Annotated in this window: 50 protein-coding genes and 2 pseudogenes (2 of these 52 cut by a window edge); 21 read left to right on the top strand and 31 right to left on the bottom strand. The window is 72.5% G+C overall.

The genetic code is table 11. From position 1 onward, the window contains the following. The 13 genes from ACZ7LT_RS00685 to ACZ7LT_RS00745 form a co-directional block, all read right to left on the bottom strand. A protein-coding gene (locus ACZ7LT_RS00685) for an MFS transporter (RefSeq protein WP_471232515.1) crosses the window boundary here: on the bottom strand, positions 1–117 show its beginning. 1,179 nt of this gene lie to the left of the window's left edge; 117 of the gene's 1,296 nt are visible here — the first part of the coding sequence; the start codon lies at positions 115–117; its stop codon lies off the left edge, out of view. A 555-nt stretch (positions 118–672) separates the two neighbouring features. Further along, positions 673–1,008 (bottom strand): RNA polymerase-binding protein RbpA, encoded by a 336-nt coding sequence (locus tag ACZ7LT_RS00690; RefSeq protein WP_010352468.1) that lies wholly within the window; start codon positions 1,006–1,008, stop codon positions 673–675. Between the two features lie 110 nt (positions 1,009–1,118). Beyond that, on the bottom strand, positions 1,119–1,349 hold the full coding sequence (secG, locus tag ACZ7LT_RS00695) for a preprotein translocase subunit SecG (RefSeq protein WP_214914469.1): 231 nt from the start codon (positions 1,347–1,349) through the stop codon (positions 1,119–1,121). A 171-nt stretch (positions 1,350–1,520) separates the two neighbouring features. Then, positions 1,521–2,297 carry a triose-phosphate isomerase gene (tpiA, locus tag ACZ7LT_RS00700; RefSeq protein ID WP_471232517.1) on the bottom strand — a complete coding sequence of 259 codons (777 nt, stop codon included), beginning with the start codon at positions 2,295–2,297 and terminating at the stop codon, positions 1,521–1,523. A gap of 6 nt (positions 2,298–2,303) precedes the next feature. Continuing rightward, on the bottom strand, positions 2,304–3,515 hold the full coding sequence (locus ACZ7LT_RS00705) for a phosphoglycerate kinase (protein WP_471232519.1): 1,212 nt from the start codon (positions 3,513–3,515) through the stop codon (positions 2,304–2,306). 114 nt (positions 3,516–3,629) lie between these two features. After that, positions 3,630–4,637 (bottom strand): type I glyceraldehyde-3-phosphate dehydrogenase, encoded by a 1,008-nt coding sequence (gene gap, locus ACZ7LT_RS00710; protein WP_471232521.1) that lies wholly within the window; start codon positions 4,635–4,637, stop codon positions 3,630–3,632. A gap of 224 nt (positions 4,638–4,861) precedes the next feature. Then, on the bottom strand, positions 4,862–7,819 hold the full coding sequence (locus ACZ7LT_RS00715) for a M14 family metallopeptidase (protein WP_471232522.1): 2,958 nt from the start codon (positions 7,817–7,819) through the stop codon (positions 4,862–4,864). 164 nt (positions 7,820–7,983) lie between these two features. Continuing rightward, positions 7,984–8,973: a DNA-binding protein WhiA gene (gene whiA / locus ACZ7LT_RS00720; protein WP_019885348.1), complete on the bottom strand. Its 990-nt coding sequence runs from the start codon at positions 8,971–8,973 to the stop codon at positions 7,984–7,986. Then, on the bottom strand, positions 8,964–9,986 hold the full coding sequence (locus ACZ7LT_RS00725; RefSeq protein WP_471232523.1) for a gluconeogenesis factor YvcK family protein: 1,023 nt from the start codon (positions 9,984–9,986) through the stop codon (positions 8,964–8,966). The genes whiA and ACZ7LT_RS00725 overlap by 10 nt, the downstream gene beginning before the upstream one ends. After that, positions 9,983–10,921: an RNase adapter RapZ gene (gene rapZ / locus ACZ7LT_RS00730; protein WP_471232524.1), complete on the bottom strand. Its 939-nt coding sequence runs from the start codon at positions 10,919–10,921 to the stop codon at positions 9,983–9,985. Before rapZ ends, ACZ7LT_RS00725 begins: the two co-directional genes overlap by 4 nt. Next, on the bottom strand, positions 10,918–12,930 hold the full coding sequence (gene uvrC / locus ACZ7LT_RS00735; protein WP_471232525.1) for an excinuclease ABC subunit UvrC: 2,013 nt from the start codon (positions 12,928–12,930) through the stop codon (positions 10,918–10,920). The genes rapZ and uvrC overlap by 4 nt, the downstream gene beginning before the upstream one ends. A gap of 211 nt (positions 12,931–13,141) precedes the next feature. Beyond that, entirely contained in the window at positions 13,142–13,963 is an 822-nt protein-coding gene (locus ACZ7LT_RS00740) for a hypothetical protein (RefSeq protein ID WP_471232526.1), read from the bottom strand. After that, positions 13,960–14,622: a papain-like cysteine protease family protein gene (locus ACZ7LT_RS00745; protein ID WP_471232528.1), complete on the bottom strand. Its 663-nt coding sequence runs from the start codon at positions 14,620–14,622 to the stop codon at positions 13,960–13,962. Before ACZ7LT_RS00745 ends, ACZ7LT_RS00740 begins: the two co-directional genes overlap by 4 nt. 265 nt (positions 14,623–14,887) lie before the next feature. Here ACZ7LT_RS00745 and ACZ7LT_RS00750 point away from each other — a divergent pair, with 265 nt between their 5' ends. Then, positions 14,888–15,805, top strand: coding sequence for a hypothetical protein (locus ACZ7LT_RS00750; protein WP_471232529.1), 918 nt, complete (start codon positions 14,888–14,890; stop codon positions 15,803–15,805). A gap of 26 nt (positions 15,806–15,831) precedes the next feature. Here ACZ7LT_RS00750 and ACZ7LT_RS00755 read toward each other — a convergent pair whose 3' ends face one another. Next, positions 15,832–16,260 carry a Rieske (2Fe-2S) protein gene (locus ACZ7LT_RS00755; RefSeq protein WP_471232530.1) on the bottom strand — a complete coding sequence of 143 codons (429 nt, stop codon included), beginning with the start codon at positions 16,258–16,260 and terminating at the stop codon, positions 15,832–15,834. A 161-nt stretch (positions 16,261–16,421) separates the two neighbouring features. On the opposite strand from ACZ7LT_RS00755, the gene ACZ7LT_RS00760 reads away from it, so the two are divergent. After that, on the top strand, positions 16,422–17,381 hold the full coding sequence (locus tag ACZ7LT_RS00760) for a carbohydrate kinase family protein (RefSeq protein WP_471232532.1): 960 nt from the start codon (positions 16,422–16,424) through the stop codon (positions 17,379–17,381). Positions 17,382–17,904: 523 nt separating this feature from the next. Here ACZ7LT_RS00760 and uvrA read toward each other — a convergent pair. After that, positions 17,905–20,892 carry an excinuclease ABC subunit UvrA gene (uvrA, locus tag ACZ7LT_RS00765; protein WP_471232533.1) on the bottom strand — a complete coding sequence of 996 codons (2,988 nt, stop codon included), beginning with the start codon at positions 20,890–20,892 and terminating at the stop codon, positions 17,905–17,907. Positions 20,893–21,051: 159 nt separating this feature from the next. On the opposite strand from uvrA, the gene ACZ7LT_RS00770 reads away from it, so the two are divergent. The 3 genes from ACZ7LT_RS00770 to ACZ7LT_RS00780 all read left to right on the top strand — a co-directional run bounded on the left by ACZ7LT_RS00770 (position 21,052) and on the right by ACZ7LT_RS00780 (position 23,941). Further along, entirely contained in the window at positions 21,052–21,735 is a 684-nt protein-coding gene (locus tag ACZ7LT_RS00770) for a maleylpyruvate isomerase family mycothiol-dependent enzyme (protein ID WP_471232535.1), read from the top strand. A gap of 56 nt (positions 21,736–21,791) precedes the next feature. Continuing rightward, positions 21,792–22,448 (top strand): MBL fold metallo-hydrolase, encoded by a 657-nt coding sequence (locus ACZ7LT_RS00775; protein WP_471232537.1) that lies wholly within the window; start codon positions 21,792–21,794, stop codon positions 22,446–22,448. A 206-nt stretch (positions 22,449–22,654) separates the two neighbouring features. After that, a complete protein-coding gene (locus ACZ7LT_RS00780) occupies positions 22,655–23,941 on the top strand; it encodes an MFS transporter (protein WP_471232539.1) in 1,287 nt (428 codons plus the stop codon). A gap of 79 nt (positions 23,942–24,020) precedes the next feature. On the opposite strand, the gene ACZ7LT_RS00785 is transcribed toward ACZ7LT_RS00780, so the two are convergent. The 5 genes from ACZ7LT_RS00785 to ACZ7LT_RS00805 all read right to left on the bottom strand — a co-directional run bounded on the left by ACZ7LT_RS00785 (position 24,021) and on the right by ACZ7LT_RS00805 (position 31,088). Next, the gene (locus ACZ7LT_RS00785) at positions 24,021–25,013 is read right to left on the bottom strand and encodes a TerC/Alx family metal homeostasis membrane protein (protein WP_471232540.1); all 993 of its coding nucleotides are present in this window, start codon (positions 25,011–25,013) and stop codon (positions 24,021–24,023) included. Between the two features lie 219 nt (positions 25,014–25,232). Next, positions 25,233–27,161, bottom strand: coding sequence for a TerD family protein (locus ACZ7LT_RS00790; protein WP_471232542.1), 1,929 nt, complete (start codon positions 27,159–27,161; stop codon positions 25,233–25,235). A gap of 92 nt (positions 27,162–27,253) precedes the next feature. Beyond that, positions 27,254–27,832 (bottom strand): TerD family protein, encoded by a 579-nt coding sequence (locus ACZ7LT_RS00795; RefSeq protein ID WP_471232543.1) that lies wholly within the window; start codon positions 27,830–27,832, stop codon positions 27,254–27,256. Positions 27,833–27,969: 137 nt separating this feature from the next. Then, on the bottom strand, positions 27,970–30,099 hold the full coding sequence (gene uvrB, locus ACZ7LT_RS00800; protein ID WP_471232545.1) for an excinuclease ABC subunit UvrB: 2,130 nt from the start codon (positions 30,097–30,099) through the stop codon (positions 27,970–27,972). Between the two features lie 101 nt (positions 30,100–30,200). After that, entirely contained in the window at positions 30,201–31,088 is an 888-nt protein-coding gene (locus tag ACZ7LT_RS00805) for an MHYT domain-containing protein (RefSeq protein WP_471232547.1), read from the bottom strand. A gap of 277 nt (positions 31,089–31,365) precedes the next feature. Here ACZ7LT_RS00805 and ACZ7LT_RS00810 point away from each other — a divergent pair, with 277 nt between their 5' ends. The 3 genes from ACZ7LT_RS00810 (at position 31,366) to ACZ7LT_RS00820 (ending at position 34,363) form a co-directional block, all read left to right on the top strand. Continuing rightward, positions 31,366–32,304, top strand: a complete 939-nt coding sequence (locus ACZ7LT_RS00810) for a glycerophosphodiester phosphodiesterase (protein WP_471232549.1) — start codon at positions 31,366–31,368, stop codon at positions 32,302–32,304. Between the two features lie 67 nt (positions 32,305–32,371). Further along, entirely contained in the window at positions 32,372–32,902 is a 531-nt protein-coding gene (locus ACZ7LT_RS00815; protein ID WP_471232551.1) for a methylated-DNA--[protein]-cysteine S-methyltransferase, read from the top strand. A gap of 219 nt (positions 32,903–33,121) precedes the next feature. Next, positions 33,122–34,363, top strand: a complete 1,242-nt coding sequence (locus ACZ7LT_RS00820) for an MFS transporter (RefSeq protein ID WP_471234748.1) — start codon at positions 33,122–33,124, stop codon at positions 34,361–34,363. 69 nt (positions 34,364–34,432) lie between these two features. Here ACZ7LT_RS00820 and ACZ7LT_RS00825 read toward each other — a convergent pair whose 3' ends face one another. After that, positions 34,433–34,813 carry a cupin domain-containing protein gene (locus ACZ7LT_RS00825; protein WP_471232552.1) on the bottom strand — a complete coding sequence of 127 codons (381 nt, stop codon included), beginning with the start codon at positions 34,811–34,813 and terminating at the stop codon, positions 34,433–34,435. Then, on the bottom strand, positions 34,800–35,615 hold the full coding sequence (locus tag ACZ7LT_RS00830; RefSeq protein WP_471232554.1) for a class I SAM-dependent methyltransferase: 816 nt from the start codon (positions 35,613–35,615) through the stop codon (positions 34,800–34,802). The genes ACZ7LT_RS00825 and ACZ7LT_RS00830 overlap by 14 nt, the downstream gene beginning before the upstream one ends. A gap of 210 nt (positions 35,616–35,825) precedes the next feature. Here ACZ7LT_RS00830 and ACZ7LT_RS00835 point away from each other — a divergent pair, with 210 nt between their 5' ends. From ACZ7LT_RS00835 to ACZ7LT_RS00850, 4 genes are all read left to right on the top strand, one after another. Next, positions 35,826–36,770, top strand: a complete 945-nt coding sequence (locus tag ACZ7LT_RS00835; RefSeq protein WP_471232555.1) for a hypothetical protein — start codon at positions 35,826–35,828, stop codon at positions 36,768–36,770. After that, a complete protein-coding gene (locus ACZ7LT_RS00840) occupies positions 36,754–37,899 on the top strand; it encodes a hypothetical protein (RefSeq protein WP_471232557.1) in 1,146 nt (381 codons plus the stop codon). Before ACZ7LT_RS00835 ends, ACZ7LT_RS00840 begins: the two co-directional genes overlap by 17 nt. Positions 37,900–37,971: 72 nt before the next feature. Beyond that, positions 37,972–38,880, top strand: coding sequence for a pseudouridine-5'-phosphate glycosidase (locus tag ACZ7LT_RS00845; protein WP_471232559.1), 909 nt, complete (start codon positions 37,972–37,974; stop codon positions 38,878–38,880). Further along, the gene (locus tag ACZ7LT_RS00850) at positions 38,877–39,770 is read left to right on the top strand and encodes a carbohydrate kinase family protein (protein ID WP_471232560.1); all 894 of its coding nucleotides are present in this window, start codon (positions 38,877–38,879) and stop codon (positions 39,768–39,770) included. The genes ACZ7LT_RS00845 and ACZ7LT_RS00850 overlap by 4 nt, the downstream gene beginning before the upstream one ends. 523 nt (positions 39,771–40,293) lie before the next feature. On the opposite strand, the gene ACZ7LT_RS00855 is transcribed toward ACZ7LT_RS00850, so the two are convergent. Beyond that, positions 40,294–40,929: a nucleoside/nucleotide kinase family protein gene (locus ACZ7LT_RS00855; RefSeq protein ID WP_471232561.1), complete on the bottom strand. Its 636-nt coding sequence runs from the start codon at positions 40,927–40,929 to the stop codon at positions 40,294–40,296. A 43-nt stretch (positions 40,930–40,972) separates the two neighbouring features. On the opposite strand from ACZ7LT_RS00855, the gene ACZ7LT_RS00860 reads away from it, so the two are divergent. Further along, positions 40,973–41,725 carry an SDR family NAD(P)-dependent oxidoreductase gene (locus ACZ7LT_RS00860; RefSeq protein WP_471232562.1) on the top strand — a complete coding sequence of 251 codons (753 nt, stop codon included), beginning with the start codon at positions 40,973–40,975 and terminating at the stop codon, positions 41,723–41,725. Next, the gene (locus ACZ7LT_RS00865; protein ID WP_471232564.1) at positions 41,722–42,156 is read left to right on the top strand and encodes a MerR family transcriptional regulator; all 435 of its coding nucleotides are present in this window, start codon (positions 41,722–41,724) and stop codon (positions 42,154–42,156) included. The genes ACZ7LT_RS00860 and ACZ7LT_RS00865 overlap by 4 nt, the downstream gene beginning before the upstream one ends. A 37-nt stretch (positions 42,157–42,193) precedes the next feature. Here ACZ7LT_RS00865 and ACZ7LT_RS00870 read toward each other — a convergent pair whose 3' ends face one another. Next, entirely contained in the window at positions 42,194–42,838 is a 645-nt protein-coding gene (locus tag ACZ7LT_RS00870) for a winged helix-turn-helix transcriptional regulator (RefSeq protein ID WP_471232565.1), read from the bottom strand. Between the two features lie 84 nt (positions 42,839–42,922). On the opposite strand from ACZ7LT_RS00870, the gene ACZ7LT_RS00875 reads away from it, so the two are divergent. Beyond that, positions 42,923–44,134, top strand: coding sequence for a pyridoxal phosphate-dependent aminotransferase (locus tag ACZ7LT_RS00875; protein ID WP_471232567.1), 1,212 nt, complete (start codon positions 42,923–42,925; stop codon positions 44,132–44,134). A 369-nt stretch (positions 44,135–44,503) separates the two neighbouring features. Here ACZ7LT_RS00875 and ACZ7LT_RS00880 read toward each other — a convergent pair whose 3' ends face one another. Continuing rightward, entirely contained in the window at positions 44,504–45,235 is a 732-nt protein-coding gene (locus ACZ7LT_RS00880; RefSeq protein WP_471232569.1) for a DUF7873 family protein, read from the bottom strand. Between the two features lie 96 nt (positions 45,236–45,331). Here ACZ7LT_RS00880 and ACZ7LT_RS00885 point away from each other — a divergent pair, with 96 nt between their 5' ends. Both ACZ7LT_RS00885 and ACZ7LT_RS00890 read left to right on the top strand, forming a co-directional pair. Further along, positions 45,332–45,793, top strand: a complete 462-nt coding sequence (locus ACZ7LT_RS00885) for a hypothetical protein (protein WP_471232571.1) — start codon at positions 45,332–45,334, stop codon at positions 45,791–45,793. A gap of 1 nt (position 45,794) precedes the next feature. Next, on the top strand, positions 45,795–46,451 hold the full coding sequence (locus tag ACZ7LT_RS00890; protein WP_471232573.1) for a DUF2293 domain-containing protein: 657 nt from the start codon (positions 45,795–45,797) through the stop codon (positions 46,449–46,451). A 186-nt stretch (positions 46,452–46,637) separates the two neighbouring features. Here the strand turns inward: ACZ7LT_RS00890 and ACZ7LT_RS00895 are convergent, their stop codons facing one another. Beyond that, positions 46,638–47,531, bottom strand: a complete 894-nt coding sequence (locus ACZ7LT_RS00895; RefSeq protein WP_471232574.1) for a chaplin — start codon at positions 47,529–47,531, stop codon at positions 46,638–46,640. Positions 47,532–47,719: 188 nt separating this feature from the next. Between ACZ7LT_RS00895 and ACZ7LT_RS00900 the strand changes: the two genes are divergently transcribed. Both ACZ7LT_RS00900 and ACZ7LT_RS00905 read left to right on the top strand, forming a co-directional pair. Beyond that, the gene (locus tag ACZ7LT_RS00900) at positions 47,720–48,253 is read left to right on the top strand and encodes an HAD domain-containing protein (RefSeq protein WP_471232576.1); all 534 of its coding nucleotides are present in this window, start codon (positions 47,720–47,722) and stop codon (positions 48,251–48,253) included. 24 nt (positions 48,254–48,277) lie between these two features. Further along, positions 48,278–49,464: pseudogene (locus ACZ7LT_RS00905) on the top strand (hypothetical protein); the annotation flags it as partial. On the opposite strand, the gene ACZ7LT_RS00910 reads toward ACZ7LT_RS00905, so the two are convergent. The 4 genes from ACZ7LT_RS00910 to ACZ7LT_RS00925 are packed head-to-tail and all read right to left on the bottom strand — an operon-like array spanning position 49,398 to position 54,457. Beyond that, positions 49,398–49,823: a hypothetical protein gene (locus tag ACZ7LT_RS00910; protein ID WP_471232577.1), complete on the bottom strand. Its 426-nt coding sequence runs from the start codon at positions 49,821–49,823 to the stop codon at positions 49,398–49,400. The pseudogene ACZ7LT_RS00905 and the gene ACZ7LT_RS00910 overlap by 67 nt on opposite strands. Positions 49,824–49,831: 8 nt before the next feature. Then, on the bottom strand, positions 49,832–50,281 hold the full coding sequence (locus tag ACZ7LT_RS00915) for a hypothetical protein (protein ID WP_471232579.1): 450 nt from the start codon (positions 50,279–50,281) through the stop codon (positions 49,832–49,834). A 46-nt stretch (positions 50,282–50,327) separates the two neighbouring features. Then, complete coding sequence (locus tag ACZ7LT_RS00920; protein ID WP_471232581.1) at positions 50,328–51,602, bottom strand: SWIM zinc finger family protein; 1,275 nt, start codon at positions 51,600–51,602, stop codon at positions 50,328–50,330. Beyond that, the gene (locus ACZ7LT_RS00925; protein ID WP_471232582.1) at positions 51,599–54,457 is read right to left on the bottom strand and encodes a DEAD/DEAH box helicase; all 2,859 of its coding nucleotides are present in this window, start codon (positions 54,455–54,457) and stop codon (positions 51,599–51,601) included. The genes ACZ7LT_RS00920 and ACZ7LT_RS00925 overlap by 4 nt, the downstream gene beginning before the upstream one ends. 302 nt (positions 54,458–54,759) lie before the next feature. Between ACZ7LT_RS00925 and ACZ7LT_RS00930 the strand changes: the two genes are divergently transcribed. Then, positions 54,760–55,113, top strand: coding sequence for a hypothetical protein (locus ACZ7LT_RS00930; RefSeq protein ID WP_471232583.1), 354 nt, complete (start codon positions 54,760–54,762; stop codon positions 55,111–55,113). A gap of 106 nt (positions 55,114–55,219) precedes the next feature. Continuing rightward, positions 55,220–55,465 (top strand): annotated as a pseudogene (locus ACZ7LT_RS00935) (DUF6343 family protein); the annotation flags it as partial. A 37-nt stretch (positions 55,466–55,502) separates the two neighbouring features. On the opposite strand, the gene ACZ7LT_RS00940 reads toward ACZ7LT_RS00935, so the two are convergent. Continuing rightward, on the bottom strand, positions 55,503–55,563 hold the final stretch of the coding sequence (locus ACZ7LT_RS00940) for a tetratricopeptide repeat protein (RefSeq protein WP_471232585.1). Its footprint extends 308 nt past the window's final position; 61 of the gene's 369 nt are visible here — the last part of the coding sequence; its start codon lies off the right edge, out of view; the stop codon is at positions 55,503–55,505.

A 55,563-nucleotide genomic window follows, 5' to 3' on the forward strand; every position in this document is an offset into this window, starting at 1 on the left:
CTTCCGCAACGAGTCCCCAAAACTGGAAACCACAGCCGCGCCCCAAAGCCGCCCGAACCCCCCTCGCCAGGCGGGCACGGCCTGGCTGCCCGGTGCCGGTGCCTGTGTCGTCGCCATGCTGCCCCCCGCGCGGTCGGATGATCTCCCACGACGGTAGGGGGTGCCACTGACAACGACGCGGGGACGGCCGGGGGCGGGTCGTCACGCGCCGGGGGCGGCGCCGGGTCCGCGCCCGGGACGCCGGTGCGGCGGGGGTGCCAAGGGCAGCGGCTGGGGACGCCCGGGCGGCTGGGGGCTGCGAGCGCGAGCCTGCCGCGCGCCAGGGACGCCCGCGCTGCCACCGTCAGCGGCGCCGCGCGCCGCGTTTACCCCGCGCCCGGGGCGCCGGGCGCCGCGCTCCAACGGCGCGGGCAACGGGCCGTGCGGCGCAAGTGCCGCCGGCAGCTGCTGAGGGCGGTCGGGCCGCCGCGGGCCGCGTACCGCGAGCCTCCGCCGCGCGCGACGGAAGCCCCCGCTGCCACCGGCAGCGGCGGTGCGCGCCGCGTTTATCCCGCGCCCGGGGCGCCGGGGCAGCCGCGCCCCCACGGCCAGCGGCGCCGCGCGCCGCCCACCCCTAAGAGAACGGCCCCGCCCGCGAATTCACATCGCGGGCAGGGCCCGTTCGTCCACTTCTCAGATTTCGCCGCGGAGTTTGGCGAGTGCCTCGGCGAGGATCGCCTCACCGTCCGCGTCGCTGCGGCGCTCCCGCACGTACGCCAGGTGTGTCTTGTACGGCTCGGTGCGCGGCGGGGCCGGTGGGTTGTCCCGGTCCTGTCCGGCGGGGAAGCCGCAGCGCGGGCAGTCCCAGGTGTCGGGGACCTGCGCGTCGCTGGCGAAGCTCGGCTGCGTCTCGTGCCCGTTCGAGCACCAGAAGGAGATGCGCAGGCGCGGCGCGGACTCGCCCCGCTCGGCCTCACCCATCGGCCCCGCTCCGACCCGGCTTCCCCGGATCGCGTTGCCACTTGCCACGGTCGTAACTCCCTGCGTGATGGTGCTCGAAGATGCCCCAGTCTACGTAAGGCCCAACGCGCGTCCAGTGATTGGAGTTACACCCCGCCGCGGGACGCGGAAGCTCCTGGTCAGCTGTCCAGCTTCATCAGGAGCGCAAGTACGACAATGCACGCGAACCACAGCAGACCGACCACGACGGTGATGCGGTCGAGGTTGCGCTCGGCCACCGAGGAACCGCCGACGGAGGACTGCATGCCGCCACCGAACATGTCGGAGAGACCGCCGCCCTTCCCCTTGTGCATCAGCACCAGCAGCATCAGCAGCGCGCTGAAGACGATCAGGGCGATCGAGAATCCCATAACCACGGCTGGACCCTACTTCCTGGCAATTCTCTGGACTTCGAACGGACGACGGGGGCCCGGGCTCGGCCGTGCGGCGTGAGCCGCGTCCGGTGCCGTGTGCCACAGGCCCCCGCAAGGGTACGACGGATCCGTCCTACCGCATACTCACCGGTCTACCGACCGGTGACCTCACTGGTCGCGGAAGCGGACGATCTTGACGAACTCGTCGGCGTCCAGTGCCGCGCCGCCGACCAGGGCGCCGTCCACATCCGGCTGCGCCATGATCGCGGCGACGTTGTTCGCCTTGACCGAGCCGCCGTACTGGATGCGTACCTTGTCGGCCAGCTCCTGCGAGTACAGCTCCGCCAGCCGGCCGCGGATCGCCCCGCAGACCTCCTGGGCGTCCTCAGGGGTGGCGACCTCGCCGGTGCCGATGGCCCACACGGGCTCGTAGGCGATGACGACGGTCTCGGCCTGCTCGGCGGGGATGTCCTTCAGGCCGCCGTCGAGCTGGGCCAGGGTGTGCGGGACCTGCTGGCCGGCCTTGCGGACGTCCAGGCCCTCACCGACGCAGAGGATCGGGGTCAGGCCGTGCTTGAAGGCGGCCTTGACCTTGGCGTTGCAGATCTCGTCCGTCTCGTGGTGGTACTGGCGGCGCTCGCTGTGGCCGACGGCCACGTACGTGCACTTCAGCTTGGCGAGCATGGGGCCGGAGATCTCGCCGGTGTACGCGCCGGAGTCCTGCGCCGAGATGTCCTGGGCGCCGTACTTGATCTTCAGCTTGTCGCCGTCGACCAGGGTCTGGACGGACCGAAGGTCGGTGAAGGGCGGCAGGACGGCGACCTCGACGGCGTCGTAGTCCTTGTCGGCGAGCGCGAAGGCGAGCTTCTGGACGTGGGCGATGGCCTCGAGGTGGTTGAGGTTCATCTTCCAGTTGCCCGCCATCAGCGGGGTGCGGGTGGTCATAAAGGGTCAGTCCTCCAGTGCGGCGAGGCCGGGAAGCGTCTTGCCCTCGAGGTATTCGAGGCTGGCGCCGCCACCGGTCGAGATGTGGCCGAATGCGTTCTCGTCGAAGCCCAGGATGCGGACGGCGGCGGCCGAGTCGCCGCCGCCGACGACGGTGAAGCCGTCGGAGTCCACCAGGGCCTGCGCCACGGCCTTGGTGCCGTTCGCGTAGTCGGGGTGCTCGAAGACGCCCATGGGGCCGTTCCAGAACACGGTGCCCGCGTCGGCGAGCTTGGCGGCGTACAGTTCGCGCGTCTTCGGGCCGATGTCCAGGCCCTCCTTGTCGGCCGGGATGGCGTCCGAGGCGACGAGCTCAGGGTTGGCCGGGGCCTTGGTCTTCAGGTCGGGGAAGTCGGCCGAGACCAGGACGTCGAGGGGGAGCACGAACTCCACGCCGCGCTTCTCGGCGCGGGCGAGGTAGTCCAGGCAGGCGGGGATCTGGTCCTCCTGGAGCAGCGAGATGCCGACCTCGTGGCCCTTGGCCTTGAGGAAGGTGTACGCCATGCCGCCGCCGACGAGGATGCGGTCGGCCTTCTCGAGGAGGTGGTCGATGACGCCGAGCTTGTCGGAGACCTTGGCGCCGCCGAGGACGACGACGTACGGCCGGCGGACGTCCTCGGTGAGCTTCTTGAGGACGCCGACCTCGGTGGCGATCAGGTAGCCGGCGGCGTGGGGCAGGCGGGCCGGCAGGTCGAAGACCGAGGCGTGCTTGCGGTGGACCGCGCCGAAGCCGTCGCCGACGTACAGGTCGGCGAGCTCGGCGAGCTGGTCGGCGAAGGCGCCGCGCTCGGCGTCGTCCTTCGAGGTCTCACCGGCGTTGAAGCGGAGGTTCTCGACGACGGCCACCTGGCCGTCGGTGAGGGCGGCGACGACGGTCTTGGCGGACTCGCCGACGGTGTCGGTCGCGAACGCCACGTCGGCGCCGAGGATCTCGCCGAGCCGGGCGGCGGCCGGGGCGAGGGAGAACGCCGGGTCGGGGGCGCCCTTGGGGCGGCCGAGGTGGGAGGCGACGATCACGCGGGCGCCGGCCTCGGCGAGCTTGGCGACGGTGGGCGCGACGGCGCGGATGCGGCCGTCGTCGGTGATGGTGGTGCCCTCGAGCGGCACGTTCAGGTCGGCGCGGACGAATACGCGCTTGCCCGTGACGCCTTCCGCGAGAAGTTCGTCGATCGTCTTCATCTGGTTGGTGACTCCTTGAAAGTTCAGAAGGTCAACACAAGCCGCAGGGCTCGTACAGCGCATCATCGCGCTGTCCGAGCCCTGCGCTCACATCGAGGTGCCTGCCCCGGTGGTTTAGAGCTGACCGCCGACGAAGACGGTCAGGTCGACGAGGCGGTTGGAGTAGCCCCACTCGTTGTCGTACCAGCCGAGGATCTTCACCGAGTTGCCCTCCTGGACCATGGTCAGGGAGGAGTCGAAGGTGCAGGAGGCCGGGTCGCTGACGATGTCCGAGGAGACGATCGGGTCCTCGGTGTAGTACAGGATGCCCTTGAGCTCGCCGTCGGCGGCCTTCTTGAACGCGGCGTTGACCTCGTCCTTGGTGACCTCGCGCTCGAGCTGGACGACCAGGTCGGTGGCGGAGCCGGTCGGGACCGGCACGCGCATGGCGATGCCGTCCAGCTTGCCCTTGAGCTTCGGCAGGACCAGGGCGGTGGCCTTCGCGGCACCGGTCGTGGTCGGAATGATGTTCTCCGCGGCGGCGCGGGCGCGGCGCAGGTCGGAGTGGGGGAAGTCCAGGATGCGCTGGTCGTTGGTGTATGCGTGGACCGTGGTCATCAGACCCTTGACGATGCCGAAGTTCTCGTCGAGCACCTTCGCCATCGGCGCCACGCAGTTGGTGGTGCAGGAGGCGTTGGAGATGACGTGGTGGTTGGCCGGCTCATACTTGTCCTGGTTGACACCCATCACGATGGTGATGTCCTCGTCCTTGGCCGGAGCCGAGATGAGGACCTTCTTCGCGCCGCCGGCGATGTGCTTCTCGGCGTCCGCCTTCTTGGTGAAGATGCCGGTCGACTCGATGACGATGTCGACGCCCAGCTTGCCCCAGGGGATGTCGGCCGGGTTGCGCTCGGAGAGCACCTTGATGGTGTGGCCGTCGACGGTGATGGTGTCGGCGGTGTGGGTGACCTCGGCCTTGAGGCGACCCAGAATGGTGTCGTACTTCAGCAGGTGAGCCGTGGTCGCAGTGTCACCCAGGTCGTTGACAGCCACGATCTCGATGTCGGCACCCTGCTCAAGGAGCGCGCGGAAGTAGTTGCGACCGATGCGGCCAAAGCCGTTGATGCCTACGCGGATCGTCACGAACCGATCTCCTCGTTAGGTACGCCGGGTTTCGACGCCGGCGAGATTCTTTTAGGGATGTCCCCGACCGCTTACGACCCTACCTCTCCCGTCGGCTCAGAGTGACATCGTGCACGGTCGGAAGACCCCGGAAATGCACCGTGGCCCGTAACTACCGACGGGTTCGAGCCACGGTGCGCCTTTCATCCCGATCACTGACTGTGATCAAAGGTGCGGGTGGTCGCTCAGCCGTGCACCGCGCGGAGCGCCTTCCGGATCAGGGCCCCGCGTTCCTCCGCGCGCACGACATGTTCCAGGCCGAAGCCGAGGAGGACGGTGTCACGGGTGGTGACGGCGGCCTGGGAGTGGAAGAGCCCCGGGGAGCGGGCCCAGTCGACGGCGTTGCCGGGGCTGCCGGCCGGGGCGCCGGGGACGGTCCAGGCGCCGAGGGATGTCTCGAAGCCCTCGGTGTCCCGGGCGGCGCCGCCGACGACCAGTGTGGCCCCGTCGACGAAGACGCCCGTCTCGCCGGTGCCGGGGTCGGAGACGTAGGAGAGGGAGACCTCGACCTTCTTGCCCGCGTAGGCGCTCAGGTCCATGGAGGCCTGGCGCCAGCCGTTCGAGGCGCCGGTGAAGGCGTGCCAGGCGCCGCTGGTGCCGGTGGCGGTGCAGGCCTCCTCGCCGACGGTCAGGTAGCGGGCGAGGAAGGGGTGGCCGCGGACGTAGTAGCCCTCGGCGCAGTCGGCGGGCGGTGCGGCGGAGGTGCCGCCGTTGGCGTCGGGGAGGGTGGTCCAGTCGTCCTGGCCGGCGGTGTGGGCCTCGACGACGAGGTTGTCGTACCCCTCCTCGGTGTCGTGGCTGATCTGGAACTGGAGGCTGGGTCTGGCGGAGGCGGCGACGCCGGTCAGGTCGATCGTGCGGGTGAGCCGCATCCAGGCGTTGTCGGCGTGCCGGGCGGCGGCGAAGGAGGTGCCGTCGTGCGGCTCGAAGGGGGTGCGGACACCCGGGTAGTCGCCGGCGGAGGCGGCGGCGAAGTGGGGGAACTCGTCCGGTGTAAGGGCGTCGGAGGTGATCGTGTAGGCGCCGGCGTTGTCCAGCGGGTTGCCTTCGGCCGCTGACAGGGCGGCGGTGGCGCGGGCGAACTTTCCGGTGCCGGCGAAGGACGGCGGTGAGGCCAGTCCGGCGCGGTGGTAGGCGCCGAGGTAGTACTGCGCGAAGTCGTTGGAGACGGCGCGCCCGATGACGGCCTGTCCGCCGGACTGCTCGCCGGTGTTGATCAGTTTGCCGCCCTCGTTGAGGTAGTCGCGTACGGCGAGGACGTTCGCGCCGGAGGGGCGGTCGGCGCCGGTGTACCAGACGACGGTACGGAAGTGGCTGAGGACGCCGAGGGGGTGCGGGGTGCCCTGGGTGGCGGTGTCCCAGACGGCAGCCGTGCGGCCGTTGTCGGCGAGGGCCTTGCTGTAGGCGGCGGTGTGCCGGGCGGGGGTGGTGCCGCCTTCGTCGGCGAGGACGAGGACGTCTCCGCGGGGGCGCTGGGCCACGGTGTACGTGAAGGGGGTGGAGGTGCTCGTCGTGCCGGCGCGGGTACGGCCGGTGAACCAGACCTCGACCGTGTCGCCGGGCCGGGCGCCCTTCACGCGCGCGCGGTACTCGTCGAAGTAGAGGTTGTCCTCTCCGCCGTATCTCTCGCCGCCCTTCCAGGCCTTGAGGTCCGTGGTGTGGGTGCGGCCGCCGTTGACGCGGTACTTCAGCTCCTTGGCCCGCAGGGACTTGCGGGCGGTGACGGCGACTTCCTGGGTGCCACCGCGCGCGTAGGAGGTGGTGAAGGCGTCGGGGGTGAAGTCGGGGGCCTCGATGCCGGTGGTGGAGACGGGCCGGTCGGGGTGGGCGGAGCTCTCGGCGACGGCGAGCGCGAAGGGGATGTTCTTGGCGAACTCCTGCTGGATCAGCTTCTCGTCGTCGGGGAAGGTGAACACGGAGGCGCAGTCGGCCGGGTTCCAGGCGTCGTCGGGGTCGATGCGGGAGGCGGTGGCGCAGGTCGACATCTCCGGGGTGAACATCTGCATCCCGTTGACGTTGGCGGCGTGTCCGTCGGCCTCGCCGTTGGTGGTGTAGAGCTCGGAGGAGACCTGGGGGCGGTAGCCGGGGACGGCGGGTTTCTGCGGGGTGCCGGCGAGGGCCTTGAGGGCGACGTCGTCGGGGGTATCGGTGGCGACCTGCCAGCCGACGCCGTAGAGGATCAGCTGTGCGGCGGAGTGGTAGTTGATGCCGTACTGGAAGCCGATGCGCTTTTGGAAGGCGTCGAGGGCGCGGGTCTCCGGTTCGGACATGGGACCGGTGCCGCGGTAGGTCTCGTCGGCCGGGTCGGGGGACGAACCCTCGTTGTCGTAGCCCCACTTGTAGGAGAAGTTGCGGTTGAGGTCGACGCCGTCGCCGGGGGTGATGCGGCCGTCCCCGTTGTTGTCGCGGAGGTTCTTGCGCCACTGGCGGTTGGCGTCGGAGGCGTGGGTGTGGTCGTAGCCGTCGGGGTTGGCGGAGAGGACGAACCACAGCTCGGTGGTGTCGACGATCTTGGTGATGCGGGGGTCCTTGCCGTACTGGGCGAGGTAGTGGTGGAGCAGCCGCCGGTTCATCTCGGGGGTGATCCACTCGCGGGCGTGCTGGTTGGAGAGGTAGAGCGTGGCCGGCTTGGTGCCGTCCGTGGTGGTCCTGGCGCCCTTGCTGAGCTTGAGGGCGAGGATGTCCTGGCCCTTGACGGTCTTGCCGATGGAGACGGCCTTGGTGAGGCCGGGGTGGGCCTGGGCGGTGGCGAGGATCTCCTGTTTGAGGCCGCCGGGGCCGCCGTAGGGGCGGAAGACGCCGTCTCCGGCGGCGGCGACGCGGCGGGTGGCCTGGGCGGAGAGGGTGTGCTCGGTGAGGTCGAGGCCCTTGGCGCGCAGTTGGCGGGCCTGCCGGTCGGTGAGGTAGAGCTCGAGGGTGGCGGTGCCCCGGTCGGGCACCTGCTCGGTGAGCTCGTGTCCGTCGGTGCCGGCTTCGAGCAGGAGAGGTACGTGTTCCTTGCCGACGGGTGCGCGCCATACGGAGAGGGCGTCGTCGTCGCCCGGGTCGCCTTGGTGGTTCGTGGCTCCGGCGGTGGGTGCGGCCGCCAGAGCGGTGATCAGCAGTGAAGCCGCGGCGAGGATCGATCTCGCTCTGCGTCTCATGAGCCCCCCTTGCTGTTGTCTGCCACGAGAGTGGACAGACGCCAGGCTCATGACAGTCCATGATCATGTCAAGGGTGCCCGGCGGGCCACCGGAATGCCGCCGCCGACGCCTCAAGAAGGCGTCGGCGGCGGGGAGTTGAGCGGTTCGCGCGGCGGTGGGAGGCTCAGCCGACCAGGCTGTCGTCCATCTCCTCGGTGAGGTTGGACTCGGTCCCGGGGATGCCCAGATCCTGTGCGCGCTTGTCGGCCATGGCCAGCAGACGGCGGATCCGGCCGGCGACGGCGTCCTTGGTCAGCGGCGGGTCGGCGAGCGCGCCCAGCTCCTCCAGGGAGGCCTGCTTGTGCTCCATCCGGAGCCGGCCCGCGGCCGCCAGGTGCTCGGGCACCTCGTCGGCGAGGATCTCCAGGGCGCGCTGCACCCGGGCGCCCGCGGCGACCGCCGCGCGGGCCGAGCGGCGCAGATTGGCGTCGTCGAAGTTGGCGAGCCGGTTGGCGGTGGCGCGGACCTCGCGGCGCATCCGCCGCTCCTCCCAGGCCAGCACCGACTCGTGCGCGCCGAGCCGGGTCAGCAGGGCGCCGATCGCGTCGCCGTCGCGGACGACGACCCGGTCCACGCCGCGTACCTCACGGGCCTTCGCGGCGATGGAGAGCCTGCGGGCGGCGCCCACCAGCGCGAGGGCGGCCTCCGGTCCGGGGCAGGTGACCTCCAGGGAGGAGGAACGTCCCGGCTCGGTCAGCGAGCCGTGCGCCAGGAACGCGCCACGCCAGGCGGCCTCCGCGTCGCAGGTCGCCCCGGAGACGACCTGCGGGGGCAGCCCGCGGATCGGCCGGCCCCGGCCGTCGACCAGGCCGGTCTGGCGCGCCAGCTGGTCGCCGCCGGCCACCACCCGCACGACGAAGCGGGAGCCGCGGCGCAGCCCGCCGGGGGCCATCACGATCAGTTCGGAGGTGTGGCCGAAGATCTCCAGGATGTCGCGCTTGAGCCGCCGGGCGGCCATCGCGGTGTCCAGTTCCGCCTCGATCACGATCCGGCCGCTCACGAGGTGCAGCCCGCCCGCGAACCGCAGGATCGACGAGACCTCCGCCTTTCTGCAGCAGGTCCGGGTGACGGGGAGCCGGGAGATCTCGTCCTTCACCGCTGCCGTCATCGCCATGGGCCGATCCTTCCATGCATCCGAAAAATACGGTCGTACGCGGCTGCCAACAGCTCCGGATCGTGCTTCGGAACGCCATCGGGTCGGGCGACCGGCGCCAGCTCGACCGCGGCACCGAGCCGCTTGGCGGCGTCGGCGAGGGAGTCGCGGTCGGGCACGGCGGCCTCGTCGGCGAGCACCACGTCCAGGGCGAGTTTAGGGGCGTGTCGCCCCAAAACCTCCAAATGACGCTGCGGAGAGAACCCTTCGGTTTCTCCGGGCTGTGGCGCGAGGTTGAGCGAGAGGACCCGGCGGGCCTTGGTCTCCACGAGGGCGTCCAGCAGCTCGGGTACGAGCAGGTGCGGGATCACCGAGGAGAACCAGGAGCCGGGGCCGAGCACCACCCAGTCCGCGTCGAGGACGGCGGCGACGGCCTCCGGCACGGCGGGCGGGTCGTTCGGCACGAGGTGCACGGACTGCACCTCGCCGGGGGTGAGCGCGACGGTGGCCTGACCGCGGACGGTGTCCACGTCCTCCGGACGTGCCGGGTCGTGCCCCTTGACCAGGGCCTGGAGCTCCAGGGGCACCGCGGACATGGGCAGCACCCGGCCGTGCGCGCCGAGCAGCTTGCCGACCAGGTCCAGGGCCTGGACGTGGTCGCCGAGCTGCTCCCACAGGGCGACGATCAGCAGATTGCCGACGGCGTGCTCGTGCAGGTCGCCCTGGGACTGGAAGCGGTGCTGGATGACCCGGGCCCAGGTCTGGCCCCAGTCGTCGTCGCCGCACAGGGCGGCCAGGGCCTTGCGCAGGTCGCCGGGGGGCAGCACGCCGAGCTCCTCGCGGAGCCGGCCGCTGGAGCCCCCGTCGTCGGCGACCGTGACCACGGCGGTCAGGTCGCCGGTGATACGGCGCAGCGCGGCGAGCGAGGCCGACAGGCCCATGCCGCCGCCGAGCGCGACGACCTTGGGCTGGGCGCCGCGTCTGCGGAGCGTACGGACCGAGAGGGTGCTCGTACGCCGGCGGTAAGGCTTCACTCGCGCCCCATGTCCCGGTGGACGACGACGGTCTCGACCCCTTCCGAGGCGAGGCGGGCGGCGAGCTTCTCGGACGTGGCGACGGAGCGGTGCTTGCCGCCCGTGCAGCCGACGGCGATGGTCACGTACCGCTTGCCTTCGCGGCGGTAGCCCGCGGCGATCAGCTGGAGGAGTTCGGTGTAGCGGTCGAGGAACTCCTTGGCGCCGGGCTGGTTGAAGACGTAGTTCGACACCTCTTCGTTGAGGCCGGTGAAGGGGCGCAGCTCGGGGACCCAGTGCGGGTTGGGCAGGAAGCGCATGTCGACGACGAGGTCGGCGTCGACCGGCAGGCCGTACTTGAACCCGAAGGACATGACGGTGGCCCGCAGCTCCGGCTCCTCGTCGCCGGCGAACTGGGCGTCCATCTTGGCGCGCAGTTCGTGGACGTTGAGGCTGGAGGTGTCGATCACCAGGTCGGCGTCGCCGCGCAGCTCGCGCAGCAGGTCGCGCTCGGCGGCGATACCGTCGGTGATCCGGCCGTCACCCTGGAGGGGGTGCGGGCGGCGGACCGATTCGAAGCGCCTGACCAGGGCCTCGTCGGAGGATTCCAGGAAAACGATCCGGCGGGTGACCTGCTTGGCGTCGAGGTCGGCGAGGGATTGCCGGAGGTTGTCGAAGAAGCGCCGGCCGCGGACGTCCACGACGACGGCGATCCGGGCGACGTTGCCCTGGGAGCGGGCGCCGAGCTCCACCATGGTGGGGATCAGCGCGGGCGGCAGGTTGTCGACGACGAACCAGCCGAGGTCCTCCAGGCACTTGGCGGCGGTGCTGCGGCCCGCGCCGGACATGCCGGAGATGATCACCAGCTCGGGGATGGCCGGCTCGGCGGCCTCACCGGCCTCCTTCGTGCCCGTACTCACGTGTACTGCTCCGTCTTCTCGGTCGTGCTCGGTCATGCTGTGGTGCCCCCGTCGTCTTCAATGATCTCTCCTGTCGCCGTGTTCACGGCGGGTGCGGCCGGAGCCGCCTGTGCGAGGGCCACGGCCACGGCCTCGGCGGTCTTGGGGCCCATGCCCGGGACCTCACAGATCTGCTCGATTGTCGCCTGTCGCAGCCGCTTCACCGAGCCGAAATGCTTGATCAACGCCTGCTTGCGGGTCTCGCCGAGGCCCGGCACCCCGTCCAGGGGGCTGACCCGCAGACGCTTGTGGCGCTTGGTGCGCTGGTAGCGGATGGCGAAGTCGTGAGCCGTGTCACGGACCCGCTGGAGGAGGTAGAGGCCCTCGCTGGAGCGGGGCAGGACGACCGGGTCGTCGTTGCCGGGCAGCCAGACCTCCTCCAGGCGCTTGGCGAGGCCGCAGACGGCGATGTCGTCGATGCCGAGCTCGTCCAGGGCCCGCTGCGCGGCCGCGACCTGCGGCTGTCCGCCGTCGACGACGACGAGCTGGGGCGGGTAGGCGAACCGCTTGCGCCGGCCGTTGTCCTCCGCCGGGACCTCGCCGGAGACGGCGGCCTCGGCCGCCTCCGCACCGCCTTCGGCGGGCAGGGCCCACTCCCCCGTCCTCTCCTTCTCGGCGAGATAGCGCCGGAAGCGGCGGGTGAGGACCTCGTGCATGGAGCGGACGTCGTCCTGGCCCTCGAAGCCCTTGATCTGGAAGCGGCGGTACTCGCTCTTGCGGGGCAGCCCGTCCTCGAAGACGACCATGGAGGCGACGACGTCCTCGCCCTGGAGGTGGGAGATGTCGAAGCACTCGATGCGCAGCGGCGCCGACTCCAGCTCCAGGGCGTCGGCGATCTCCTCCAGGGCCCGGGAGCGGGTGGTGAGGTCGCTGGCGCGTTTGGTCTTGTGCAGGACGAGGGCCTGCTGGGCGTTGCGGGCGACGGTGGCCATCAGGTCCTTCTTGTCGCCGCGCTGGGGGATGCGCAGGGAGACCTGGGAGCCGCGGCGGCCGGCGAGCCACTGGGTGACGGCGTCGGCGTCGTCCGGGAGGGCCGGGACGAGGACCTCCTTGGGGACGGCGTCGCCGGTCTCCTCCCCGTACAGCTGCTGGAGGGCGTGCTCCACCAGGCCGGCGGTGTCGACGGCCTCGACCTTGTCGGTGACCCAGCCGCGCTGGCCGCGCACCCGGCCGCCGCGGACGTGGAAGATCTGCACGGCCGCTTCGAGCTCGTCCTCGGCCACGGCGATCAGGTCGGCGTCGGTGGCGTCGGCGAGGACGACGGCGCTCTTCTCCATGGCCCGCCGCAGGGCCTCCATGTCGTCGCGGAGGCGGGCGGCCCGCTCGTACTCCATCTCCTCGGCCGCCGCCATCATGTCCTTCTCCAGGCGGCGCAGGTACGTGCCGGTGCGGCCGGTCATGAAGTCGCAGAAGTCCTCGGCCAGTTCGCGGTGTTCCTCGGGGGTGACGCGGCCGACGCAGGGGGCCGAGCACTTGCCGATGTAGCCGAGGAGGCAGGGGCGGCCGGTGCGGGCGGCGTTCTTGAACACGCCCGCGGAGCACGTACGGACGGGGAAGACGCGCAGCATCAGGTCGACGGTTTCGCGGATCGCCCAGGCGTGGCCGTACGGCCCGAAGTAGCGCACGCCCTTCTTCTTGTGGCCGCGCATCACCTGCACCCGCGGGAACTCCTCGTTCAGGGTCACCGCGAGGTACGGGTAGCTCTTGTCGTCCCGGTACTTGACGTTGAACCGGGGGTCGAACTCCTTGATCCAGGAGTACTCCAGCTGGAGCGCCTCGACCTCGGTGGATACCACCGTCCACTCCACGGAGGCGGCCGTGGTGACCATGGTGCGCGTGCGCGGGTGCAGACTCGCCAGGTCCTGGAAGTAGTTGGCGAGGCGCTGACGCAGGGACTTCGCCTTCCCGACGTAGATCACCCGGCGGTGCTCGTCACGGAATTTGTAGACCCCCGGGGAGTCGGGGATCTGTCCCGGCTTGGGGCGGTAGCTGGAGGGGTCTGCCATGCACCACACCCTACTTGCGGGCAGTGACAGAGCGGGGTCCCGGACCGATTCGTACGGCTCCTGGCCGGACCCGGGCGATGCCCTGGGGGCGGGCCTGCGGGACGCCCCGGCCGGGTGGTGCCGGCCCGGCCGGGGCGTCGCGCGTTCACCGCGGGGGTCTCGCTCCTGGCAGGGGCTCACTCCTGCCAGGACCCTCCCTGTCGGCGGGGTCTCACTCCTGGCGGGTGCGGCGGCGGCGCAGGGCCGTCATGGTGATCAGGGCGAGGGCGGCGAGGGCGCCCGCGCCCGCCGTCGCCGAGGCGACGGTCACGGCGGACCCGCCGGGATCGGGTGCGGCGGATGCGACGGTGACCGGGGCGGGTGCGGGCCGGCCGTAGCCGCCGGCCTTGCCGTCGCGCGCGTAGGCGGAGCCGGGGAGCTTGTCGCCGTACGCCTTGGCCACGCGCGCGTGGTACCGGTCGAGGGTGGTGCCGTTCGCGCCGATCGCGCGGACGGCGTCCTCGTCGAGCGGGAGGATCTTGGTGCCCTTGTGGACGTACCAGGCGTCGATCTGCGGCTCGCGGAAGACGGTGCCGCCGGGCAGGGCGCGGGCGCCCTGGGCGGCGTAGCGGGTCTCGTCGTCGCCGGTGGCGATGTTCACGACCTGCCAGGTGCCGCCTCTCTTCACCGTCCACAGGGAGGCCTTCTGGCCGTTGGCGGAGACCGCCTTGGCGGCGTGGAACTGCACCTTGGCGACGGGTGCGCCGGGCTTGCCCGCGACGAAGTCCGCGGAGAGGAAGCGGACCGGCACGGACCGGCCTTCGATCCGGGGCTTGGCGGCGGAGCGGGCGGTCGCGCCGTCGCGGGCGTCGCGGGCGTCGCGGGTGAAGAAGCGGGAGAGGGTGTCGAGGGTGGCGGGGGCCGAGACGGCCTGGTCAGGGGTGGTCGGGGCGGGGGTCGCGTGGGCGAGGGGGGAGGCCAGGCCGATCAGCGCGGGGGTGAGGGCCGCGGTCAGGGCGGCGGCCGGTATCAGGTGTCGGGTCATGGTGCTCACGCCCCGATCCGGTAGAGCGAGTGGGTCCAGGAGAAGGAGTCGTTGTCGACGTACCAGGCGTGGGAGGCCCAGTTGTAGCGGTAGCTGGAGGGCCAGGGGTCGCCCCAGTAGACCCAGCTGTTGGCGTCGTCGTAGCCGTAGACGACGTGCATGTGGCCGCCGCCGCCGGACCACTGGATACGGGTCTCGATCGGTCGGTCGTTGTTGATCTCGGTCTGGACGGTGGAGTAGCGCAGCCAGCCGTTGACGTACGAGCCGGCGCTGATGCCCGCCCAGCGCAGGCCGGTCTGGACGTGGCCGAGGGTGGCTTGGTTGTTGGGGCACTCGGTGCCCTGCTGGCGATTGAAGGCGGCGTTGCAGAACTGGTTCTGGCTGTAGCCGCGGCCGTACCAGGTGGCGATGGTGTTGCCGGAGGCGGCCCAGCACCAGTTGCTCTTCTGCTGGGCCTGCATGGTGATGCCGAGTTGCTTGTAGGCGAGGGCGGACCGGTCCTGGCTCGGGGCGGAACGGTCGTGGCTCAGTACGGACCGGTCCTGGCTCTGGACGGAACGATCGTGGTTCGGTGCGGCGGTTGCCGTGGCGGTCGGCACGGCGAAAAGGGCCACGGCGACGAGCGCCGCGAGGGAGAGCCCTCTTCGTCGTTCTGTTCTCTTGCGCATCGCGTCCTCCCGAAGGGCGGGGGGTGGGGGGTGGGGATTGGAGGAGCGCGTCCGGACGCTGGTGGGAGCATCAATCGTTGTCGTGCGCTGGTCAACACGGTTGAATGCGGAATGACAGGGAGCTGTGAACGGTCAGGCCGGAGTGTGAACGGCCCGCCCCTGTCCACCTGCGTGTCCACCGGCCCCGCGGGTGGGCGTGGGGACGTGCCGTGAACGTTCACGTGGAGTCCTGAGAAGTTGCGGTGAGGAGTTCTGAGGAGTCCTGATGGGGAACAGCGAGGCCGACCTGACCCAGGTCCTGCACACGGGACCCTTCCACCTGGCGCTGCGCACCGCGCTCGCGGTGCGGGGCCTGCCGCTCCAGCGGGTCCAGCACCATCTGGCGCACCGCGGCGTCAAGGTCGGGGTGACCAGCCTCAGTTACTGGCAGCAGGGCGCCCGCCGGCCGCAGCGGCCCGAGTCCCTCCGAGCCGTACGCGCTCTGGAGGAGGTCCTCCAGCTGCCCGGCAACTCCCTGATCCGGCTGCTGGCCGGGAGCGGGGCGGTGGGACGGCCCGCCTCGCGCTCGTACCGTTCCCTGGTGGAGGCGTCCGGCGCGGTCGAGCAGCTGCTCGCGGAGCTGGAGTCGCCCACCGACGGCGGACTGCACACGGTCGGCCACCACGAGCGGGTACGGATCGGCGCGGGGCGTGAGCTGCTCGGCCGCGAGTCCCAGCACGTGGTGCGCGCCCACCGGGACGGGATCGACCGCTATCTCGCCATCCACCACGGCGACCCGGGCTGCGACCCGTCACGGGTGAGGGTCCAGGCCACGGAGAACTGCCGCACAGGGCGCGTCCGCGTGCATCAAGAGACCGGCGTGGTCGTCGCCGAGCTGCTCTTCGACACCCGGCTGCGGGCCGGGGAGACGTACCTGTTCGGCTACGGCTTCGAGGATGCGACGGGCGGGCCGAGCACCGAGTACGTCCGGGGCTTCAGCTTCGCCGGCGGGCAGTACGTCCTTCAGGTGCGGTTCGACGAGGCGGCGCTGCCGGTGCGGTGCCGGCGGTTCGCCCAGGCGTCGGCGGGGGCGCCGCGCGCGGGACGCGCCGATCTGACGCTGAGCGGGCGGCACCGCACGGTGCATCTGGTGGAGCAGGGGGTACGGGCGGGGATCCTGGGGATCGAGTGGAGCTGGGAGTGAGGGGCGGCCTGTCCCTGCGGGGGCGATCAGGCGTCGGGGCCGGCGATCAGCTTCCCGTTCTCGACCTTGACCGGGACCTCGGGCAGCGGCACGGTCGCCGGACCCTTGAGCGCCTTGCCGGTCGTCACGTCGAAGCGGCTGCCGTGGCAGGGGCAGTTGCCCTCGTTGTTCTCGATCTTGTCGAGGACACAGCCGGCGTGGGTGCACTGCGCGCTGAAGGCCTTGTACTGGCCCTTCGCCGGGCAGCTCACCAGCACCCGCTGCTCGCGGTAGAGCTTCGAGCCCCCGACCGGGACCTCCTCCGCGGCGCCGAGGGCGACCGGGGCGGTCGGGGTCGGCGTCTGGGCGTGTCCCAGCTTGGACTCCGTGGAGCAGGCGGCGGCGCCGAGTCCGGCCGCTCCGGCGAGGGCGGCGCCTTTCAGCACGGTACGGCGGGCGGGCGACTGGCCGGACATGAGCGCTCCATGGTGCGGGTCGGTGCGGTGCGGGACGGTGCGGGTCGACGAATGACCTGCTCGACGATACCGGCGCGGGTGGCCGGCGGGGCGGGCGGGGCGGCGCCCGGGCGAGCCTGAGGGGGTGTGCGAACTCAAGGCCATGGGTTACGTTCGCGGGCGTGATCGTCGTCGCCGGAGAGTCCCTGATCGACCTGGTCCCGCAGGGGGCCGCGACCGGTCCGCTCGCGACGCTGGTCCCCCGGCGGGGCGGCGGGCCGTACAACACCGCCGTCGCCCTCGGGCGGCTCGGCGCGGAGGTGGCCTTCTGCTCGCGGGTGTCCATGGACGGCTTCGGCGAGGCCCTGATGGACGGGCTGCGGTCGGCGGGCGTACGGACCTCGCTCGTCCAGCGGGGGCCCGAGCCGACGACGCTGGCGCTCGCCACGGTCGGCGCGGACGGGTCGGCGGGCTACGGCTTCTACGTGGAGGGAACGGCCGATCGTCTCTTCGAGCTGCCGGAGCGGCTGCCGGAGGGCGTACGGGCGGTGGCCTTCGGGACGTGCTCGCTGGCGCTGGAGCCGGGGGCGAGCGCGTACGAGGCGCTGCTGCGCCGGGAGTCGGGGCGCAAGGTGTTCACCCTGCTCGACCCGAACGTGCGGGCGGGGCTGATCGGGGACGCGGAGGCGTACCGGAAGCGGTTCACGGCCTGGCTGCCGTACGTGTCGCTGCTGAAGCTCTCCGAGGACGACGCGCGGTGGCTGGGCGGCACGCCGGAGGAGTGGCTGGCGGCGGGCCCGTCGGCGGTCGTCATGACCCGGGGCGGTGCGGGCCTGACGGTGTGGACGCCCCGGCGGACGGTCTCGGTCCCGGCGGTACCGGTCCGCGTCGCGGACACGATCGGCGCGGGCGACACGGTGAACGCGGCGCTGCTCCACGGCCTCGATGGCCTCCCCGACGGCCCTCTCGGTGCCTCTGACGCCCTCGATGCCCTGGACGCCGCCGACTGGTTCTCCCTCCTGACCTACGCCTCCCACGCCGCCGCCCTCACCTGCACCCGCCCGGGCGCGGAGCCGCCGTACGCGGCGGAACTGGCGGGGGTGACGCCGCAGGGGCTGGGGCGCCAGGGGAGGCGGGCCTGAGGGACGCGGGCGGGCCTGGCGAGGCCCGGGACGCGGGCGGGCCGGCGCGGGACGTGCCTGGCGGGGCCCTCCCTCCGCCACCGCGTCACGGAAGCGGCGCCCGGCAAAGCGGGCCTGAGGGACGCGGGCGGGGCTGGCGGGGGCCCGGGTGTGACCGGGCACCGCCAGGGTACGCGAGCGACGCCAGCGGCTTCAGCCGCAAGCCGCCCCACCGGCGTCAGGCCCCCCGCCAGGGTGCGCGAGCGACGCCTGCGGCCCGCAGCGCCTGAACGGCGACGCCCTACGGACGAACCGCCCGCCAGGGCGGGCCGGCGCCGGCAGCCCCAGCGCCCGCACGGTGACGCCCTTCGGGCTAGCCGCCCGACAGGGTCGGCCTGCGGCCGCGGGCCCGCAGGCCGACGGCCACCGCCGTCGGGCCTTCCGTCTCCGCCTTCTTCTTCGCCGTGGCGCCCGAACCGCGACGCCTTTCGGGCGAGCCGCCCGCCAGGGCGGGCCTGCGGCCGCCACCGGAGGCCCGCCGGCGTCAGGCCTTCCGGGTTCTCGCCGTCTTCTTCGCCGTGGCCCCCGCGCCCGCCGTCGCCTTCTTCGCCGGGGCCGCCTTCTTCCTCGGCGCCGGCGTCTTCTTCGTCGCGCTCCGCGCCGCCGGGATCGTCGCGTCGCTGATCCGGTTCGCGTCGAGGATGTCGCGGAGGAACTTGCCGGTGTGGCTCGCGGGGATGCTCGCCACCTCTTCCGGGGTGCCTTCGGCGACGACGAGGCCGCCGCCGCTGCCGCCCTCGGGGCCCATGTCGACGACCCAGTCCGCGGTCTTGATCACGTCGAGGTTGTGCTCGATGACGATCACGGTGTTCCCCTTGTCGACCAGGCCCGACAGGACCTTGATCAGCTTGGAGATGTCCTCGAAGTGGAGACCGGTCGTCGGCTCGTCCAGGACGTAGACCGTACGGCCCGTGGACCGCTTCTGGAGCTCGGACGCCAACTTCACCCGCTGGGCCTCGCCGCCCGACAGGGTCGGTGCGGACTGGCCGAGGCGGACGTAGCCGAGGCCGACCTCGTGGAGCGTCTTGAGGTGGCGGGCGATCGTCGGGACGGCCTCGAAGAAGTGCAGGGCCTCCTCGATCGGCATGTCCAGGACCTCGGCGATGGACTTGCCCTTGTAGTGGACCTCCAGGGTCTCCCGGTTGTAGCGCGCCCCGTGGCAGACCTCACAGGGGACGTACACGTCCGGCAGGAAGTTCATCTCAATCTTGATCGTGCCGTCGCCGGAGCAGTTCTCGCAGCGGCCGCCCTTGACGTTGAAGGAGAAGCGGCCCGGCAGATAGCCGCGCACCTTCGCCTCCATCGTCTCCGCGAAGAGCTTGCGCACATGGTCGAAGACTCCGGTGTACGTCGCCGGGTTGGACCGCGGGGTGCGGCCGATCGGCGACTGGTCGACGTGGACGACCTTGTCGACGAGGTCGTCGCCGTCCACGCGCGTGTGCCGCCCGGGCACCGACTTGGCGCCGTTGAGCTCGCGCGCCAGGTGGGTGTACAGGATGTCGTTGACCAGGGTCGACTTGCCGGAGCCGGAGACGCCGGTGACCGCGGTGAGGACGCCCAGCGGGAACGAGACGTCGATGTCCTGGAGGTTGTTCTCCCGGGCGCCGTGGACGGTGAGGCGGCGCGTCGGGTCCGTGGGGCGGCGGATGTCCGGGGTGGCGATGGACTTCTTCCCGGACAGGTACTGCCCAGTCATGGAGTCCTTGTTGGACAGCAGCTCCTTCAGGGAGCCGGAGTGCACGACCTTTCCGCCGTGCTCGCCCGCGCCCGGGCCGATGTCGACGACCCAGTCGGCGACCTTGATCGTGTCCTCGTCGTGCTCGACGACGATCAGGGTGTTGCCCATGTCGCGGAGGCGGACGAGGGTCTCGATCAGCCGGTGGTTGTCGCGCTGGTGCAGGCCGATGGACGGCTCGTCGAGCACGTACAACACGCCGACCAGGCCGGAGCCGATCTGCGTGGCCAGGCGGATGCGCTGGGCCTCGCCGCCGGAGAGCGTGCCGGCGGCGCGGTTGAGGGAGAGGTAGTCCAGGCCGACGTCGACGAGGAACCGCAGCCGTTCGTTGACCTCCTTGAGGACCCGCTCGGCGATCTTCTTGTCGCGCGCGTTGAGGGTGAGGCGGCCGAGGAAGTCGGCGCACTCGCTGATCGACATCGCCGAGACCTCGGCGATGGACCGGTCCATGACCGTGACGGCGAGGACGATCGGCTTGAGGCGGGTGCCTTCGCAGGTGGGGCAGGGCACCTCGCGCATGTAGCCCTCGAAGCGCTCCCGGCTGGAGTCGCTCTCGGCCTCGCTGTGGCGCCGCTTGACGAAGGAGACGGCGCCTTCGAAGGCGGGCGTGGTGTAGGCGCGCTCGCGTCCGTAGCGGTTGCGGTAGCGGACCTCGACCTGGGTCTTGTGGCCGTACAGCAGGGCCTTCTTGGCGCGCGCCGGGAGTCCCGCGTACGGGATGTCCGTACGGAAGCCGAGGGCCTGGGCGAGCCCGCCGATCAGGCGGCCGAAGTACTCCTTGGTGTGGCCGTGCGACCAGGGGTGGATGGCGCCCTCGTCGAGCGAGCGGTCCTCGTCCGGGACGATCAGCTCGGGGTCGACCTCCATGCGGGTGCCGATGCCGGTGCAGTCGGGGCAGGCGCCGAAGGGCGAGTTGAAGGAGAAGGAGCGGGGCTCCAGCTCCTCGAAGGAGAGGTCGTCGTACGGGCAGTACAGATGCTCCGAGTACATCCGCTCGCGCTCGGGGTCGTCCTCGGGGAGGTCGACGAAGTCGAGCACGACCATGCCGCCGGAGAGGCCGAGCGCGGTCTCGACGGAGTCGGTGAGCCGGCGCTTGGCGCTGTCCTTGACGGTGAGGCGGTCGACGACCACCTCGATGGTGTGCTTCTCCTGCTTCTTCAGCGTCGGCGGCTCGGCGAGCTGGATGGTGGTCCCGTCGACGCGCGCGCGGCTGTAGCCCTTGGTCTGGAGGTCGGCGAAGAGGTCGACGAACTCTCCCTTGCGCTCCCTGACCAGCGGCGAGAGCACCTGGAAGCGGCTGCCCTCGGGCAGCTCCAGGACCTTGTCGACGATGGCCTGCGGCGACTGGCGGGAAATGGGGCGGCGGCATTCGGGGCAGTGCGGCTTGCCGATGCGGGCGAAGAGCAGCCGGAGGTAGTCGTAGACCTCGGTGATGGTGCCGACCGTGGAGCGCGGGTTGCGCGAGGTCGACTTCTGGTCGATGGAGACCGCCGGGGAGAGGCCCTCGATGAAGTCCACGTCCGGCTTGTCCATCTGGCCGAGGAACTGCCGGGCGTACGAGGAGAGCGACTCGACGTAGCGGCGCTGACCCTCGGCGAAGATCGTGTCGAACGCGAGGGAGGACTTGCCCGACCCGGAGAGCCCGGTGAAGACGATGAGGGAGTCACGCGGGAGGTCGAGCGAGACGTTCTTGAGGTTGTGCTCGCGAGCGCCACGAACGATGAGACGGTCGGCCACGCCGGTCCGCACCTTTCTTGAGAGAAGCGGGGGCAGAGATGAGTGCCCGACAACCAAGGATGCCTGATGCCTCTACCGAGCCTATAGCACGCGCATTCGATTTACGGACGCGCTCTGCCACCTTCACCCGAACGAGTGGGCGGCGCTATCGTCGGCGCCATGATCGACCATGCGCGTGACCTGGCTTCTGTACGTGAAGCGACCGAGCGGCTCCTGACCGCAGCCGCCAAACTGGACAACGCCGCCGTGGCCGAGCCGTCACGGCTCCCCGGCTGGACCCGCGGCCATGTCCTGGCCCACGTGGCCCGTAACGCGGACGCTCTGGTGAACGTTCTGCGGGGCCTGCCCATGTACGCCGACGCCGCCACCCGCGACGCCGACATCGAACGGGACGCCCCCCGGCCGCTCGCCGCCCAGATCGAGGACGTGCGCGGGAGCGCCGCCCGCTTCGACGCCGAGGGCGAGGCGGACGCCGACTGGGGCCGGACCGTCGAGCTGCGCAACGGCGTCACCGACCAGGCCGCCCGGGTGCCCTTCCGCCGGCTCGTGGAGGTCGAGCTGCACCATGTCGACCTCGGCATCGGCTACGAGCTGACCGACCTCCCGGCCGACTTCGTCGAGCGTGAGATCGCGTTCCTCGCCGAACGCTTCGCGGGCAACGCCTCTGTGCCGCCCACCCGGATCGTCGCCGAGGGCCGCGAGTGGCGCACCGGTGGCACCGAGGGCGACGAGGTGACCGTCTCGGGCCCGGCTCCGGCCCTGCTCGGCTGGCTGGCCGGCCGCACCGACGGAGGCGGCCTGGACACCGCGGGCGGCCCGCTCCCGGCGCTTCCGCCGCTGTAGGCCCGACGACGGGCCTTCCGCCTCCTGCCCGGTGATCAGGGCCTAGGCTGAGATGTATGACGTACAGCGGAGCGGTGAAGGTCGGCGGCCCGGCGGACGTGCACGAGCTGTCGGAGCTGATGATCTCGAAGGTCGCGGTCGGACCGATGGACAACAACTCCTATCTACTGCGCTGCCGGGCCACCGGCGAGCAGCTGCTGATCGACGCGGCCGCCGATCCGCGGACGCTGCTCCAGCTGATCGGTGACGACGGCATCAAGGCCGTCGTCACCACCCACCGCCACGGCGACCACTGGCAGGCGCTGGCGGAGGTCGTGGCGGCGACCGGCGCGCGGACCTACGCCGGCGAGCACGACGCCGAGGGCATTCCTGTGCCGACGGATGTGCCGGTCGCGGACGGCGACACCATCCGGTTCGGCCGCGTCGAGCTGACCGCCCGTCATCTGGTGGGCCACACGCCCGGTTCGATCGCGCTGATCTACGACGACCCGCAGGGCCACCCTCATGTCTTCACCGGTGACTGCCTCTTCCCGGGCGGGGTCGGCAACACCCGGAAGGATCCCCGGGCGTTCGCCAGTCTCATCCACGACGTGGAGCGCAAGCTGTTCGACGTGCTGCCGGACGAGACCTGGGTGTACCCGGGGCACGGCAAGGACACCACTCTTGGCGAGGAGCGGCCGAAACTTCCCGAGTGGCACGAGCGGGGCTGGTGACCGGCGCCCCGAGGTGTCACAGGGCGCGGGGAGGTGGCCCGGGGCGCATGGATCCGGCCGCACGCTTCTGTACGCCCCCGTAACCCGCCCGGCGCAGGGGTAGTTGGCGCGACATGCCCAACAGTCATAGTCCATGTCCCACCCCCGCCCCCGCTCCCACTTCCCCGGTCTCCTCCGCGCCGGCCCCCTCGCCGCGCCCCGTCTCCATGACACGGCTGGCCACCGCGTCGCTGGCGGGGACCGCCGTCGAGTTCTACGACTTCTTTGTCTACGGCACCGCGGCGGCCCTGGTCTTCGGGCCGCTGTTCTTTCCCACGTTCTCCCCGGTGGCCGGGACGCTGGCGGCCTTCGGCACCTTTGCCGTCGGTTTCCTCTCCCGCCCGCTGGGCTCGGCGCTTTTCGGCCACATCGGGGACCGGTACGGGCGCCGGCCGGTGATGTTCGCCTCGCTGATGCTGACCGGTCTCGCGACCGTGGCGGTCGGCTGCGTCCCGTCGTACGCCACGCTGGGGGTGGCCGCGCCCGTTCTGCTGCTCGTGCTGCGCTTCCTCCAAGGGCTGGGCCTCGGGGGTGAGTGGGGCGGCGCGGTACTGCTGACCGCCGAGCATGCCCCTGAGCGCAGGCGTGGGTTGTGGGCGAGCTTTCCGCAGATCGGTCCGGCGGTCGGCTTCCTGCTCGCGAACGGGGTGATGCTGGCGCTGTCGGCGGCGCTGACGGAGTCCCAGTTCCGCGACTGGGGCTGGCGGGTGCCGTTCTGGGCCGCGGGGCTGCTCGCCTTCGGCGGTCTGCTGCTGCGGGCCTCGCTGCACGAGACGCCGCAGTTCGCCGAGCTCGCCGCGTCCGGGCGGCAGGCGACCGCGCCGCTGGCCGAGGTGGCACGCGGGCACTGGCAGCTCGTCCTCCTGACCGCGGGGGCGCTCGCGGTCGGCTACGCGATCTTTTACACGGTGTCCACCTGGGCGCTGGCGTACGGCACCGAGCGGCTGGGCGTGAGCCGTACGTCGATGCTGGTCTGCATCATGGCGGCGGTGGCGGTGAAGGGGGCGGTGACGCCGTTCGCCGCGATGCTGGGAGACCGCTACGGCCGTAGGCCGCTGTGTCTGGCCGGGTGCGCGGCGTCGGCGGTGTGGATGTTCCCGATGGTGGCGCTGCTGCACACCGGGGAGCCGTTGCTGATGTTCCTGGGCTTCCTGGGCGCGCTGCTGGCGTTCATCACGATGTTCGCGGTGGTCGCCGCGTATCTGCCGGAGCTGTACGAGCCGCGGGTGCGGTGTACGGGCGCGGCCGTCGGCTACAACCTCGCGGGGGTCCTGGGCGGGGCGCTGACGCCGATCGTGGCGACGGCGCTGTCGGGCGGCAGTGGGCCGCCGTGGGGCGTGGCGGCGTATCTGACGCTGGTGGCGCTGGTGAGCCTGGGCTGCTTCGCGCTGCTGCCGGAGACCCTGCCCGGCCGGGCCGAGGCGCCCAAGGCGGAGAGCGCGGCGGCGGCCTGAACGGCCCCTGGACGCACCGCGGCCGGTGCGGGCGGTTCGCTCACCGCCCGCACCGGCCGTGCGGGGTCTTGCGGATGTGTCAGGCGTCGACGCCGGCCTTCTCGGCCGTCTGCTCGGCGGCCTCGCGCTCGGCCTGCTTCTTGGAGGCGATCAGGCTGGTGATCGTGGTGATCACCAGCACGCCGCAGATGACCGCGAGCGAGACGGGGATGGAGATCTCCGGGACGTGCACCCCGGACTCGTGCAGGGCGTGCAGGACGAGCTTCACGCCGATGAATCCGAGGATCACCGACAGGCCGTAGCTGAGGTGGACCAGCTTCTTCAGCAGACCGCCGATGAGGAAGTACAGCTGGCGCAGGCCCATCAGGGCGAAGGCGTTGGCGGTGAAGACGATGTACGGGTCCTGGGTGAGGCCGAAGATCGCCGGGATGGAGTCGAGGGCGAAGAGCACGTCGGTGGTGCCGATGGCGAGCATGACGACCATCAGCGGGGTCAGCACACGCTTGCCGTTGACGCGGATGAAGAGCTTGGTGCCGTGATACTTGTCCGCGACGCCGAACTTCTTCTCGATGGACTTGAGGAGACGGTTCTCCTCGAACTCGTCCTCCTCCTCGTCGGAGCGCGCCTCCTGGATGAGCTTCCAGGCGGTGTAGATCAGGAACGCACCGAAGATGTAGAAGACCCAGGCGAAGCTGGCGATGATCGCGGCGCCCGCGGCGATGAAGATGGCGCGCAGGACGAGGGCGATCAGGACGCCGACGAGCAGCACGCGCTGCTGGAGGTGGGAGGGGACCGAGAACTTCGCCATGATGAGGACGAAGACGAAGAGGTTGTCGACGCTGAGCGACTTCTCGGTGATGAATCCGGCGAAGAACTCTCCCGACGCCTGGCTGTTGCCGAAGACCAGCAGGCCGAGGCCGAAGAGGGCGGCGAGGACGATCCAGACGACCGACCAGATGCCGGCTTCCTTGATCGACACGTCATGGGGCTTGCGGCCGATGAAGAAGTCGATCGCGATCAGGGCGCTCAGACCAAGAATGGTCAGCACCCACATGTTCATTGAAACGTCCACTGCGCCTCCGGCGTCGTACGGCTACTGATCAGCGTCGTCGCTGCCGGAGGTCTCCTCCACCCAGGGCCTTCCGGGCCGGCGCCCCGGGATCAGAGCTTTCGCATCTGTCCGTATTGACGGGCACGCCGCGCACGGGAGTACTCCCCTCCGCGCCGAGAAGATTACCCGAAAACCCAAGGGAAGGTAAAGGCGAGGGTAAGGAGACCCCAAGTGACCAGGTCAGCGGCCCCAGACCCGGCGGGCTTCGGCGACGTGGCCGAGGACCTGCCGGATCACCCCGCTGCCCGGGGGCGGGAGGGCCGGCTCGTACGTCCAGGCGTGGCCGACCCAGGGGTCGGCGAGGTGGTCGTCGGCGACCGGTGTGATCCGCAGCAGGGAGCGCCACAGCGGGTCGAGGACGGGGCCGTAGGCGCTGGCGTCCTCGCGGTCGGCGACCATCATCAGGTGGACGCCGACGGCGGGGCCCTCGTCCGCGAGGTAGCGGAGCTGGTTGACGCACCGGTCGTCGAAGCCGTGCGGGAAGTCGTTGACGATCAGCAGCTGCTCGGCCGGGTCGAGACCGGGCGGCAGGGAGTCGGCGGCGCCCGCGCGGATCGCCATCTGCACCAGGTCGACGCGTTCGGTGAGCCGGGTGAGCACGGCCGACACACCGGCGGCGCCGGCGGCGGGCGGGCCGGTGAGGACTCCGGTCTCGACCAGCGGCGTGAGGGAGGCGGCGCCGGACCCGGCGGGGTCGATGACATGGACGGTGAACTCACCGGCGGGGTAGACCGCGAGCAGCCGGGCCGCGTGGGCGACGGCGGTGTCCATGGCGAGCCGCCTCAGCCGGCCCTCGTCGAGGAGGGCCGCCGCCTCGGAGTGGCCGCGGCCCGAGTCCACCCACAGGCCGCGCTCCAGCGGCAGCCGTACGAGCATGGGGATGCGCAGCTCGGGGCGTTCGGGCAGGTGGAGGTCGCCCAGGCGCAGCGCCATCGGGATCTCCATGGGGACGCGGTAGGCGTGCCAGACGGGGTTGTCCCAGCGGGCGAAGGGCGCGGGCAGGGCGGGCTCGACCACCCCGGACTCGGCGTCGAGCTGGGCGAGATCGTGGTCGAGGGCCTCACGGGCCCGCGCGGTCAGCTCCTCGCACTTGGCGCGGGCCGCCTCGCGCGCGGCGTCCCCGGTCGCGCCGATGCGGCTGCGCGGGTCGGACAGGACGCGGTCGAGCTCCTGGTCCATGCGGGACTCGGCGAAGTCCACTGCGCTGCGGTAGGCGGCGGTGGTGCGGGCGAGGTCCTCGAACATGCCCCACACCTGGTTGTAGAGCCGCTCGTCCATCGACCAGCCGGTGGCGTCCCCGGCGACGGGGGCGGCGGGCCGGCCCGGCCCGGCGGCATCGGGGGCCGGGGGCGGCGGCGGCGGAGGAGGCGCAACCTGGCGGCGCGGGTGGGCGTAGTTGATGCCGCCGGGGTCGGCCGGGGGCGTGGTGGCGTCGGCGGGCAGCGGCACCGGCAGGGTGGGGGCGGCGTCCTGGTGGTCGGAGCCGGTGAGCGGCGCCGAGTGGCGGACACGGTCCGCGTCCGGGACGCGCGGCGGGGGCGCGGAGACCGCGCGGGCCATGCCCCGGGCGACCGCGTCGAGGATGGCCGTGGCGATCTCGCCGGGCCGCTCCACGCCTTGGTCGCCGAGCATCGCCGTGAGGCCGCCGGCGTAGCCCTGGCCGACGGCGCGGACCTTCCAGGCGCCCTGGCGGCGGTAGAGCTCAAGGGCGGTGACGGCGGACTCGGCGTCGAGGCCGGTGATGGTGTACGTGGCGACCTCGTCGCCGTCGAGGCCGGTGACGGCGACGAACGGGGCGGCGACCGCGCCGAAGCAGACCGGGCCGCCGGCGCCGACAGGCAGGGCGAGCAGGACGGTGACCCGGTGGACCGCGGCGGGCAACGCGCCGAGGTCGAGGGCGAGCCGGTGGTCGGCGGCGGCCTGCTGGGAGACCTCGATGCCGGGCAGGGCGGGCGAGCCGGGGTGGGCGATCCATTCGGGCCCCTGGACCCTGCCCCGTTCGTCGCCGAGAGTGGCACCGGCGACGACCGGATGGCCCGCCGAGACCCGGATCTCCAGTCGGGTGTGCGGCAGGGGGTGGTTCTGCCCCCGGACCAGCTCGGCCGTCATCGCCTCTGTCCCCCTTGGTTCGCTGTGCTGTTGCAGTGCAGCTCCCGGCGGCCTGGTGCCTCCGGGAGCTGCCGTACGTGATCGGTCCTGGCCTACAGGTGGGGCAGGATCGCCGGCATCAGGTCCTGGAACGTACGGCCGTTGGCCGCGTTGCCCAGGGCCGTCATCTTCCAGCCGGCGCCGTCGCGGTGGACCTTGGCCATGATCTGCGCGGTGTACTGCCCGCCGCCGTCCAGGGTGTAGCGGGCGAGCTCCTGGCCGTTGCTCTCGTCGACGATCCGGCAGAAGGCGTTCTGCACCTCCTGGAACGTCTGGCCGGTGAAGGAGTTCACCGTGAAGACGATCTGGTCGATGTGGACCGGGATCCGCGCGAGGTCGACGAGGATCGCCTCGTCGTCGCCGCCCTGGCCGGCGCCGCCGACGAGGTTGTCACCGGTGTGCCGGACCGAGCCGTCGTCGCTGACCAGGTGGCGGAAGAAGACCACGTCCACCGGCTGCTTGTCGGCGAAGAGCACCGCCGACGCGTCGAGGTCGATCTCCCGGGTGCGGGAGCCGAACAGGCCGCGGCGCGGCGCCGCCTGCCAGCCGAGCCCCATCCGTACCGCGGTAAGGGTGCCCCCGCCCTGCTTCTCCAGGCTGATGGCCTGACCCTTGGTCATGTTGACCGTCACGCGCTGTCCCCTCTCGTTGCGATCCCCCGCGGCCGTCTCCGCATGCGGTTGCCCAGCACCCTACGCAGGGGCACCGACAACGCAGCAGGTTCGGTCCGTTTTTGTGTCGGTCTTGCAACACACCGGCCACCGGTGCGTCAGGCGAGTCCCGCCTCCTTCATCTGGCGCAACTCCTTCTTCAGCTCTCCCACCTCGTCCCGGAGCCGGGCGGCGACCTCGAACTGCAGCTCGGCTGCGGCGGCGCGCATCCGCTCGGTCATCTCCTCGATGATCCCGGCCAGTTCGGTCGCCGGACGGTCGCCGCGCACCTCGCCCTTGCTGCCCGCCTTGCCGCGCCCCGGCTTGTGTGCGGCCAGCGAGGGGACGGGCGCCTTGGCGCCCTTGCCGTCCTTGGCCTGGCGGTATCCGGAGCCGAGCAGCTCCTCGGTGTCGACCTCTTCGCGCGCGATGGTCGCGACGATGTCGTTGATCTTCTTGCGCAGCGGCTGCGGGTCGATGCCGTTGGCGGTGTTGTACGCGATCTGCTTCTCGCGGCGGCGGTTGGTCTCGTCGATGGCCTTCTCCATCGCCGGGGTGACCGTGTCCGCGTACATGTGGACCTGGCCGGAGACGTTACGCGCGGCGCGGCCGATGGTCTGGATGAGGGAGGTGCCGGAGCGCAGGAAGCCCTGCTTGTCGGCGTCGAGGATGGCGACGAGGGACACCTCGGGGAGGTCGAGACCCTCCCGGAGGAGGTTGATGCCGACCAGGACGTCGTACTCGCCGGAGCGCAGCTCGCGCAGCAGCTCGATCCGGCGCAGGGTGTCGACGTCGCTGTGCAGATAGCGGACCTGGATGCCGAGTTCGAGGAAGTAGTCCGTGAGGTCCTCGGCCATCTTCTTGGTCAGGGTGGTGACCAGGACCCGCTCGTCCTTCTCGGTGCGCAGCCGGATCTCGTGGACCAGGTCGTCGATCTGGCCCTCGGTGGGCTTGACGACGACCTCGGGGTCGACGAGGCCGGTGGGGCGGATGATCTGCTCGACGAAGCCGTCGCCTCGGGAGAGTTCGTAGGTGCCAGGGGTGGCGGAGAGGTAGACGGTCTGGCCGATCCGCTCCTGGAACTCCTCCCACTTCAGCGGCCGGTTGTCGAGCGCGGACGGCAGCCGGAAGCCGTGCTCGACCAGGGTCCGCTTGCGGGAGGCGTCGCCCTCGTACATGGCGCCGATCTGCGGGACGGTGACGTGCGACTCGTCGATGACGAGGAGGAAGTCCTCGGGGAAGTAGTCGAGGAGGGTGTTGGGGGCGGAGCCGGGCTCGCGGTCGTCGAAGTGCATCGAGTAGTTCTCGATACCGGAGCAGGAGCCGATCTGGCGCATCATCTCGATGTCGTAGGTGGTGCGCATGCGCAGCCGCTGGGCCTCCAGGAGCTTGCCCTGCTTCTCCAGCTCGGCGAGGCGCTCCTCCAGCTCCCGCTCGATGCCGTTGACCGCCTTCTCCATGCGCTCGGGGCCGGCGACGTAGTGGCTCGCGGGGAAGACGTACAGCTCCCGGTCGTCGCTGATGACCTCGCCGGTGAGCGGGTGGAGCGTGGACAGCGCCTCGATCTCGTCGCCGAACATCTCGATCCGGACGGCCAGCTCCTCGTAGACCGGGAAGATCTCGATGGTGTCACCGCGGACCCGGAAGGTGCCGCGGCTGAAGGCGAGGTCGTTGCGGGTGTACTGGATGTCGACGAAGCGGCGCAGCAGCTGGTCGCGGTCGATCTCCTCGCCGACCTTGAGGGGGACCATGCGGTCCACGTACTCCTGCGGGGTGCCGAGGCCGTAGATGCAGGAGACGGAGGCGACCACGACCACGTCGCGCCGGGTCAGCAGGGAGTTCGTCGCCGAGTGGCGCAGCCGCTCGACCTCCTCGTTGATGGAGGAGTCCTTCTCGATGTAGGTGTCCGACTGGGGGACGTACGCCTCGGGCTGGTAGTAGTCGTAGTACGAGACGAAGTACTCGACGGCGTTGTTGGGGAGCAGCTCGCGGAACTCGTTCGCCAGCTGTGCGGCCAGCGTCTTGTTCGGCGCCATCACCAGGGTGGGGCGCTGGAGCTTTTCGATCATCCAGGCGGTGGTCGCCGACTTGCCGGTGCCGGTCGCGCCGAGCAGGACGACGTCCTTCTCGCCCGCGCGGATGCGTCGCTCGAGGTCGGCGATGGCCGTGGGCTGGTCACCGCTGGGCTGGTACGGGCTGACGACCTCGAAGGGCGCCACCGTGCGTTCGATCTGGGAAACGGGCCGCATGGATCCACCGTACGACCCCCCACTGACAGTCGGGTCCGGATCGGCCCGCTCCCCCGTCCTGGCCCGGGCCCTGGCGGGGTTCCGACGGGGTTCCGAGGGGGTCAGCCGCGCAGGCGTCCGCGGCGTGGGGAGCGGCCGGAGGCGCCGGCGGTGGGGCGGCGGGCGGACCAGTTCGCGGGCTCGCCGTACGCGCGTGGCCCGCGCTGGGCGGGCAGGCCGGGCCGGGGGGCGGTCCGGTCCTGGGGCCGCTGGTCGCCCATGACCAGGAGCGGGTCGACCATGACCACGACGCCGGCCAGCAGGAGGAAGACGACGGGCCCGATCAGCATGGGCAGCAGGACTCCGGGGGCGGAGTCCCCGGCGGGGGCGGCGCCGGCGGCGGGGTGGAGGTGGACGTCGACGGCGGCCATGGCGGTGTAGTGCATCCCGCTCACGGCGAGGCCCATCACGAGACTGGCCCCGAGGCTGGCCAGGAAGCCGTGCACGGAGACGGCGGCCCACAGCGCCGAGGTGGCCGCCACGACCGCGATCACCACGGACAGGACGACGGTGGAGGTGTCGTACTCCACCCGCCCCTGGAAGCGCATTCCGGCCATGCCCAGGTAATGCATGGTGGCGATGCCGAGACCGGTGATGGTGCCCCCGGTGATCAGGGCGAGCGGGGTGGCGCCGCGGTAGCCGACGATGAAGATGCCGATGCCGACCATGCCGACCGCCACGCCCAGGCTGGCGAAGGTGAGCGGCCGGTCGTAGCTGATCGGCGCCCCGGCGACGGTGAAGCCCATCATGGCGATGAAGTGCATCGTCCAGATGCCGCTGCCTATCGAGGTGGCGCCCAGGGTGAGCCAGCCCGGCTTGAACGTCCCTCCGTTCCGGAGGGACCGGGTGGTGCAGCGCAGTCCGAGCGCCCCGCCGAGGCAGGCCATGAGATAGGCGGCCACCGGAGTGACCAGGCCGTAGCTGAAGCCGTCGACCGTGCCGTGCTGCATGCCGTATGCCCTCCGTCCCTTGTGCGCCGGTTACCGGTCTCCGTGTGCCGGTGGTTCCGGGCGAGATTATGGCCCGCGGCGCGGCAAGCCAACGAGTGCGGGGCCCTTTAGGGGCGGGGATACTGCGCGGTAAGGCGCCCCGCACGCCCCCGACGGGTTTTTCGCTCACCGTTTCGCTGTTCTTCTTCTCCTTTTCGTCTCTGCCCCCGCTGCCGTTCGAGCTACGGCCACTCTCGGTGGTCATCCGCTGACTGTGACGCCGACGCGAGGAGTCCCCTTGACCGTTCGCCCCGCAGCCGTGACCGCCGCGGCCGGCTGTACCGTGGCCGCGCTCCTGACCGCCGGTGTGCTGCTCGCCCCCGCTTCACCGCCGGGAACCCCCGGGCGTTCCCCGAGCCCCGTGGCACCGGCCGGCGCCGAGCGCGAGGCGGACGACGACCCGGGCCGTCCGCTCGTCATCGCCCACCGCGGAGCCTCCGCCTACGCCCCGGAGAACACCCTGGCCGCCGTCGACCGGGCCAGGGACCTGGGCTTCACCTGGGTGGAGAACGACGTCCAGCGCACCAGGGACGGGCAGCTCGTCGTGATGCACGACGAGAGCCTGGCCAGGACCACCGACGTGGAGCAACGTTTCCCCGGCCGCTCCCCCTGGAAGGTCAAGGACTTCACGGCCGCCGAGATCGCCCGGCTCGACGCGGGCGGCTGGTTCGGCCCGCAGTGGGCCGGGGCGCGGGTGCCGACGCTGGCCCAGTATCTGAACCGGGTCGAGCGCAACGGCCAGAACCTGCTCCTGGAGATCAAGAAGCCGGAGCTGTACCCCGGCATCGAGCGGGACACCCTGCGGGTCCTGCGGGAGCAGGGCTGGCTGGACCGGCACCACGTGCCGGAGCGGCTGGTCGTGCAGAGCTTCGGCGCCGCCACCGTACGGGCCGTGCACGACCGGCGCCCCGATGTCGTCACCGGTTTCCTCGGCACCCCGAAGGTCTCCGAGCTGCCCGCCTACGCGCGGTTCACCGACCAGATCAACCCGTCGCACACCACGATCGACGCGGCGTACGTGGCCGCGGTGCACCGGCTGAAGGGCGCGCACGGGTGGCCGCTCCAGGTGAGCACGTGGACGGTGAACGACGCGGCGGGCGCGCGGCGGGTCGCCGGCTACGGCGTCGACGCGGTCATCACGAACAAGCCGGACGTGGTGCGGGAGGCCACCGGCTGAGCCCCGCCGCCGGCCGGCCGCGCCGTCCCGGCCCGCGTTGTCGGTGCCGGGTCGTACGGTGGTCCGCATGAAGAGCATCGAGTGGGCCACGGTCGGCACGGACATCGGACCGCTGCTGCTCGCCGCGACCGGCGACGGTCTGGTGAGCGTGGTCTTCCATGCCGACGCGGCGGTGCGCGAGCAGGCGCTCGACCGGCTGCCGGCGCAGCTGGGCGGGGAGCTCGTCGAGGACGCGGAAGGACGCCTGGCCGAGCCGATACGCCAGCTCGCGGCCTACTTCGCGGGCGGTCTGAAGGAGTTCGCCCTGCCGCTGGACTGGTCGCTGACGACCGGTTTCAACCGGCAGGTGCTGCGGGAGCTGGCGGCGGGCGTGCCGTACGGGACGGTCGTGGGGTACGGGGACCTGGCCCGGCGGGTCGGCCAGCCGACGGCGGCCCAGGCGGTGGGCGCGGCGATGGGCGCCAATCCGCTGCCGGTGGTGGTGCCGTGCCATCGGGTGGTCGAGAGCGACGGCGGGCTCGGCGGATTCGGGGGCGGCCTGGAGACGAAGCGGCAGCTGCTGGCGCTGGAGGGGGTCCTGCCGGAGCCGCTGTTCTGAGCGGAGGGCAGCCTGGGTGGGGGGCCGCTTTGGCCGGGCGGCCGCGTCGATGGGCTGCTCGTTCGGGCGGCCCCGCAGGGGCGCGCGTGGCCGGGTCGGGGGCGCGGCCGGACCCGGGGTGACATTCCCTGTGAGCGTAAGGGCTGAGACACTGCCTCGGTGACTACACCTCGGGATGCCGCGGACGCGGCCGACGCCAGACCGCCCGCGGAGCCCGCGATAGCCGTCACGGCCGCCGAACTGCCCGCCGTGCGGCGGCGGATCGCGGCCGTGCTCATCGGCAGCCAGATCCTGGGCGGCCTCGGGGTCGCCATCGGGATCGCGCTGGCCGCCGTCCTCGCTCAGGACGTCAGCGGTACGGAGGCGCTGGCCGGGCTCGCCCCGACCGCCACCGTCGCCGGGACGGCGCTGCTGTCGATGCCGCTGGCCGCCCTGATGACCAGCCGCGGCCGCCGCCCCGGTCTGGTGCTCGCCTACCTGGTGGGCGCGCTCGGCTCGGGGGTGGTGGTGCTCGGCGCGGTGGTCGGCAGTTTCCCGCTGCTCCTGGTCGGCATGGCCGCCTTCGGTGCCGGTTCCTCCGCCAATTTGCAGGCCCGGTTCGCGGCGGCGGACCTCGCCGAGCCGGAGCGGCGGGGCCGGGCGATCTCCACGGTCGTCTGGGCCACCACGATCGGCGCGGTCCTCGGGCCCAACCTGGCCTCGCCCGCGGGGCGTACGGTCGCCGGCCTCGGGATCCCGGCCACCGCGGGCCCGTTCGTCTGGGCGGCGGGGGTGTTCCTGGTCGCGGCGGTCATGGTGGCCGTGCTGCTGCGCCCGGACCCGCTGCTGACGGCCCGTGCGCTGGCCGGGCCGGCCGAGGACGGATCCCCGGCGGCGCGTTCCCTGCGGGCCGGTCTGACGGCCGTACGGGAGTCGCCGCGGGCCCGGCTGGCGCTGGTGTCGGTCGCCGTGTCGCACACGGCGATGGTGTCGATCATGTCGATGACCCCGGTCGCCCTCACCCATCACGGCGCCGGTATCCAGCTGATCGGTCTGGTGATCAGCGGCCACATCGCCGGCATGTACGCGTTCTCGCCGGTGATGGGCTGGCTCTCGGACCGTCTGGGCCGGCTGTCGGTGATCGGTCTCGCGGTCGGGCTGCTCGCGCTGGCCGCGCTGCTCGCCGGTACGGCCGGGCCGAGTCACGGCCGTACGGCCGCGGGGCTCTTCCTGCTGGGCCTCGGCTGGTCGGCGGGGCTGGTCGCGGGCTCGGCGCTGCTCACCGACGCGGTGCCGCAGGCCACCCGGGCGGCCGTGCAGGGTCTGTCCGACCTGACCATGAACACGGCGGCGGGCGTGGGCGGTGTGGCGGCCGGGCTCATCGTCGCGCACGGCGGCTACGGCTGGCTGAACGCGGTGGGTGCCGCGCTGCTGCTGCCGCTGGCCGCCCTGGCGGTCCGCAGGGCCACGAGCCGCGCCTGAGGACGGACCCCGCCCCGGCCCCGGCCCCGGCCGCCCCTGCCACCCGCCGCCTCTCCGGGGCAGCAGGCCCTACAGGGAGATGTGGTACGCCTTGCGCAGGGTCTCGTGGACCGTCCACGTCGTACGGTCGCCCTCCCGCAGCACGCACGCGTCGCCCGGTCCGATCTCCAGGGTGTCCCCGCCCTCGACGGTGACGGTGGCGCGCCCGCTGACGACGACGAAGAGTTCGTTGGCCTCGGTGTCGGTGACCACGCCGGGCGTGATCTGCCAGATGCCGCGCACCTGCGTGCCGTCGGCGGACTCCCACAGCACCTTGCCGGTCACGACCGGATCGCCGGAGACGATCTGCTCGGGGCCGAGGGGCTCCGGCTCCAGCTCCGCGTCGGGGATGTGGACGGCGAAGGACGGCCGGCCGGAAGGCTGGGCGGAGAGCTGGTCATGTGTCGTCATGGCCGGTGACTGTAGCGGGGCCACCGGGCCGCCTCGCGGTCAGGAGGGGCTGGAAGAAGCCCGACTCCCCCGGCTCCGACCAGCGGACTTCCTCGAAACCGGCGCCGGCGACGAAATCCGAAGTACGGCCGCGGGACAGCGCCCAGTAGGTCGCGCGGTGCACCTTGGTGGCCCAGGTGGCGCCGTTCGGAAGGAGCTGGAAGAGCTCCAGGTCGTAGTGTTCGCCGTCGTCGTGCCAGTGCCAGAGCTGGAAGCTGATGGTGCGGCCGCCGGGCCCCGTGCGGACGCCCGGCGGGGTGGACAGCGGGCGCTCGCGGAGTAGTTCGTCGTACGGGCGGGTGCTCAGCAGCAGCAAACCGCCTGGTCGCAGCACTCGCAGCTGCTCGCCGACCGCCGCACGGACGTCGGCGGCGGTCAGCAGGTGCGGCAGGGAGTTGTCGGCGCAGACGACGACGTCGAAGGAGCGGTCGGGGAAGGGCAGGGCACGCATGTCCGCCGCGCCGAAGCGGGCCTGGAGCCCTCGGGCGGCGGCCTCTTCACGCGCGCGTGCCGCGGCCGCGGGACTGAGGTCGGTGCCGGTGACCCGGTGGCCGTGGCCGGCCAGACCGAGGGCCTGGGTACCGATTCCGCAGGAGCAGTCGAGGATGTCGTACCGGCCCGGACCGAGCGCTTCCGTAACCTTCCGGTCGAGTGCGGCACCCTGTCGGCCGACGCTCGCCCCCCAGTCGGCGTACATGAGGTCGTAGTCGGCGGCGAGTTCGTCGTAGAAATGACGAGTCGAGGGTGCTGCGTGGTTCGTCATGGGGTCACGCTAGTCCGCTCGGCCCCGCGCGGTTGACCGAAAGACGGGCGGGGGCGTCCGCCGGCACAACCGTGTCCGCGCAGGTCGGTGACGGCGCCTTTGGTGCGCCCAATGTTGGTCGCCGGGATCCGCCCGCGACCCCTGACAGGCATGGCGTGCACCCGTCAAACTCGCCCCGAGTCCCCCACCTCACTCGGACAGGAGAGTGCGATGCCACCCCTGCTCACGAAGACGCCCCCCACCCCCCGGCTCCCGAGGACAGCCCTCGGCGCCGCCGCCTCCTTCACCGCCGCGGCCGCGCTGCTCGCCGTGGCGGCCGGCGCCCCCGCCTCCGCCGCGACGCCCGATCCCACGGCCCCAGGAGCCGCGTACAAGGCCGCCCACGACACCCTCGGCGTCCAGCGGCTCACCCCGACGCAGCTCAGTCTCGACGCCGCGAAACAGGCCGAGGCGGCGAGATCGTACGAGCGGACACGCGCCCGGTCGTCGACGCTCGCCGAGTCGTCGACGTTCGGCCGGTCGTCGACGCTCGCCGAGTCGTCGACAGTCGGCCGGTCGTCGACGCTCGCCGGCTACAAGCTCTCCGGCGGGCTGCACCAGTCGCAGCAGACCTCCTACTGGTGCGGCCCGGCGACGCTGGTCATCACCCAGTCCGCGCGGGACGGGGTGGCCGGCCGCTCCCAGCGGGACGCCGCGACCCTCCTCAAGACGACCACCAGCGGCACCGCGTGGTACGGCGTCAACATCAACGTCCCCAACCCCACCGGCTACCCCATGGCGGACGCCCTCAACAACCGGCTGCCGGGGGCGGGGTACCTGCCGCGGGCCCTGCCCTACACCCCGACCGCCACCGACAAGGCCAACTTCAAGCAGCACATCATCTACAACACCGACAACGACTACGCGATAGCGGGCAACGCCTGGGAGGTGCCCGGCGGGCCCCATCTCGTCGGCCACCCCAACATAGAGATCTTCCACTGGGTGTCGATAGACGGCTACAACACCGATACGGCGGCCCGTGAGGTCAACTACCTGGATCCGGTGGGCGGGGTGAGCACGAGCGTCATCTCGTGGGCCGGTTCGGTGCCCAAGTCCGCACGGATCTCGTCGGACACCATCACCACCATCATGGGGGGCCGTGGGTACGTCTGGTAGGCACACGTTCGCGCCGGCGGGTCCCGGACCGGCCCTGGCCGCCCTGCTCCTCGCGGCGGCCCTCGCCCTGGCCGGGTGCTCGTCGGCGCGGCACACGCCCCCGCCCGAACCGCCGCCGACGCCCTCCACGCGCGCGGTGGCGGACGCCTGCGAGGTCCCGCTGCCCGGCGCCTGGCGCGCCGCGCTCGACGCGGGCGAGGTCCGGGCGCCCGGCGGCACGCGCGCGATGCTGGCCGAGGCCGGGCCCGGCTGGACGGCCGTCCAGCTCACCGGCGCCGGGCGGCGCAGCGCCGCGCTCCTCGGGTCCGGCCCGGTCCGGACGCTGCTGCCCTTCGCCGACCCGGTGGAACACCAGCTGCTCGGGGCGGACTTCGACGGCCGTCACGCCGTCTTCGGGGTGCTGGAGGGAAGGACCCTGGACAGCCCCTGGAGTCTGTACGTCTGGGACGCGACGACGGGCAGGACCCGCAGGCTCGCCCGCGCGGACCGGCCGGGTCCGCTGCCGCAGCCGGTGCTGCGCGACTCCACGGTGTTCTGGGCGCAGGGCGTCGGCGGCGGGAAGGCGACCGTCTTCGCCGCCCCGGCGGCGGGCGGCGCGCCACGGGCCGTCCGTACGGGCGTGCTGGAGGCGCCCTTCGTCGCCGGGAAGCTGCTGGTGTGGCGGGAGGCGTCCGGCGGCGGGACCCGGCTGTCGGCCGTCTCCCTCGCCACCCTGGAACCGGCGGCCCTGCCCGCTCCGGTCACGGCGCTGCGCGACGTCCGGTCCGTCGCCTCGGACGGGACGACGTGGGCGTGGGTGGCCGGTGAGGCGGAGCCACGGCTGATGGTGTGGCGCACGGGTCAGGCGGCGCCCTCCGCCGCCGTCTTGGGGGTGCCCGCGGTGGACGGCGTCGATCAGGTGCGGGTCACCGGTCGGCTGATCACCTGGCGGACGCCGGAGACGTCGTACGCGCTCGACCTCGGCTCGGGGGCGTACACGCGGATCACTCCGCGGTACGGCTACGCGCAGGCCCGGGGCGGGGCGCTGGCGGTCGCCTTCAGCGAGGGCGACGCCAAGGCCGCCGGGTCGCGCGCGGTGATCCAGGTGGTGCGGGCGGACCGGCTGCCCGCGCTACCGGGGTGCGGCTGAGGCGGCTGAGGCGGCCCGCAGGATCGGGGCCGGCGAGGTTTGCGGGTGCGTCGGCCGCGCCAGGGATGGGACATGTCTGAGACCACGGTGGTGTTGTCCGAAGAGGTACGCGAGGCGCTGGCCGGCGGTGTTCCGGTCGTGGCCCTGGAGTCGACGATCATCGCGCACGGGCTGCCGCGTCCGCGCAATCTGGCGGTCGCGGAGGAGCTGGAGGGCCTGGTCCGGTCGGGCGGCGCGGTGCCCGCGACGATCGCCGTGCTCGACGGCCGGGCCCGTATCGGCCTGGACAAGGGCCAGTTGGAGCGGATCGCGGGGGATCCCGGGATACGGAAGCTGGGCCACCGCGATCTGGCTCCGGCGCTCGCGGCCGGGGCGAGCGGGGCGACGACGGTGTCGGCGACCGCGTACCTCGCGGACCGCGCGGGTCTGCGGGTCTTCGCCACGGGCGGGCTCGGGGGTGTGCACCGGGAGTGGACGCGGACCCAGGACGAGTCGGCGGACCTGGGGCTGCTGGCGCGGGTCGGGATCACGGTGGTGTGCGCGGGGGTGAAGTCGATCCTCGACGTCCCGGCGACGCTCCAGCGGCTGGAGACGCTGGGGGTGACGGTGGTCGGGTACGGGACCGAGTTCTTCCCGGGCTTCTATCTGTCGTCCTCGGGTGAACGGGTCGACTGGACGGTACGGACGCCCGAGGAGGCCGCGGCGGTGGTGCGGGCGCGGGACGCGCTCGGCGGGCCGTACGCGTCGCTGGTCGTGGCCAACCCGGTCGCCGAGGACGAGCAGTTGGATCCGGCGTTGCACGACCGGGTGCTCGCGGAGGCGCTGGAGGAGTGCCGGGAGCGCGGGACCGTGGGGCAGGCGGTGACGCCGTTCCTGCTGGAGTACATGATGCGGTCGACGGGCGGCGCGTCCCTGGAGGCGAACCTGGCGGCAGTGCGGGGGAACGTACGCCTGGCGGCGGCGATCGCGGCGGCGCTGTGAGCGGTCTGCTGGTGGTGGGGGACGTGGTCACGGACGTGGTGGCCCGGCACCGCGTCCCGCTCTCCCCCGCGACGGACACGGCGGCGCGGATCCGTACGGTCCCGGGCGGGGCGGGCGCCAACGCGGCGTGCTGGGCGGCTCGTTCGGGCTGTGCGGACGTACGGCTCCTCGGCCGGGTCGGTACGGAGTCGCTGGCCTGGCACGAGGCGGCGCTGCGGGCTGCGGGCGTACGGCCGGTGCTCGTCGCCGATCCGGCGGCGCCGACGGCGACGGTGATCGCGCTGGTCGACGCGGACGCCGAGCGGACGTTCCTGACCGACAGCGGGGCGGCGCTGCGGCTGGCGCCGGAGGACTGGTCCCCGGAGCTGCTCGACGGGGTCGCCCATCTCCATCTGTCGGGGTATCTCTTCTTCGCGGACGTCAGCCGCGCGGTGGCGCGGCTCGCGCTGCGGCACGCGCGCGAGGCGGGGGTGGGAGTGAGTGTGGACCCGGCCTCGACGGGGTTCCTGAAGGAGCTGGGCCCCGACCGGTTCCTTGCGGCGGCGGAGGGGGCGGGGGTGCTGTTCCCGAACGCCGACGAGGCCCGGCTGCTGACCGGTCTGGCCACCCCGCATGCCGCGGCCGCCGCGCTGAGCCGCCGCTTCGGGCTGGTGGCGGTGACGCTGGGCGCGGCGGGCGCGCTGGTCGGCGCGGCCGGGAAGGTCGTGGCCCAGGTCCCCGGCACGCCCGCGCGGGCCCGGGACACGACGGGCGCGGGCGACGCGTTCACCGGCGCGTTCCTGGCCGCCCACCTCCTCGGCGCGGACGCCCCGGCAGCGGCGGCCGCCGGCTGCCGCGCGGGCGCCGAGGCCGTCACGCTGGTGGGCGGCCGGCCCCCAACGGGGGCGTAGCCGCGCGCCAGCCTCCGGCTGACGGGCCGACGGCGGGCCGGGGGCGACCCCGGCTCCCGCACCTGGCTGCGGCCGCCCGCAGGCGGGGGCGTAGCCGCGCGCCAGCCTCCGGCTGACGGGCCGACGGCGGGCCGGGGGCGACCCCGGCTCCCGCACCTCACGGCGGCGGGCCGGCCGGGCGCTCCCGCGCCTGGCGGCGGCCGCCCGCCGGCAGGGGCGTAGCCGCACCCAGCCTCCGGCTGACGGACCGACGGCGGACCGGGAGCGGACCGGTGTCTCCCGCACCTCACGGCGGCGGGCCGGCCGTGCGCTCCCGCGCCTGGCGGCGGCGGGCCTCCAGCGGGGGCGTAGCCGCGCCTGGCGCAGGCCGGACCTCGCGCGGACCGGACCTCACGCCGACGGCCGACGGCGGCCCAGCGCCCCACGCCCTACGCCTCACGCCGACGGACTGCTCCCGGTCCGCCGGCGGCGCGCACCGCACCGCCCGAAGGGGCAGGCCGTCGCGAAGCCCGCCCGCCCCGCCTCAGCCCGGCAGGCCCGACCAGGCCGGGTGGGCCGGGTCGTCCGCGCGGATCAGGATGTCGGCGGTGGTGGCGGGGGCGGTCTCCGTCTCGTAGCGGGCGAAGGCGGGGAGCGTCCAGGGGTGTTCGGTGCGGCGGGACAGGGCGGCCGGGGACAGGCTCAGGTGGGCCGTCAGGTCGAAGGGGAACCAGTGGCCGAGCAGGAACGGGCCGTGCAGTACCAGTACTCCCCCGGGCGGGAGTTCGGTGTACGGGCTGCGGGTGGCCCGGTCGGCGGCCGGGTCCCACAGGTCCGGCAGGATCCGGCCGGTGCCGCCCGGCTCCAGCGGGGCGAACACCTCCCGCCAGAGGGCGCCGGTGTCGAACCAGCCGGAGTAGTACGTGTCGGGGTCCTCCTTCCCGTACTCGAACCGCAGCGACGCGGGCCGCAGAAAGCCCTCCGTGGCGACGACGGCCACCGAGCGGCCGCGTACCCGCAGCGCCTCGCCCAGGTGTCCGGCGAGGTCGGCCCCAGGTGCGGCGGGCGGACCGTCGATCCCCACCTTCAGCCAGGGGCCGCCGTCGCCCGGCCGCAGCCCGTCGACGTACGCGGCGAGGGCGTCGGCCATCCGCTCCCAGGTGATCGCTTCGAATCGCATGATTTGACCTTGCCATTGGCGGCAGGGTTCGAGGATTCCGTCCATGAACACGAACCACACCGTTTCGAGCAGGGTTGTCGTCGTCACCGGAGCCGGTACCGGTATCGGCCGGGCCACCGCCCGCCTCTTCGCCGCGCGGGGCGCGACCGTCGTCGCAGTGGGGCGCCGCGCGGAGCCGCTGGCGCGGACCGCGGACGGCGAGGAGCTGATCCGGCCGCTGGTCGCCGATGTCACCGAGGACCCCGAGGGGCTCGTACGCCAGGTCCTCGACGCCCACGGCCGGCTCGACGTCCTCGTCAACAACGCCGGTATCGCCACCGGCGGCCCGCTCGGCACCCTCGACCGGGAGACCGTCCACGCCCTCCTCGCCACGAACGTCGTCGCACCGGTCCTGCTCACCCAGGCCGCGCTGCCCGCCCTTGAGGCCTCCGGCGGGGTGGTCGTCAATGTGAGCACGGCGGTCGGGCAGCGCGGCTGGCCGGGCAACTCCGTGTATCCGGCGACCAAGAGCGCCGTGGAGACGCTCACCCGCAGCTGGGCCCTGGAGCTCGCGCCGCGCGGTGTGCGGGTGGTGGCGGTCGCCCCGGGCGCGGTGGACACCCCGATCGGCGAGCACCGGGGGCTGACGCCCGAGGAGCTCGCGGCCGTACGGGAGTGGCAGCTGGCGCACACCCCGCTGGGGCGGATCGGGCGGCCGGAGGAGGTCGCCTGGGCGATCGGGATGCTCGCCGATCCGCAGGCGTCGTTCGTGACGGGGACGGTCCTGTCCGTGGACGGGGGCGCGCTGGTCGCATGATCTACTGGCCGCCGGAGGTGGCGGCGTTGCTCATCGGTGAACTGGCCCAGGTGACGGGCACGACGGCCCGCGCCCTGCGCCACTACGAGCAGGCGGGGCTGATCACGTCGGCCCGGGCGGACAACGGCTACCGCGTGTACGACGCGGGCGCCGTCGTCCGCGTGCGGAACATCCGGTATCTCCTGGAGGCCGGGCTCACCCTGGAGGACGTGACGGCGTTCCGGGTCTGCCTGGACGGGGACATGACCGTGGCGCCGCCGTCCGCCGTCGGGCTCGGTATCGCGCGCCGGCGCCTGGCGGTGCTGGACGCGCGGATCGCCGCGCAGACGGAGGCCAGGGACCGGCTGGCGGCGGCGCTGCACGCGGCAGGCGATCCCGAGGAGCTCGCGGCGCTCGCGGAGCCTGCGGAGCCGGTGCGATCGGCGTCCTGAGCTGCCAGGAGCTTCAAGGCCTCAAGGCTTCAAGGCTTCAGTCGAGTTGAGCGAGCTCCGCGGCGAGCGGGCCGGTCCCGGACAGCTCGATGCGGCCCGTACGCACGCCCTCCCCCACGGAGACCTCCCCGCGCCCGACGGCCAGGCACGTCGGGGCGTCCATCCGGAGCCGGGCGTCCGGGGCGGGCGCGGGCCCGTCGCCGTACGAGGGGCCGTCCGGCCCGAGCCGTACGTGGAACTCGCCCTCGTCCAGGGCGATCCCGATCTCCCCCTCCCCCGCGACCGCGTCCAGCGCCCGCAGCAGCGGGATGGCGAACCAGTGGGCGCGTACGGCGTCGGTGGGGCGAGGGCTGTCGAGGCCCGTCGCTCCCCAGCCGGAGAGCGCCCGCAGCACCGGCATCAACTGACGCCCCCGGTCGGTGAGTTCGTAGACGTACGCCGGAGAGGGCGGCGGGAGCCTGCGCCGGGTGGCCAGTTCGTCGCGCTCCATGTCCTTGAGCCGGGAGGCAAGCACGTCCGTACTGACGCCGGGCAGGTCCGCGTGCAGGTCGGTGTAGCGGCGCGGGCCCGCGAGGAGTTCGCGGACGATCAGCAGGGTCCAGCGGTCGCCCACGGCGTCGAGGGCGCGGGCGGCGGCGCAGTACTGGTCGTAGCTTCGGCGGCGTGACGGCTGACGTGGCATGCGTGGAGTCTAGACAAGTTGTTGGACTTTCCAAGCGTGAGCTTGGTAAAACCAAGCAACACATCATCTGGGAGGTCGTCGCGCATGGAGTTCCGGCAGTCGAGCAAGCTCAGCGAGGTCTGCTACGAGATCCGCGGCCCGGTGATCGAGCACGCCAACGCGCTGGAGGAGGCGGGTCACAGCGTGCTGCGCCTCAACACCGGCAATCCCGCGCTCTTCGGCTTCGAGGCGCCCGAGGAGATCGTCCAGGACATGATCCGGATGCTTCCGCAGGCCCACGGCTACACCGACTCGCGCGGCATCCTCTCCGCCCGGCGCGCCGTCGCCCAGCGCTACCAGGCCCTCGGTGTCCCGGATGTCGACGTCGACGACGTCTTCCTCGGCAACGGCGTCTCCGAGCTGGTCTCCATGGCCGTACAGGCGCTCCTGGAGGACGGGGACGAAGTCCTCATCCCCGCGCCCGACTTCCCGCTGTGGACCGCCGTCACCACGCTCGCCGGCGGCAAGGCCGTGCACTATCTGTGCGACGAGTCCGCCGAGTGGTACCCGGACCTCGACGACATGGCCGCGAAGATCACCGACCGCACCAAGGCGGTCGTCATCATCAACCCCAACAACCCCACGGGCGCGGTCTATCCGCGCGAGATCGTCGAAGGCATCCTCGACCTCGCCCGCCGCCACCAGCTGATGGTCTTCGCCGACGAGATCTACGACCAGATCGTCTACGACGACGCCGTCCACCACTCGGCCGCCGCCCTCGCCCCGGATCTGGTCGTCCTCACCTTCTCCGGCCTGTCGAAGACGTACCGCGTCGCCGGCTTCCGCTCCGGCTGGCTCGTCGTCACGGGCCCCAAGCAGCACGCCCGTAACTACCTGGAGGGGCTCACGATGCTCGCCTCCATGCGGCTGTGCCCCAACGCGCCCGCGCAGTACGCCATTCAGGCCGCGCTCGGCGGCCGCCAGTCCATCGGCGAGCTGACCGCGCCCGGCGGCAGGCTCTACGAGCAGCGCGACCGCGCGTGGGAGAAGCTCAACGAGATCCCCGGCGTCTCGTGTGTGAAGCCCAAGGGCGCGCTGTACGCCTTCCCGCGCCTCGACCCCAAGGTGCACAAGATCCACGACGACGAGAAGTTCGTCCTGGACCTGCTCCTGCGCGAGAAGATCCAGGTCGTCCAGGGCACCGGCTTCAACTGGCCGCGTCCCGACCACTTCCGCATCCTGACGCTTCCGTACGCCGACGATCTCGACGCGGCGATCAGCCGCATCGGCCGCTTCCTGAGCGGATACCGGCAGTAGCGGGAGCGGAAAAACAGGAGCGGAGACGGGAGCGGGCCCGGGGGCGTAGCCAACCCCCGAGCCCTTTGGATGCCGCTCACATTCACACGCCGGCGCGGTGAAGAGTCCGGGTCAGCATGATGACGTCGCGTCCTACCTTTAGACCACCGCAGATCGAGCTCCGCGGGCCGGAGTTGAACCGGCAACTCGACGTTTCGGGCCCGGGCCCGGTCGTCCGGCGATGAGCGGCGAATGCTGAGTCTGGAGCAATAGTCTGAGTTTGAACGCGACCCCTGTCAGAAGGGCCGCGTATTCACGACAAGCTTCAGCTTCAGCTTTGCGCTCCTCGCGCACCCCGGCCGCACTCCGGCGGCCGGGGAGATGATGGGGCTACCCGAAGAGGTAGCCGAACACGGCGTCACCCACCCGCTGGTCGGTGACCTCCACGCCGTTCGCCTCCTCGCGGGCGAACTTCACGGCCTGCTGGAGCTTCTCGACCCGGTCGAGGAGCTCGTTGACCCGCCGGGCGGGCAGCGCGCCGGAGAACTTCACCGTCGTCCAGTAGCCGACCGGCACGTCCTCGTAATACACCTCGACCTGCGCCGGGTGCTTGTCGGTCGCCTCCGCCTTCACGTGGTTGCGGGGCACCTTCTTCGTCCGCAGGGTCCGTACGGGCTCGGTCTTCCACGCGTCCGTCGACGGGTCCTGCGTCCACGACTCGGCGGCGTCCAGCACCGGCAGCTTGCGGATGAAGGCGTTGATGTCCGCCAACTGCTTCTCCAGGAAGAGGAGATACGCGACGGGCACCTGGCCGACCAGGACACGGCCGTCGACCGTGACGTCCGCGCGGGCGTCGCAGTTCGCCCAGTCCTTGGTGGCGGTCACATCGAACAGCCGGGTCAGGGTCTTCGCCGTGTCCCGCAGCACGTCCTCGGCCTTGACCTGGACGAGCGTCGACTCGGGCGGCAGCTGCTCGCCCTCCTCGTCCTTCGGCTGGTACGTACGGGAGAGGCCGGCCAGCAACGCGGGCTTCTGCAACCCATGATGAGCCGTCGTCAGGTCCTGATGCGCCTTGGACTTGACGCCCTTCTCGACCGCGATGATCTGATTGAGCTTCGCCATGACCGAGAATCTAGCCAGTACGAACTGTCAGATCGAATGATTTTCTCCGGGGTGAGTTCCCGGTCCACTTCCTGAGTGTCGCGAGGAGCGAGAACGATGGACACGGCCCTGATCGCGGTGCTGGGCACCCTCCTCGGCGCGGTCATCACCCACTTCTTCCAGGCCCGGTCCACCGAGCGCGTGGCCGCCCTCGCCCGGGACGAGCAACTGCGCCAGGAACGCATCTCCACCTACAGCGCCTTCGCCGGCGCCGTCATCGAATACCGCCGCAGCCAGAACGACCGCTGGTTCCGGGCGATGGACGCGGGACGCCACACTCCCGAGGCCGAGGAGTCCCGCTTCGAGTCGTACCGGCTGCGGACTGCGGCGCGGCAGGCGCTGTTCCGGGTGCAGCTGGTGAGCGACGACACCCGCGCCCGGGAACTGGCGGACGCCGCCTTCGAGGTGACCAACTGCATGCACGAGGCGAGGGACGGGGAGGACCGGGCGCGCCGCTCCGCGCAGGCGCGGCAGGCGCTGGAGGAGTTCCTCGAGGCCGCGGCGCCGAGCGTGCGCTGAGATGGCCGCCGAACCGCCGCTGGTCGTCCAGCCGCTCAAGGGCCGTTGGTGCAGCGAGTGCCGTACGGGCCCGCTGTCGATGATCGTGATGGAGTTCCACCGCACGTACTGCCTGGACTGCGCCGACCTCGGTCATCTGGTCTATCTGCCGCGCGGTGACGCCGCACTCACCCGCCGGGCCCGCGAGGCCAGTGGGCTGTGGGCGGTGGTGGTGCGGCACAACAAGCGGCGTACACGCTACGAGCGGCAGGGCCTGCTGGTCGAGGAGGCCGCGCTGGTCGTGGCGGAGGCCGCCTGTCTGGCCGACGCGGACGCGCGGGCGCGGCGGCGGGAGCGGGACGCGGCCCGGCGGGCGGCGCAGGACGCACGGTTCACGGCGGCGTTCCGGGCCGAGATCCTGCGGCTCTTTCCGGGCTGTCCGCCCGTGCGGGCGGACGAGATCGCGGCGCACGCGTCGGCGCGGGGCAGCGGCCGGGTGGGGCGCTCGGCCGCGGGCCGGGCGCTGGACGCGGGGGCGGTCGGGGCCGCGGTGCGGGCGGCCGTACGGCATGTGGACACCGAGTACGACGCCCTGCTGATGCAAGGGGTCCCCCGCCACCAGGCCCGGACGAGGGTTGCACCCGCGATCGAGGTGGTGCTCCGGGCCTGGCGGCACTGAGACGGGAGGGTGGTGGCGCGAGGCGCGTGCCATGAGGGCCTCGTCAGGCGGCTCTCGGGGCAGGCGCCCGCGCTTCAGGACGGTGGCCGTCGTCGGGACGGGCCGTCCGGTGTGGCTACGCGGCTGCGAGCCCTGCCGGCGCGGCCGTCGTACCGCAGGCGTGACGGCGCGTCGGGGTGGCTCGCGTCAGGAGGCGTCGCCCGACGCGCGGAAGCGGCGGTAGAGCAGCGCGCCGCCGAGGAGCAGCGCCGCGCTGGCCGGTACGGCGATTCCGGCGACGTCCGCACCGGTGTCGGCGAGGGCGACCGGGCTGGTCTGCGGCTTGGTCTCGGTGGGCCGCTCCTTCTGCGGGCCCGGCGCGGGCTTGGCCGGCGTGACGGGCTTGCCCGGCTGGACCGGGGTCACGTGCGGCGGCGCCACGGAGTCGTTGGTGGAGCTGTTGCCGAAGACGGGGTTACCGATGCCGACGACGTTGACGGAGTTGCCGCTGATGTTGACCGGCAGGTCGATCGGGAGCTGGATGCCGTTGCCGGACACCAGGCCGGGAGAGTCCGCCGTGACCGCGTCGGCGCCGGCCCCGCCGTGGTTGTGGCTGCCCGAACCGGTGTGGGAGCCGCCGCCGGGGCCGCCGTGGTTCCCGTGACCGCCGTGGTCACCGTGACCGCCGTTCCCGTGACCGCCGTTCCCGTGACCGCCGTTCCCGTGACCGCCGTGGTCACCGTGACCGCCGTTCCCGTGACCGCCGTGGTTCCCGCTGCCGCCGTGGTGGCCGCCGCCGTGGCCGTTGTGGCCGTCGGCGCCGCGCGGCGTACCGGGCAGGTCCTTGTGGGAGCCGCCGCCCTTGTTGGCGCAGCGGTTGCCGAAGGCCGGATTCAGCAGGCCGCCGACATTGACCGTGTTACCGCAGACATTGACCGGGACGTGCACGGGCAACTGCACGCCGTTGCCGGAGCCCACGCCCGGCGAGTTCTCCGCGACGCCCGCCGCGTGGGAATCGGCGTGCACATATCCCGCGGACAGAGCGAGTGCGCCGCCCGTGACCAACACTGTGGCCAGACCACTTCGGCGAATGTGCCTCATGGCTTCCTGCCTTCCGGATTTCTTCCACGGGCACCCGCCCGCACCGGAAATAACGCCGCTGGGCGACGCTGGTTATGACCGCTCAGCCTTTCACCCGTTCGGGCGCGTATGTCCTCGAACGTACCGGATCACCCACCAACTTCCGGCCAGCCGGAGCGATCAACGGTTTGGCTGGGTATCGCCTCTCCATGACTGACCGTCCGCTCCTCCTCCTCGACGTCGACGGCCCCCTCAATCCGTACGCCGCGCGGCTGCCCCGGCTGCGCGGATACACCACCCACCGCCTCCGGCCCTCCGACTGGCTCGCCCGCCAGACCCCGGGCTCTCGCCGCCACCGGCGGGGCCTGAGGGTCGTACTGCACCCCGGCCACGGCGCCCGGCTGAGGGCGCTCCCCTTCGAACTGGCCTGGGCGACCACATGGATGCACGAGGCGAACGCGTTGATCTCGCCGGCGATCGGCCTCCCGGCCGATCTGCCCGTCATCGAATGGCCCGATCTCTTCGCCGAGGACCCCGACGGCCTCTACTGGAAGACCCGCCCGCTGCTGCGGTGGGCGGAGGGCAGGCCGTTCGCCTGGGTCGACGACATGATCACGGACCTGGACACGGACCATGTGGCGGCCCATCACGACGCGCCTGCGCTGCTGCTGCGGATCCACCCCCGGCAAGGGCTGAGGGAGGCGGACTTCCGGCTGCTGAGGAGGTGGGCCGCGCGATTGTAGGGTGGCGCGGCCAGGGGGTGACCGATGGGGACGGCCGGGGCGCGCGGCGCGACGGGGCAGGAGTGGCTGCGGGTGCCGGTGGGTCCGGACGCAGCGCGCTGGACGACCCGGCAGGGGCTGCGCACGGTCCTGTTCGTCGTGCACAACGTCACCTCGGCAACCCGGCTGCTGGACGTACTGCCGCTCTTCGACGACGAGCCGGGGGTGCAGTGCCTGGCGACCTGCACGGGCTCGTCCCCGTTCCTGGCCGGGGTGCCGGAGGTCCTGGCGGCGGCCGAGCTGCCCGTGGTGCCGTGGGAACAGGCCCGGGCGATGCCGGTGGACCTGGCGATCTCCGCCAGTTACGGCGGTGAACTACGCGCATTCCAGGGGAAGTTGGCCGTACTGTCGCACGGCGCTGGGTACAATAAGAGGCTCGCGACGTCGGGAGCCGGGAGCCGGGCACCTTCCAGCCCAGGTTCCGGTGCGGCGCCCGTGTTCGGGCTGGCGCCCGAGTGGCTGCTCCATGAGGGCCGGCCGCTGGCCTCCGCGACCGTCCTCTCCCACCCCGAGCAGCTCGAACGCCTCCGGCAGTCCTGCCCCGAGGCCGCCGCGACCGCCGTACTCGCCGGGGCCCCCTGCTTCGACCGGATGCTCGCCCTGCGGCCCCGCCGCCGCGAGCTGCGCCGCGCCTTCGGTGTCGCCGACGGGCAGCGGCTGCTCGTCGTCAACTCCACCTGGGGCCCCCGCTCACTGCTCGGCTCCGACGTACTCCCCTGGCTGATCGGCGAGTTGACCTCGACACTGCCCGTGGACGAGTACCGCCTGTGCGCGGTGCTCCACCCCAACATCTGGTACGGCCACGGCCCGCGGCAGGTCCGCGGCTGGCTCAGGCGCGCCGAGCGCGCCGGGCTCACCCTCGTCGACCCGCTGGGGCCCTGGCGGCAGGCGCTCGCCGCCGCCGACTGTGTCATCGGCGACCACGGATCCGTGACGTTCTACGCCGCCGCACTGGGCGTACCCGTCCTGCTCGGGGCGTTTCCGCAGCAGGATCTCGATCCGGCCTCCCCGGTCGCCGCGCTGGGACGGGCGGCCGCCACCTGCGGCCGTACGCACCGCTGCGGGGGCAACTGGACGCGGTCATCGAAGAGTTCGCGCCGGGGCGTTACGCGTGGGCGGCCGCCCAGACCACCTCCGCGCCGGGCCGGTCGGCCGCGCTGCTGCGCAGGCTCTTGAGCGCGGTGGCGGCCGAGTCGCCGCGCAGATCGGCGTGGAGCTGGCCGTCGTCGTAGCGGTCCTGGAGGGTGGCGGCCCAGTGCAGCGCGGTCGCCGATTTGCCGATGCCGCCCGGCCCTGACAGGACGACGACGTGTGGCCCGCGGGCGGCCGTGTCACTCTCCGGGGCCAGCAGGGTGGTGAGGCGGGCCAGTTCGGCGTCGCGGTTGGTGAAGTGGCGGGTGGGGGGCGGGAGTAACCGTGGGGCGGGCACCCCGGGGACGAGGGCGGGCGTGGCGGTCTGGAAGGTGACGCTGCCGATGTGCTGGGCCTGCACCGACGGACCGTGGACCGTGCCGCTGAGGTCGTTGCGCACCGGGCGCCTCAGCTGCCGCCGTGCGCACCGAGGTTGAGGCTGCCGATCGATCCGGTCTGGATCACCGTGCCGTGCTGGACGCCGCCGCTGATGGTGTTGTGGACCTCCGGGCCGGTCTGGCGGCCGGGGTCGGGCGGGGTCAGCTCGTCGAGGAGGGCGCGCAGTTCGGCCGCGGCCTGCGGGTCGGCCTGGAGGGTGCGGCGCATCCGGGCGCGCCATTCGGCGCGGGCCTCGGTCTGGGCGTCGGAGACGGCCTGGGCGTCGCCGGACTCGTCGGCGGTGAGCAGCTCGGCCCGTACGGCATCCAGCTCCTCGCCGACCGCGTCGGGGTCGGTGCCCGCGCGGCGGGCGAAGAATGCCGTGACGCGGCCCTTCACCTGCTCCCAGCCGTCACCGACCATCTGCTGCACGAGCGCTGTCGCACCCGCTGTCGCCAGCGCCACCAACTCGGCTTCCACCAAGGCCCCCTCAACATCGGTCGACGGTACAGCTCCAGCCTATCGGTCAGCGGGAGAGCAGTGCGGTGAGTGCACCGACCGGGTCGGCGTCCGGGGTGCCGCGGGGCCACCAGTCCTCGCGGTCGAGGTCGGACTCGTAGCCGTACCAGAGTCCGTCGCGGCCGTAGCGCAGCTGGAGCGATCTCGTGGACAGGTGGTTGTGCCAGGGGCGGAAGGCGGGGTAGTCGGCGGCGAGGAGCGCGGGGCGGGCGCGGTCGAAGGGGCCCGCGGGCGGGTCCCAGATCTCCTCCAGGACCGTGAGCCCGGCGAGGCCGCCCTGTCGCCAGGCGGCGACGGCGCGGGCCAGGTCGGTGGGGGTGCGGTCCATGGCGGCGGCGAGGTCGCGGTAGAGGGCGCGGGTGGAGGCGGTGAGGCCGGAGCCGGGGTGGGCGGCGGCCAGCCGGACGGCGTCCTGCCAGGGGGTGAGGGTGGCGACGAGGTCCTGGCCGGTGGCCAGGAACGTGTGGGCGCGGGCGGCCGCTTCGGTGGCGAGGAGCTCCAGGGAGAGCGGGTCGGGGGCGTCGGGGGCCGGCGGGTAGGAGGGCGGGCGGCCCGGCTGGGCGGGGACGGGCAGCGGCGGCGGCAGCGGGGCGGGGGCGCGGGCGGTGAGCGCGGCGCGGGCCGGGACGGTGGGCATGGTGGGCGCCGCGGCGCCGGCCTCCGCGGCGGACCGGGCGGTGTTGCGTCGGGTGAGGTCGGCGAGGATCTCCTGCTCGCCGCGGCCGCGCATCAGGAAGAGGACGAAGGGGTCCTTGTCGAGCAGCCTGGCCGCTTGGTAGCAGAGGGCGGCGGCGTGCTTGCAGGGGTAACCGTCGTCGGGGCAGGAGCAGTCGGGGACGAGGTCGCCGCCGGCCGGCAGCAGATCGGCGACGGCGGCCAGGGCGTGCGGGACGTCCTTGTCGAGGAGGGCGGCGATGTGGTCGGGGCGGGCGGCGGCGGTGTCGAGGAAGCGTTCCCACTGGTCGTCGCCGAGGGTGCGCAGGCGGATCTCGGTGCGGTACGGGCGGGGGCGGGTGCCGTGGACGTAGGCGACGACCCGGCCGGGGGTGACGGTGATCGCGTCGACGTGGCCGCGGGCGGCGTAGGCGCGGCCCCGGGCGAGGCGGGCCGGGTCGAGGGCGGTGTCCTCCAGGGCTTCGACCCAGGCGTTGCCCCACCAGGTGGCGGCGAAGCGCCCGTCGATGGCTTGGTGCGGGCCGAGCGGGGGGAAGGTGCGGCGGCGGTCGTCGTGGAGGTGGGCGGGCCTGGCGCCCGCTCCGCGGGGCCGGGGCGAGCGGTTCATGACGGCCTCCTCAGGGACACCAGGTCGGCCAGTTCACGGTCGGTGAGTTCGGTGAGGGCCGCCTCGCCGGAGCCGAGGACGGCGTCGGCAAGGGCTTGTTTGGCCTGGAGCATCTCGGCGATGCGGTCCTCGACGGTGCCTTCGGCGATGAGGCGGTGGACCTGGACGGGCTGGGTCTGGCCGATGCGGTAGGCCCGGTCGGTGGCCTGTTCCTCCACGGCCGGGTTCCACCAGCGGTCGTAGTGGACGACATGGCCGGCCCGGGTGAGGTTGAGGCCGGTGCCGGCGGCCTTCAGGGAGAGGATGAAGACGGGGACCTCGCCGGACTGGAACCGGTCCACCAGTCGCTCCCGTTCGGCCACGGGCGTGGCGCCGTGCAGGAGCTGGGCGGGGATGGCGCGGGCGGCGAGATGGTCGGCGAGGAGCCGGGCCATGGTGACGTACTGCGTGAAGACGAGGACGGAACCGTCCTCGGCGAGGATCGTGTCGAGGAGTTCGTCGAGGAGGGCGAGCTTCCCGGAGCGGCCGGCCAGGCGGGCCGGTGACTCCTTCAGATACTGGGCGGGATGGTTGCAGATCTGTTTGAGGGAGGTCAGCAGCTTCATGACCAGGCCGCGGCGGGCGATGCCCTCGGCGCCTTCGATCTGGGCCATCGTCTCGCGGACCACGGCCTCGTAGAGGGAGGCCTGTTCGCGGGTGAGGGGGACGGGCTGGTCGGACTCGGTCTTGGGCGGGAGCTCGGGGACGATGCCGGGGTCCGACTTGCGGCGGCGCAGCAGGAAGGGACGCACGAGCCGGGCGAGGCGTTCGAGGGCTTCCTCGTCCTCGCCGTTCTCCGCGGCGCGGGCGTGGCGGGCGCGGAAGGCCTTGAGCGGGCCGAGGAGTCCGGGGGTGGTCCAGTCGAGCAGGGCCCACAGCTCCGACAGGTTGTTCTCGACGGGTGTGCCGGTGAGCGCCACCCGCGCGGGGGCGGGGATGGTGCGCAGCGCCTTGGCGGTGGCGGAGAACGGGTTCTTGACGTGCTGTGCCTCGTCGGCGACGACCATGCCCCAGTCCTGGGCGGCCAGTTGCTCGGCGCTGGTGCGCATCGTGCCGTAGGTGGTGAGGACGAATCCGCCGTCCACGCCGTCGAGGGCGCGGTCGGTGCCGTGGAAGCGGCGCACGGGAACGCCAGGGGCGAAGCGGGTGATCTCCCGCTGCCAGTTGCCGAGGAGGGAGGCGGGGCAGACGACGAGGGTGGGGGCGCTGCGGGCGCGGCGCAGATGGAGGGCGATGAGGGTGACGGTCTTGCCGAGGCCCATGTCGTCGGCGAGGCAGCCGCCGAGCCCGAGCGAGGTCATGAGGTCCAGCCAGGCGAGGCCGCGCAGCTGGTAGTCGCGGAGGGTGGCCTGCAGGCCGGGCGGCGCGGGGACGGTGCCAGGGCCCTTCGTGAGCCGGTCGCGCAGGGTGGCGAGGGCGCCGACGGGGACGGCGGGGACGGTTTCGCCGTCGATGTCGGCGGTGCCACTGAGGGCGACGGCGAGGGCGTCCACCGGTTCGAGGAGGCCCAGTTCGCGTTTGCGGGCCTTGCGTACGAGATCGGGGTCGACGACGACCCACTGGTCGCGCAGGCGTACGACGGGCCGGTGCGCCTCGGCGAGGGCGTCCATCTCGCGTTCGGTGAGCGGGTCTCCGTCGAGGGCGAGCTGCCAGTTGAAGCGGAGGAGTTCCTGGCTGTCGAAGAAGGCGGTGCCGTCGGTGGCGGAGCCGGGCGCGGGCCGTACGACGGCGGTGGCACCGAGCGAGCGGACCAGGTCCCGGGGCCAGTGGACGGTGACCCCGGCCGCGGCGAGCCGGCTGCCCGCCGGGCCGAGGAGTTCGTAGAGCTCGTCCTCGGTGAGCGGCAGGACGTCGGGGACGTCGCGCTCCAGGAGGCCGCCGAGGGGCGGCCAGACCCGGGCGGCGCGGCGCAGGGCGAGCACGGCGTCGATCCGGGCGCGGGGGCCGAAGTGTTCGTCGCCCTGCCCGGCCCAGAGCGCGGCGGCGTCGATGACGAGGGTCGGGTCGGCCAGGCTGTGCACCTGGAGGAGCGCGGCGGCGGCCTGCCGGTCCTGGCCGCCTTCGTGGCTGGAGTCGAACAGCTCGTACCCCGACAGGTCGAGGCGGAGCGAGACGCGCACCCCGGCGTCCATCCCGGCGGCGGCCTCGGCGGCCCAGGCCCGCGCGCGCGGCAGATGCTGGGGGGCGCGGGCGGCGAACGGTTTCCCGACGGCGTCGGCGGCGGCGGGCGTCCGCGGCAGGGTGTCGGCGACGGCGTCGAGGAAGGCCCGCAGGAGCGCCTCCGGCTCGGGCAGCTGAAGCGGGGTGAGGCCGGGCAGGGGCGTGGCGTGCGCCTCGTACGGCATGGCGGCGGCGACGGCCCGCAGATGGGCGATGTCGTCGGCGTCCAAGGGCCCGGCCCGCCAGGCGTCGAGGTCGTCGGCGGTCAGGCCCGGCAGGAGCCTGCCCCGGGCGGCGAGCTGCAAGGCGTGCAGGGCGGCGGCGCCCCAGCAGGCCGCGGCGGGGTGGGCGTCGGCCTGCTGCCTGGCCGCCACCAGCGTCCCGAGCGCGTCGCCGACGGACATCACCAGCGCGGGCACCTTCCGGCTCCGGGCCCCGGCGCCGTGCCGCCGTACGACGGTGAGGTCGGTGGCGGCGGGCAGGGCCCCTGGGGACCCGTCGGGGCCGGTCGTCGCGGCGGCCGCGCCGCCGGGCGGATCCGGGGGCGGGGCGGGCAGTGGCGTTCCGTCCGGGGACCAGAAGGCGATACGGCCCTCGCGCGGGAGCGCGGCGGGGAGGAAGACGGCGGCGTAGGTGTGCAGCCGGGTGTCGGTCATCGTCTCGCCTCCCTCCACGCAGGGTCGCAGGGCTGTGCGGGAATCCGGAGGCGATTCCCGACTGATCCACGACCTTACGCCCGGGGTCTGACAACCGGCCCTGGCCTGCGCTTTCACGGGTTCAGCGGACGCCGTACGAGATCAGCCGCCCAACCGGGCGCCGTCCGGGTCGTACCCGGCGCCGTGGTCCGTACCCCGCCCGGCCCATCCCCTCGTGACACCCGCGTCCGCAGGCGGCATGGTGGCCTGGAGGCAGCCCAGGGCTACCGCCCGCTTCCGTTCCGTACAGACGAGGACTCGCCATGTCCGATCCGAGGCGTCACCGCCTTCAGCGGCGGCTCGCTTTCGCCGCCGGGGCCGCGCTCCTGTCCGTCACGGCCGCCGGATGCTCCGGTCTCGGCCGGAACGCGGTGGGCACGATCACGTACGAGACCGAGGACGAGCACCACACCACGGTGACCAGCCCCGACGTCAAGGGCTGCCACAAGCTGGGCGCGGCCGGGGCGGTGAAGGTGGAGAACCTCACGCTCAACGACATCCGGCTGTACCTGACGCCCGACTGCAAGGGCCGCGATCCGGCGTACATCCCCAGCCGGCTCTCCGGCACCATCGTCCCGGGCACCGAACCCTGGCGCAGCTACAACGTCGTCCACTGACCACGCCCCCGCCGCCCCCCTTCCAAGGGACCCCATCTCCTTCGTCCTGCCCGCGTCGCCCCGCCCGTCGCGGGTAGACCCCGGGTAGGAAGGAGATGCGAGCGTCATGCGTACGGGCAGTGAGCCGGTGACCGCGCGCAGCCCGCTGCGGGTGCGGTTCTGGCTGAGTCTGTGGGGGCTGATGTGGGCCGCGGCCGGCACGGCGGCGTTCGCGGTTGTGGGGCGGCCGGGGTGGGCGGTGGCCTGTGGGGTGCTGTTGGTGATCACCACGGTCGATATGTCGATGGTGCTGCGCCACATCCATCAGGGGCCGCACTACCAGCCGGGCCCCGACATTCCGCCCTACGAGCCGGACCGGGGCGGTCGCGGCGGACCGCCCGGCGAGCCCGTCACTCCTCGGCGTCAAAACCCGCCGCCTCCAGATACTCCGGCTTGGGATCGAGGGCGGCC

It is taken from the genome of Streptomyces sp. NPDC039465 (genome assembly GCF_055639315.1).

Excerpts from the sequence above, each read along its gene's own strand:
- uvrB (WP_471232545.1), bottom strand. The coding sequence starts at position 30,099 with ATGCGGCCCGTTTCCCAGATCGAACGCACGGTGGCGCCCTTCGAGGTC.
- ACZ7LT_RS00855 (WP_471232561.1), bottom strand. The coding sequence starts at position 40,929 with ATGCGATTCGAAGCGATCACCTGGGAGCGGATGGCCGACGCCCTCGCC.
- uvrC (WP_471232525.1), bottom strand. The coding sequence starts at position 12,930 with ATGGCAGACCCCTCCAGCTACCGCCCCAAGCCGGGACAGATCCCCGAC.
- ACZ7LT_RS00770 (WP_471232535.1), top strand. The coding sequence starts at position 21,052 with ATGATCGACCATGCGCGTGACCTGGCTTCTGTACGTGAAGCGACCGAG.
- ACZ7LT_RS00930 (WP_471232583.1), top strand. The coding sequence starts at position 54,760 with ATGTCCGATCCGAGGCGTCACCGCCTTCAGCGGCGGCTCGCTTTCGCC.
- ACZ7LT_RS00885 (WP_471232571.1), top strand. The coding sequence starts at position 45,332 with ATGGACACGGCCCTGATCGCGGTGCTGGGCACCCTCCTCGGCGCGGTC.
- ACZ7LT_RS00890 (WP_471232573.1), top strand. The coding sequence starts at position 45,795 with ATGGCCGCCGAACCGCCGCTGGTCGTCCAGCCGCTCAAGGGCCGTTGG.
- rapZ (WP_471232524.1), bottom strand. The coding sequence starts at position 10,921 with ATGACCGAGCACGACCGAGAAGACGGAGCAGTACACGTGAGTACGGGC.
- ACZ7LT_RS00830 (WP_471232554.1), bottom strand. The coding sequence starts at position 35,615 with ATGACGAACCACGCAGCACCCTCGACTCGTCATTTCTACGACGAACTC.
- ACZ7LT_RS00790 (WP_471232542.1), bottom strand. The coding sequence starts at position 27,161 with ATGACGGCCGAGCTGGTCCGGGGGCAGAACCACCCCCTGCCGCACACC.
- ACZ7LT_RS00815 (WP_471232551.1), top strand. The coding sequence starts at position 32,372 with ATGAAGAGCATCGAGTGGGCCACGGTCGGCACGGACATCGGACCGCTG.
- ACZ7LT_RS00880 (WP_471232569.1), bottom strand. The coding sequence starts at position 45,235 with ATGGCGAAGCTCAATCAGATCATCGCGGTCGAGAAGGGCGTCAAGTCC.
- ACZ7LT_RS00845 (WP_471232559.1), top strand. The coding sequence starts at position 37,972 with ATGTCTGAGACCACGGTGGTGTTGTCCGAAGAGGTACGCGAGGCGCTG.
- ACZ7LT_RS00715 (WP_471232522.1), bottom strand. The coding sequence starts at position 7,819 with ATGAGACGCAGAGCGAGATCGATCCTCGCCGCGGCTTCACTGCTGATC.
- ACZ7LT_RS00775 (WP_471232537.1), top strand. The coding sequence starts at position 21,792 with ATGACGTACAGCGGAGCGGTGAAGGTCGGCGGCCCGGCGGACGTGCAC.
- ACZ7LT_RS00900 (WP_471232576.1), top strand. The coding sequence starts at position 47,720 with ATGACTGACCGTCCGCTCCTCCTCCTCGACGTCGACGGCCCCCTCAAT.
- ACZ7LT_RS00895 (WP_471232574.1), bottom strand. The coding sequence starts at position 47,531 with ATGAGGCACATTCGCCGAAGTGGTCTGGCCACAGTGTTGGTCACGGGC.
- ACZ7LT_RS00920 (WP_471232581.1), bottom strand. The coding sequence starts at position 51,602 with ATGAACCGCTCGCCCCGGCCCCGCGGAGCGGGCGCCAGGCCCGCCCAC.
- ACZ7LT_RS00865 (WP_471232564.1), top strand. The coding sequence starts at position 41,722 with ATGATCTACTGGCCGCCGGAGGTGGCGGCGTTGCTCATCGGTGAACTG.
- ACZ7LT_RS00860 (WP_471232562.1), top strand. The coding sequence starts at position 40,973 with ATGAACACGAACCACACCGTTTCGAGCAGGGTTGTCGTCGTCACCGGA.
- ACZ7LT_RS00705 (WP_471232519.1), bottom strand. The coding sequence starts at position 3,515 with ATGAAGACGATCGACGAACTTCTCGCGGAAGGCGTCACGGGCAAGCGC.
- ACZ7LT_RS00755 (WP_471232530.1), bottom strand. The coding sequence starts at position 16,260 with ATGTCCGGCCAGTCGCCCGCCCGCCGTACCGTGCTGAAAGGCGCCGCC.
- ACZ7LT_RS00870 (WP_471232565.1), bottom strand. The coding sequence starts at position 42,838 with ATGCCACGTCAGCCGTCACGCCGCCGAAGCTACGACCAGTACTGCGCC.
- ACZ7LT_RS00835 (WP_471232555.1), top strand. The coding sequence starts at position 35,826 with ATGCCACCCCTGCTCACGAAGACGCCCCCCACCCCCCGGCTCCCGAGG.
- tpiA (WP_471232517.1), bottom strand. The coding sequence starts at position 2,297 with ATGACCACCCGCACCCCGCTGATGGCGGGCAACTGGAAGATGAACCTC.
- ACZ7LT_RS00925 (WP_471232582.1), bottom strand. The coding sequence starts at position 54,457 with ATGACCGACACCCGGCTGCACACCTACGCCGCCGTCTTCCTCCCCGCC.
- ACZ7LT_RS00825 (WP_471232552.1), bottom strand. The coding sequence starts at position 34,813 with ATGACGACACATGACCAGCTCTCCGCCCAGCCTTCCGGCCGGCCGTCC.
- ACZ7LT_RS00780 (WP_471232539.1), top strand. The coding sequence starts at position 22,655 with ATGACACGGCTGGCCACCGCGTCGCTGGCGGGGACCGCCGTCGAGTTC.
- ACZ7LT_RS00875 (WP_471232567.1), top strand. The coding sequence starts at position 42,923 with ATGGAGTTCCGGCAGTCGAGCAAGCTCAGCGAGGTCTGCTACGAGATC.
- whiA (WP_019885348.1), bottom strand. The coding sequence starts at position 8,973 with ATGGCGATGACGGCAGCGGTGAAGGACGAGATCTCCCGGCTCCCCGTC.
- secG (WP_214914469.1), bottom strand. The coding sequence starts at position 1,349 with ATGGGATTCTCGATCGCCCTGATCGTCTTCAGCGCGCTGCTGATGCTG.
- ACZ7LT_RS00750 (WP_471232529.1), top strand. The coding sequence starts at position 14,888 with ATGGGGAACAGCGAGGCCGACCTGACCCAGGTCCTGCACACGGGACCC.
- ACZ7LT_RS00805 (WP_471232547.1), bottom strand. The coding sequence starts at position 31,088 with ATGCAGCACGGCACGGTCGACGGCTTCAGCTACGGCCTGGTCACTCCG.
- ACZ7LT_RS00745 (WP_471232528.1), bottom strand. The coding sequence starts at position 14,622 with ATGCGCAAGAGAACAGAACGACGAAGAGGGCTCTCCCTCGCGGCGCTC.